This window comes from Lentzea albidocapillata, assembly GCF_000719115.1.
Taxonomy (GTDB): Bacteria; Actinomycetota; Actinomycetes; order Mycobacteriales; family Pseudonocardiaceae; genus Lentzea; species Lentzea albidocapillata.
Map to the genome: position 1 here is coordinate 55,790 of NZ_JOEA01000028.1, position 57,011 is coordinate 112,800.

Here is a 57,011-nt window from a genome sequence, read left to right on the forward strand (position 1 = left end):
GTAGACGTTCGATCGGCACGCCCAACATCTCTTCGAGAAGGCGTCCGGTCGCGGCCGTAACGGGTCCGAGGTCACGGCCGTCATCCCGTTTGCCGGACGCCAAGCGGCGCACGTGTCGAGGGCTGATCGTGCCTTTCAGCCCGTGGTCGCGCGCGAACACCTCGGCAGCCTCGCTGAACTCTTCGGCGGTCTGTCTGCGCTGCCGCAGCAGCTCGCCGAACAGCGTCTGCGTCCGTTCCTGCCCGCGTGCCGAGCCCATCGGTCGACCTCTCGTGCGCCAATGTCAGCGTTGCTTAGTCCAGGTCCAATCATGGCACCTCGGGTCAATACCAGGTCATTTACACCTCTCGCGGCCGAGTGAACGCTGATGTCTGCGGTTCTGAGGTAACGATCTGAGGTGATGAGCAGTGAAGTCGAGCGAAGACTGGTGGGCCAAGGCCGCCCTGGCAGAAACGCTGATGCAGGCTCACGAGGCACTGAGCCGCGCACGTCCGAAGCCGGGCACACGAGACCCGCGCGTGTGGCGTGACTACCACCTGCGCAGCGCGGCCATCTACACCGAAGTCGCTCAGATCGACCGGGGCCACTTCCACGAAGCGACGGCGTGGGCCACGTGCGAGCGCCAGCGCGGCGAAGAGTTCGACCGGCAGATCAAGTCCAAGAAGGCGGACAACGCAGCCGCTTCATCCTCAGTGGACAAGGCGAGCTGACGACATGGCGCAGAAACTCACCGCAGGCAGAGCAAGCCTGGAAGTGCGCGCGTTGAGCAGGACCGTGCTGGGGTGGCGCCACATCCGAGGCTGGTCCCTCGCGGAGTTGGGCGAACTGGTCGGCTTCTCGGCGGCGACGCTCTCCCAGATCACCAGGGCCGTAGTACGACCGTCTCCCAGCGATGTCCTGAAGATCGGCGCTGCGTGCCGGGTGCCCGACGACGAGATCGAACTTTGTGTTCGGGTGGCACAACGCGCGAACGACCCTCAGATGTGGGACCGGATCAACGGTGGCACGTGGGCGCGTCTGGTGTGGACACCGTGGGACGTCATGGCGGAAGCCAACGAACTCCTGATCGTGGCAACCGACGTGCTGCCTGAACTGTTCCGCACCAATGCCTACCACGAGGTGCTGTGCAAGTCCGGCGCAGCAACCAGCGGCCTTGATCTCGATGTCCAACAGGACGTTCTAGCCCGTCTGGACATGGATGCCAAGGAAGCAGCACGACCAGGTAGCCACGGACCACTACGCGTGCGACTTCTTGTGACCGAGGCTGTTCTCACGAGCAGCATTGGTGGAGCCCGAATCATGACCGAGCAGCTTGGGCACCTCGAAGACCTAGCCGGACGAACGGGGTTCGACCTTGGCGTAGTGGACAGCGACGCAGGGCCGTACTTCGGCATGCACCAGTCGTTCGCCGTCATGCGGTTCCGGGCACCACGGTTCGACGACGTCGTCCTCACCCGCACCCTGCACGGCGGCGACATCTGGCTTGAGTCTGCTGCTGAATGTGCCCCCTACGAACGCGCTCTTCTCGTGCTCAACGACGTCGTCAGGTCACGGGAAGACTCTTCTCACTGGCTCAGTCGAGCGTCGCTAGCCCTGCAATAACCGTTGCCCGACAACAACTCTGCACGGCTTCAGCGTCGACAGCGCACGGACACTGCCCAGGCGGGAACCCAGACATGCCAAAGAGAGTCTCTACTGCACGTGGTCGCGAGTTCGGGGAAGGAGTTCGAGCAGCCGTCGAAGGCGCCGGACTCACCTCACGTGAGATCGCTGAAATCGTGGGCTGTCACGAGTCCAAGGTCTCAGACGTCTTGAACGGCAAGGGTGGTGTCACTCAGGTCGAGGTCGCTCTACTGCTGGGCATCTGTCACACCAAGGCTCCAGAAGTGGCGCACCTGATGGACCTGTTTCCCATGCGACATCACGGCGGTGGCTGGTGGCAGGAGCACGGCACTTGCCCGCCCATCAAGCTGCGCACGGCTTTCGAGAACCTGAAGGTGGCCAAGACGCTCGTCAGCTGGCACGCGAACATGGTGCCGTTCTTCCTTCAGACAGCCGACTACATCCGCGAGGTACTCCGAGCGTCTGCCACGACCCCCGCCGAAGAACTCGAAGAACGCGCGAAGGCGCACCTCGCGATGCAACAGGCGCTGCCACGCAACGCGAAGCGCCTGTTCTTCGTCCACGAGTCAGCGTTGCGCCTGCAAGTCGGTGGACCCGAGGTACACGCGTGGCAGATGCAGCATCTCGCCGTCACGGCGAACCAGTCGAACACCACGATCAGGATCGTCCCCACAGCACGCGGTGCACACGCTGGCATGGCTGGGCCGTTCACGCTGTTGACCTTCGAGAAGTACGAACCGCTGGTGTGGGTGGACACGGAGAACTCCAGCCTGTTCGCCGAAGCCACAGACGCGGTCAAGGGCTACAACACAGTCGTTGAGGCGCTCGCAAACACGAGCCTGAGCGAGGACGAATCCAAAGAGCTGATCGCCGAGTTCTCCGAGAACGCATGGACTCTTGCGGACGAAAGCGCAGGGTTGCAGACACCTTCGGCAGGACCGGTCCCACCCGTGCCTTAGACGGCACGCCCTCAAGCTGCCAGCCTTGGCGCCCTCCGTCACACGCCCCCGCCCAGGCTGGCATCCGAAAGCCGTCGCGGTACCCGATTTCACGTCATCGGGTACCGCGACGGCCGCATGTGACGGGTGGACCCGTCACATGTCACACCCGTCACGGCGGATCGTTCGCGCAGGTAGAGCGCCGTTTCGGACCCGTCACAGAGCTTGTGACGGCGTGACGGGTTCGTGGGACGGGCTGTGACGGGTCAGCGCTCACCGTCGATCACCTCGCCCTCAATGACGGCCGCATCCCGCAGACGCTCGGCAGCGGCGAGCAGATCCGCGACGGCGTAGCCGCGTACCTGCCTCACGCCGTCAGCCGTCGCCACGCGGTCACGAGTCGACCGGCAACCCAACTCCACCATGTCGCGCCCGAACGTCGTCATCTCCAGCCCCAACGCCTCTACAAGCTCAGACGTGGGAACGAAGTCGTGACCGTCATCCCCGTCTGCGAGGTAGTCCACAACGGACGCCAGCGGCTCAGGCAGTTCAACATCCGTAGCGCGAACAGCCTCCGCTGCCATCGGCCCGCCACTCCCGATCGCCTTCGCGACGGCCGCGTGATCGAGCATCGGTTGTGCTTCCTGCCCTGCCGCGTGCCCGGTCAACGTCCCCACTGCCTCACGCAGCCCACGGCCGCGCTCGCACAGTTCCCTCCAATCCTCGTTTGGCATGTAGAACGTGCGCACGGTCAGCGCCAGCACATCGGCGCCAGCCTCCGTCTCGCCGTCCGGCCGCAGGATGCCCACGCCCTTGTGTGACGGCAGCAGACGACTGCTGTCATAGCCACGCGTGTTCATCTGCTCTCCCAGGACGATGTTGCTGTCACGCCAGTCGATGACCCGCAACGCGAACCGCGAGCCGAGCACCGCGCGCAGCTTGGAAGGAATGGTCTTGCTGTCAGGACGCTGCGTAGCGAGCACCAGGACCAGCCCGGCAGCCGGCGCCTTCTTGGCGAGCCACGTCAGCAACTCGCCGATGTACTCCCCTGCCGTGAGCTTCTTGCCTTGCACCTCAACAGGTGTGCGGTCTTCCAGCGGCAGCTGGACCTCATCGATGAACACGGCCGTGATCGGCATGTCAAGCGCACGATCACGAGACATGTCCGGCGTTACCTTCGATTCCGGACACGTGAGGTCGTCCAACTCCTGCATCCGCCGGTAGCGCCCCTGGACCTCACCCACGAGTTCCACAAGCCAGTCAATGAGCGCCAGGACGTGTTCCGTGCCGTCGCCGGACATGAACCGGTGCGCCACCTGCGCCGCTGAAATCCAGTCCTTTCCTGCCTTGAAGTCAGCGACGTACAGCCGCACATGCGGGTCCAAGATCAAGGCCGCGGCGACCAGTCGAGCGGCCATCGTCTTGCCCTGCCTAGGGATTGCGCCGATGAGCAGCGACGTCCACACCAACGGAAGGTCGATCCGCCGATCGCGAGCGTCCCGCCCGAACGGCAACGGCCGCCATGCATCCCACCTCTGCACCGCGAGCAGAGGCGTCCGCAGCGGAGGCGCCGCGTACGGGTCCTCATCCGCAACCCACATCGCGACCCGGCCGGCGTGGCCGCCGTTCCCCCGAACTCGTTCCACGATGAGCTGCACCTCATCAACCGCGAGCGCGGAGGCCAGAGCGTCCCGGTTCTTCACGACGTCGGCCGCCTTGCGGGTAGCCGGTAGGTCCACGGTGATGGCCCACCCGTCACCCTGCCTGGTCGCCCGCTCGACCAGGCGCAGCGTCTCGTCCTTCCCGATCAGCTTCGCGTCCCGGAACGCGTCCACGAGGACCTGAGGGTCCATCGTCCATGTCAGCGTGCGCGGCCCAGCGAGCACTGCCTTACGTCCTGGGCTGCCGTCCTTCCGCCTACCGAGGACAGCGAGCGCGACGGCGATGACACCTCCACCGATCCACAACGCCTGGTGCCCGTAGACGAGATCAGCGACGGCACCCACGATCGCCACGCCAGCGACCACAGCCCCGGTGACCTTCCACCGGAAGAGCGTCAGTTCACGGATGTCACCGAACTTGTCCGCGAGCTTCTCCGACTGCTCGGCAGCCTCCCGGTAGTCCCGCACCGTGACCCACGATCGCCACCAACGGACCGCGACCACCAGGCCGCGCACCACGGCACCGAGGAAGCGGAACGGTGAACGCAGCAGAGCCACGACCAGATCCTTGGCGGCCTGCACCGCGTGAACGCGATCCTTCGCCCACAACGGCACGCGCGGTGAACGCTTCCACCAGTTCATGAACCGACGCATCCACGTGACGCGCGGCGCCTGTGGACGATCGTTCACGAACTCGCCTTCGAGCACCGCACGCACCGGCAAGCGCGGGTCCGTGACGGCCGACTCCCGATCATCCGCGCTCATGGCCGTCACCACCTTCGGCGACCTCTGCGACGAGCACCGAAGCGAGTCGCGACGAGAGCCCACGCGAGCACCCGGTGACCTCACGAACCCACGCTGGGCTCACCGCGACTTCAGGTGTCCACACTTCGCGAGCCTTCGCTAGATAGTCCGCAGAGGACACGCGCCTGGATGTGCTCTTGTTGTGCCGCTTGACCTTTGTGCGCTCTGGTCCTGCCACAGCGACCACCAGAGCGTGAGCTGCGGTGACAGGTGCCGGCTGCTGTTCAGCCTCCGCGAACGCTGCGGCGACAGCCTCCGTGAGCTTGTCCCGCAGGTCCGTGACAGCCTCCGCCGCGACGAACACCACGAGCGGCGGAACGGAGTGCAGCACCACACCCGACACCGAACCCGCTGCCCACGAATGCCACGTGTTCATGACGTACGTAGCGGCGAGCGTGAACCACTTCGCACGACGCGTCCACGAACCCGTGCGCACTCGGTACCGCGCGGTCACCTGCTCCGCCCGAAGGATCGCCAGCAACACCAACGACACCGTGGGATCGAGCAACCACGCGGCGAGCCACGGCAACGACCACGCCGTCGTGCCTGCTGCCGCGAAACTCTGCACGTTGGTCATCGTGAAGCCGAGACCAAGCACGATCCCCGCCCAGCACAGCCGGTCGACCTCCGCCCGGACCCGTTCCACGCGAAGCGCGACCACGTCCGGATGCGTCGCGTAAGCCCTCAGTTCCGCGGCCTCCGCCGCGTCGGCGGCTAGCTGCTGCGCTGCCGAGGCTGCGGGCAGCCGCCCGAAGGCGGCTACCCCTTCCCGGACCCGAGTGACCGCGTTCATCGCCGATCACCCTTGCTGTGCGGACTGTCGTAGGACGTGATCGTGAGGGCACGGGTCAGCGTGTACGCGGCGAACAGCGCAGGGAGGCCCAGCACCACGAGCAACAACACGATGTCGCCCCGGTGCGTGATCACCACCCATTGAACCCCGACGATGACGCCGGCCATCACGAGCACCCGCCCAGTGAGCGAGAGCAACCGGGCACCCGTACGCGCTGCGCTCGCGGCAGCCTTCGCCCTACGGGCGCTCGCTCGCCAGATCCACAGCACCACAACAACCGCACCCAACACCGCAAGAATCTGTGTGGGAGTCAGGTTGATCGTCATGACGGCTCACCACCTTCACGGCGAGCCCGCCACACGCGGTAGAGCGCGCGTCGATCGTCCTGCGACAGCCCACCCCACACACCGACTGTCTCCGCACCAGCCGTGCGCAACTCCAGTTCCAAGCACACGTTGCGGATGGGACAGCCCGCACACAGCCACGCGGCCAGCTCCCGATCGGTCAGGTTCTCGTTCTGCCACTCCGGTTCTTCCTCGTTCGCCCACAACCACATGCAGGCGCCGTCACGCGTCACGATCTCCAGCAACACGTCATCCGGGATCTTGGCGTAGCGGTCGAGCTCGGCCGCGATCACCTCGTAGTAGTTCTCGGGGTTCACCACGCACCCCCGGCCTTGGCCTCGAACTCGCGAGCAGACCGGCGTTCGGCCGTCATCCGGGCAACGTCAACGACGCTGCCGGACTCTGACGCCTGCCGAACGATCTCTTCGACCGCACGTGCAGGGATCACGTAGCGGGTGCGCAGACGCACCGCAGGAAACGCGTCCTCCCGGATCGCCCTGTAGATGGTCGCGACGTCCACGCGCAGGATGCGCGCAGCTTCCGCGACTGTGTAGAAGATCGGCGGGTTGCTACCCGCCATGCCTGAAGTACTCATCAGATGTAGCCCTTTCGAAAGAACTGATTTCTTCTCCGAAAGCGCTGACATCGGCGTTGATTCTTGCCGATTCACCGCCGATGTCAGCGCTAAGCCCGCTTTTAGGCGAGATCGCGCGCTAACGTCGGCGCTGAAGGCGGAGCCCGGAGGCGTACGTGACAGAGGACTGGTCGGCAGTCGCGGAGGCAATGAATGCCCGCGCGGCGGAGCTGGCTTTGAAACAGAAGGAACTCGCGACGAGATCCGGGGTGTCCCTCGCGATCGTCCGCGAGATGCAACAGGGACGAATCCAACGGCGCCGAAACCGTCGAACGCTCGAAGCGCTTTCGATCGCTCTCGACTGGCATCCGCAGCACCTGACGGCAGTGCTGCAAGGAAAGAAGCCACCCGAAGCGGAACAGCCGGCCACGGCCGCTGATGACCCGCTTGTCCCGCTGCTCAATACGATTATTCGAGAACTCCGCGGCCTTCGCGCCCAGGTCGGAGCGCTTACAAGTCGTCTCGATGATGGGAGTCACCGAAAGGACTAGGTCGCCTTCGTCAATTTGTTCCGGTGTCGCTGTCATGTGAACAGAAGACAGCCGGGGAGGGGGTCGAAATAATTGCCAGCGGCTATCACGCCGCTTGTTAGGAGGAGTTAGGTCCGCAGGTCACGACCGTTGGGGAACGGGGGGACGTGGCGACAAGGAAGCACGGTGAGCAGCCTCTATCGAGGCTGCGAGCAGTCCGTGACACGCTCGGATACACGCAGGCGCAGGTGGTCAGGTTCTTCCTGACACGCGGTCAGCAGCTCGGCGGCGCTCAGGCAACGGAGCAATCGTTGCTCATCATGATGTCGCGCTGGGAGAACAGCCACGTAGAGGTGACCGATCCCGCCTATCAACGGCTGTTCCGGGAGTTCTACGGGCGAACCAACGAAGAGCTAGGGTTCCCGCCCGAAATCGAGAACCAGAGCGCTGAAGAGCTACGCGAACGGCTGATCATCGCGCGCAGCATCGATCCCGCGACTCTCGACATGTTCCAGCGACAGGTCAACGACCTGCGAAGGTCAGACCACAAGTTCGGCGCCGTCGTGGTCCTGGACCAACTGAACGGCCTCGTCCGCCAGATCGAGGACTACCGCACGTTCAGCGTGAGCACACGTCACCGCGAACGCCTCGCCGCAATCCTCACGGACGCACGAACACTCGCCGGCTGGACAGCCCTCGACAGGGGTTCGCAGCTTCAGTCGTGGCAGTACCACGAGGACGCGAAGGTCTCTGCGCGCGAAGCCGATTCGCCGCACCTCCTAGCGCACGCGGCCGCACAGCAAGCGGTGATCCTGCTCGACATCGGGCAGCCAGCCGAAGCCGTCGAACTGCTGGAGTACGCGCGGTACGTCGCGGAGAACCGCGCACCGTCGCTGCTGCAATCCTGGCTCGCGGCGGCACACGGCGAAGGGCTCGCCGCAGATGGTCAGCGGGACGCGGCGCTGCGTGCGTTCGATGACGCAAGCTCTTTGCTGCCAGCGAATCCTGTCGATCCCGAGATGCCCTTCCTGCTTCTCAACGACGGACAACTCGTGCGCTGGCGCGGCAGCTCGCTTCTGCGGCTGGGAGACCAGGACGCGATCAACCAACTTGAAGCCGCCGTTCGAGGTCTTGCTACGCCCGGCCTGAACGCCGTACGCGGTCAGACCAACCTGTACGTAGACCTTGCCTTCGCGTACGCCGCTGCCGGCGACAGTCGTGGAGCACTTGAGTACGCACGCATAGCTAGACAGCTCGCGTCCCGCATCAAGTCCGATCGTCAGCAGCGACGTCTCGCGAACCTGGAGCTACCTGTCCCCAGAGGACGTTCCAGCAGCACGTGACGCTAGGTAAAACAGCAGAGGCACAATGGCACCCGATCCTAGGACCTCGCCGCGACGAACCAAATCGAGTGCGCGATCAACCGGGATCCACTCGATTCGGGCAGCTTCCTCGCCGTCTGTTGGCTCGCCAACCTTCTCGGCTGCCCGCCAAACGTACGCATCTACGGGCGAGTCGATAATCCCAGGCAGTGGCTGGAAAGTGCCGATGTGCTCCGGCACTCCGACCGGCCTCCAGCCCGTTTCCTCCTCGGCCTCACGTGCTGCCGTCGCTGCCGGCTCTTCGCCTTCCTCAACCAGCCCGCCGATAAGTTCGTAGCCCCACTGATCAACTGCGAACCTGTACCGCCACAGCGTGAGGACCTCTTCATCTTCGTTTACTAGAAGCGCGACCGCCACATGGTCAAGTCGAACCACGTGATGCTCGAATCGACTACCGTCCGGAGGTTCAACATCTACGAGGCTGACTTTGACCCACCGGTTGTCGTACACAACTCTTTCCCCGTGAGTCTTCCATCTAAGTTCTTCTGGATACTCCGTCACAGCAAGGAACCCTATCCCATTCCCGGCAATCAGGAAAGGCAGACCCATCACAGCATCGACAACCAACAAGGATCGGGTTCGCAACTAAATACCGCGGCGCAGCTCACGGGCGGACGCCAATGCCATCTGATATCTGCCACAATTGATTTCCACGCGCCGCAACGTCCGGAAGTGTTGATGTTTCTAACTCGGTCGCCTAATAAGGCTTGTGTATCCAGCAATTCCGAGCGTAACAAGACCCCACAGAAAAGCTTGAATGATCCACATAGCTATAGTGAATGCCTGTCCACGCTTAGTTGAAGTATCCAGATCACAACGGTTTCGCATTCCAGCTGGCCCCAGCGGAAGCCCGCGGTCTAGCCCTAGTCCGATCAGCTCAATTGTTGAGCATGACACGCCAGGATTGGTCTTATCGGCCACATTTCCTGGAACTACACGCTCGGCTACGTGATGACCTGGCCGCGTGTCGACCTGCCCTGCGATGTACCCAATAGATCCAGCCATGAACAGGAACGCGATCAGTACTGTAGCAAGATAACTGGCGCGATACCCGTATCCCGCGATCGCACCCCAGATCCGATGAAAGAACGTAAATGGAAATTTGCCAATCGACTCCGGCGAACGGATCAATCGGTCTCGCTGTTGCGCAACCAAAACATTGCGAGCATTTTTATCGTGACCAGCAGCCCTCTCAATGGCGGCCAGTTGCTGATAGGGCTGAGGGCGATATCTGCCGGTGTGGCATCGAATTAGATGCAACCATTGATGCCAACTTCCGTTTCCAAGTGTTGCATACTTGAAGTCGTCAATGCCAATCCGACCAGGATGGAAGCACACCTTTCCAGTACCTTCGGCTGGACACAATGACTTGAACGGCAAAAACATTGCTCCGCCGACGGTCGCCCCCTGGAGCTCAATCAAGTCCGCAGAGGTGCTGCTCACATAGGTTCTGTGGAATTCAAACTGTCCTCCTATACGAGCACCAGGCAGGCGAATGACACCCAACTTGCCCACACCGTGCGCCCGAATAGCCAACATCATCCGAGATTCAACGCTCAGTCCATCAGCATGTAGCGCGACGCCTGCATTGTTTACAATCTCGCCTTGAAAGTCGAGTTGCACACCAACTCGCGCGCCAGACATGCGAACCATTCCAGAGTTACTGCCGCCCTGCGCGACGAATCTTTGCCATTGAATACTGCCGTTTACGCGCAAGGTATCCGCGTGAACAGCTGGCCCCGACGCGTTCCCGATCTCTACGTCAGAAAATACAAAGCGGCCCGATATCACAGCTCCCACTAGACGAAAGGTTCCAAAGTGTCCAGATCCAACCGCTTTGACAGTTTGTACTATTAGATTTCCGCCAACTTGAAGGTTGTCAGCCAGAATAGCAGCACCGGAACTGTTGGCAACTTCGCTATTTAGAATTTCCCCCTGACCGGAAATTTGAGCGCCTGGCAGCCTAATTGCACCATCGACATGGTCGCCCCGAGACTTAAAGGCATGAAAAATAATATCGCGCCTGACGTTAATGCCGTCAGCTATGATGGCCGGCCCGGAGCCATTGATAACAGCGCCGCCCTTGAACCCTGCCTGCCCCTCGATTTGAGCGTTCAGCAGTCGCACGGCTCCTTCGGGACCAGTTCCCAAAACTTGTGTCTGATTAAAGTGTATAGACCCTCCAACTTTGATACTGTCACCAACTACAGCGGGCCCCGCTTCGTTCGAAATCTTTGCTTTGTCGAGCGCTAGGTCACCACCAATCTTGGCTCCGGTTACCTGAAGAGATCCAGACTCACTTGAGCTAGCAAGGCTGACGCTCCGCAAAAATAGGTCGGAGCCCACTCTTATGCGATCAGCCAGCAACGCAGGGCCGGATGTGTTTGACACGACTAGGGAGTCGCAATCCATCTGCCCCTTGATTTCAGCCAGGAGGAGCCGGATTGATCCATTCTCGTTTTCCGAAACTATCTTGACATCCTCTAGGACAAGATCGCCTTCAACGCACAATCCGTCCGCATGCAAGGCATTCAAATGACTTCCGCGCAGTACTACGTGGCGAAGTGTTGCATATTCGGCGTGGATCTCGCCCATCAAGACGCAAGCGATTAGCGATAGGCCGACTTCAGATTTCACGTGGTCTAGATCAAGCCTGCCAATAATTCGTGCCCCTCGTACGCGTACCCCATGCGGATCGAGTGGCCCATAACGCCCTGTCAGCAATTCACGGAGGAGTTCCGCTCGGACTTCATCGCGTTGATCGACGGCATCACTAACAAGGCTGTCCACAGATAGATCGCTGCACTTGAACTCAAGTCCTCGCTGCGCAGCCTCCACAAGCTCACGCTCGCGCTCCGGCAGGTCGTCGAGACCATGCATTGCCACCTCAGAACCCATACATCAACTGTCGGCCCGAAGGAGTCACCTGCTACACCCCCAGGCAAGTAAGGTGACCTAACTGGGGCCTTGCCATAGATCAACATCTCGTGGTGCGGGCCATGGTGCGAACTGTAGCCAAACCGAGACCCTGCAGCGCGTGGTGCGGCCGCTCAGTCCACCATCGCCGCAGGTAGAGGCCCAGTCCGCTCTTGATCGGCACATTCCTAAACCGTGTGTCGCAGGTTCGAATCCTGCCTGGGGCACCACCTTTCGCCGGGTGAAATCAGGGCCTGACATGCTGAAACGCTGTCGGGCCCTGATCTTTTCGGTCAGTCGCCGTCAGCGGGAATCTGCCCCGTTCGGCCATCGACGAGTCTCGGGGTGCCCGGACGGGCCGGCGATCTTGCCTGGTTTGATCCGAACCTTTTGTCTTCCTCAGCTTTACGTCTCTTTTCGGTTATACGTCTTGAAACCCAACGGGCAGTGAAGTGTCCTGCATCTCATGTCTATGACCTCAGCCACGACGACGTCGTTGGCGTCGGACAGTGACCTGCTCTCCGGTGTGGAGACCGCCATCAACGGGGTCTTCGGCCCCGTTTCCGAGGCGGTCTCCGGTTTCGTGTTCGCGAAGGTGACCGTGTTCGGGGTGACATTCCCCTGGATCGTCGGCTGGCTCGTGATCGCCGCGGCGTTCTTCACGGTCTACTTCGGATTCATCCAGGTCCGGGGCTTCAAGATGGCCATCGACATCGTGCGCGGCAAGTACACGCGCAACGATGAGCCTGGGGAGATCAACCACTTTCAGGCGCTGACCTCAGCGGTCTCGGGCACCGTCGGGCTGGGCAACATCGCCGGTGTCGGTGTGGCGGTCACGATCGGTGGGCCGGGTGCCACGTTCTGGATGATCGTGTGCGGCCTGCTCGGCATGTGCACCAAGTTCGTGGAGTGCACTCTCGGGGTGAAGTACCGCGAGCAGCATGCGGACGGATCGGTCTCCGGCGGACCGATGCACTACCTGCGCAAGGGCTTGGTCGAGCGGGTCAAGGGACCGGCCGGCGTGGTGATCGGCAAGATCCTCGCGGCCGGTGCGGCGTTGATGATCCTGTTCTTCGCCATCGCGGGCGGGAACATGTTCCAGGCCAACCAGACCTACGAGCAGCTGCGCAACGTCACGGGCGGCGAGACCGGGTTCCTCGGCGGCGACGGCGCCGCGCTCGTGTTCGGTGTCGTCCTGGCCGCCGTGGTCGGCGCGGTGATCATCGGTGGGATCAAGTCGATCGGCAGGGTCACCGGGCGGCTCGTGCCGGCGATGGCGATCATCTACGTCGCCGCGTGTCTGATGGTCATCCTGTTCAACATCGGCTCGTTGCCCTCCGCGGTCGGTGAGATCATCAGCGGCGCGTTCGCGCCCGAAGGTGTCGCCGGTGGCGCGCTCGGCGCGCTGATCGTCGGTTTCCAGCGTGCCGCGTTCTCCAACGAGGCCGGGCTGGGTTCGGCTCCGATCGCGCACTCGGCGGTCAAGACCAAGCACCCGATCACCGAGGGCTACGTCGCACTCCTGGAGCCCTTCATCGACACCGTGGTCATCTGCACGATGACCGCGCTGACGATCGTCATCGCCAAGACCCAGTTCTGGACCGACGCCCGCGCGACCGTGGCCGCGGGCGGGGACAGCCCTGGCGGCGTGACCGTGACGTCGGACGCCTTCGGTTCGGCACTGCCTTGGTTCCCGTACGTCCTGACGATCGCGGTCGTGCTGTTCGCGATCTCCACGATCATCACCTGGGCCTACTACGGCGAGAAGGCGTGGACCTACCTGTTCGGCCGAGGCAGGGCGAGCACCACCACCTACCGCGTGGCGTGGTGCTTCTTCATCGTGGTGGGCAGTGTGCTGTCGCTGGGCACGGTCATCGACTTCGCGGACGCCGTGCTGTTCACCCTGGCACTGTTCAACATCATCGGCCTCTACATCATGGTGCCGATCGTCAAGCGTGAACTGCGATCGTTCCACCAGAAGATCCGCGACGGCGAGATCGCCAAGGTCGGCTGAGCGGACGCGGTCGGAGCCTGGTCTGTCTCCTCACCCGCCGGCGCGGACGTGACTGATGTACGGCTCGTAGGCCGACAGGTCACGGGACGGCTCGTACCTGCTCAGGTAGTAGTAGTCAGCCACGATATTGGCCTGCTGTTCGGTGTTGAAGTCGCCGAACGTCTTCCCACGCAGGCCTTCCGCGCCGCCGTAGTCGTAGAGGCCCTTCGCGAAGAAGCCGGCGATCGCGGTCGGCAGGAGGCTCAGGACGCTGCGGCCGTGCTGGTACTGGTAGGCGTGCGTCAGTTCGTGGACCAGCCAGCGCTCGTAGCGGGCCTGGTGTTGTGGCGTGGTGAGGACGCCCTTGGGGAAGGTGACGAGGCGCGGGAGGGTGCGGGCTACGCCGAAGCTGCCCAGCAGGCCGCCTTCGGCGAGGCTCAGGGCGCTGATGTCCAGGGCGTCGCCGAACACCTCGCGGGCTATCGAGGCCTCGTGCGACTCCAGGTTGCGGCGGAACACAGGTCGGAACACCACGGTGGCTCCCCTGCTCTGACTTCGGGCTGTCGATGTCGAGCAAGGATGTCACGGGCCCGTCGGGGTGGGCCGATTCCAGGCCGTTCAGGTCCGGAAGGCCCCCAGCAAGAACGTGACGGAGTCCTGTTTGGACAATGAGATCAGCCGGTGAACCGGTAACGGATCTCCGTCAACTCGGCCCCGCCGATGGCCTCGGTCTTGACCAGGCCATCGGCGCGGAACCCGAGCCGCTCATAGAACCGCCGAGCCCGAGGGTTCTCGTCGAACACCCACAGCACCACGTCCTGCTCCGCCCCGAGTACCGCACGTGCCAGAGCGCGTACAGCTGGAATCCGGCACCAGACCGCGATAAGCAGCCTGCCAGGTCTGGACGTGCACCGACGCAACGGCCGGGGCGTCGGAGACGACTGCGGGACGGACCGTCATGGCTTCCCCCACTGGCATGATCGGACGCATGCGGATCATCGTCGACGCGGACCCCGGCATCGATGATGCCCTCGCTTTGTACTACCTGCGCGCCCAGCCGGAAACCGAAATAGTCGCCATCGGCACGGTCCACGGCAACGTGCCGGTCCAGCAGGCCACGGCCAACGCGTTGAGGCTCACCGAACGCCTGAACCTCGACGTCCCCGTGGCCATGGGCGCGGCCAAACCACTCGCGCAGCCGCTGAAAACCGCAGAGGACGTGCACGGCCAGGACGGCCTCGGCGGCCACGCGGGAGATGAGCCGAAGACCGCCCACACGAAGGAAAGCGCTGCTGAGCAACTGGCGGACAAGGCGCGGGAGAATCCGGGGGAACTGAGCCTCCTCGCGATCGGACCGCTCACGAACGTCGCTCTGGCCCTGCAGATCGAGCCACGCCTGCCGCAGCTGCTGGACAAGGTCGTGGTCATGGGTGGCGCGCTCAACGTGCCCGGCAACATCACCTCCCACGCCGAGGCCAACTTCTGGCATGACCCGGAAGCGGCCGACCTCGTTCTCGCCGCCGGCTTCGAGGACCTCACGATCGTCGGTCTCGACGTGACCATGGAGGGTCACGCGCCGCAGGAGTGGCTCGACGCGCTGCCCGACGACTGCTTCCCGAGGCGGATCCTCGGGTTCTACGCCGACTTCTACGCCAGCTTCCTCGGCAAGAAGGGGTTCGTCCCGCACGACCCGCTCGCGGCGGCGATCCTCTGCGAACCCGCCCTCGCCACCTACCACGAGGACCGGTTCGCGATCGAGCTCACGGGCCGTTACACGCGCGGCAAGATCGTTGCCGATCAGCGGTTCCTGGCGGCGGACAGTCCGTTCGGGCGTGACATCGCCACCGAACGCACGAGAGCCAAGTACGCCGTCACGGCCGACAACGCCGGCTTCCTCGCCCGGCTGAGGCACGCTGTGACACAACCATGACGAACCACCGACGGGACCTGGACAAACAACGGGCACCGTGAGAAGCATGAACGTCCACTTGAAACGATGGCTCGCGGTCTCGGGGGCCGCCGTGGTCATCGCGACGGGCGTCGTGGCCGGGGGCTCCTACTGGCGGCTCGAGAGCAATCTCAAGACCGTCGATCTCGCGAAGGAGATCACTCACCCCAGGCCTCCGTCGACGCCTGGCCGCCCCCTCAACATCCTCCTCATCGGCAAGGACGACGGGCGGTCCGACACCGCGATGGTCGTCCAGTTGAACGCGAAGGGCGACCAGGCCCGCGTGGTCAGCATCCCGCGCGACACGATGGTGCCGAGGCCGCGCTGCGGGAACAACCCGCCGGTCGCGATCGCCATGTTCAACAGCGCCTTCTCCACCGGTGGCGCCGCGTGCACGGTGGCGACGGTCGAGCAGATGAGCGGCATCCGGATCGACCACTTCGTGCAGATCGACTTCAACGGGTTCCGCGACGTCGTCGACCGGCTCGGCGGCATCGACGTCACGATGCCCGAGGCGATCGACGACGACAAGAGCGGGCTGCACGTGCCGGCCGGGCCCACGAAACTCGACGGAACGCAGGCGCTCGCTTTCGTGCGCACCCGCTACAGCATCGGTGACGGCAGCGATCTCAACCGCATCAGGAACCAACAGCTGTTCATGCGGGCTTTGAGCGAGAAACTGGCGAACGAGAACTGGCTCGCCAGTCCGGCGAAAACGCTCGAACTCGCCGACATCCTCACGAAGTCCATCGTCACGGACACCGGAATCGGCTCGATTCCGAAACTGGCCGATCTCGCGGGCAAACTCACCGCGTTGAAACCGGACGCCATCACGTACGTGACGCTCCCGACCGAGTCCTATCTTCCCGATCCGAACCGGGTCCAGCCGAAGCAACCGGAAGCGGACACGCTCTGGCAGGCCGCCTGAGCTAGCAGACGGCTCCCTGCCACTCGCCGGGAAGCGGTCCTGTGGGCCACGGCTGAGGAGACCCCCTGAACTCCTCAGCCGTGGACGTTCTGCCCCAGTCGGCCACTCTCACGCGACGATCTCCCCGCTCGTGAAGGACGTGGGGTCGAGGTTGTCAGACCACCTCGTTATGGTGGGCCTCTGACTGCCTGTGCGGCGCGTGCGCCGCAGCTCAGACGGGCGGTCCTCGTTTTCCGGTCCGGACGAGGAGGAGGCCGGTTGGGACCCCGTGGCGTCTTCGCGGAGCGCTTCGCGCTGCTCTACGCGGAGGCAGGCGACCCTCCCCTGAAGAGGGTCACGGAATCGGTCGCCCGTGCCCGCCGAACGGACGAGCAGGGCAGGCCGCTGCGAGTGCCCGCCCAGCGGGTCAGCGACTGGCGGCGAGGGCGCAACGTCCCCGCCAGGTTCAGCGCGCTGAGCGCGGTCCTCGAGGTCCTCGTCGGCGAGGCCCGCAAGCGCAGGCCCCAGCCGGCGATCGACGGCCTGTACGAACTCGACGTGTGGCGCGCCCTCTGGGAGGCGGCGCTCGCGAGCCCCGTCACGGAAACGGACACACCCCCGCAGGAAGACAACTCCGTCTGCCCGTACATGGGTCTGAGCGCATTCGGGCCGCGGGACGCGAATTGGTTCTTCGGCCGCGAAACGGCGACGAACGCACTTCTCGAACGGCTGAACGACAACGGCATCACAATGCTCGTGGGCGCGTCCGGCGCCGGTAAGTCCAGTCTGATGAAAGCGGGCGTGCTGCCCAGGCTGGACAAAGAGGCCGTCGTCATCTCGCCGGGCACCGATCCGTTGAAGGAGTTCGCGCTCCAGGTACCGGAGCTGATCCACGTGCTGGAGGCGGCAGCCGCGGACGTGCAGGAGGACCTCACGCACGAGGTGCAGCTCGCGGTCGGCGACCGGGTGGTGATCGTCGACCAGTTCGAGGAGGCGTTCACCCTCGGCGGCGACGAGAACCGGTTGCGGATCTTCGTGCAGGCCCTGCACGCAGCGGCGGAGAAGAGCGCGGTGGTGCTCGGCGTGCGGGCCGACTTCTACGCCCGCTGCCTCGACTTCCCGGAACTCGCCGAGGCCCTGCAGAGCAGGCAGATGGTGCTCGGCGCGATGTCCGCGGCCGAACTGCGCGACGCGGTGACGAGTCCCGCCAAGGCCGCCGGCCTGCAGCTGGAGGCCGGTCTGGTCGACCTCATGCTGCGTGACCTGGGCACGCACAACCGCCGCGGCAAGGACGCGTACGACGCCGGCGCGCTCCCCCTGCTCAGCCACGCACTGCTGGTCACGTGGCAACGCAGGCAGGCGGGGCGCCTCACGATCGCCGGCTACCGGGCGGCCGGCGGCATCCAGGGCGCCGTCGCAGCCACCGCCGAACGCGCCTGGTCAGACCTCGACGAACCGGCCAGGGCCGCCGCGCGGCAGCTGCTCCTGCGCCTGGTCAGGGTCGGCGACGACACGCAGGACACGCGCCGCCGCTCCAGCCGCCACAGCCTGCTGGAAGCCGCCGCGATCCTCCCCGCCACGGAACGCGCGCTCGAAGTCCTCACGCACGCCCGCCTGATCACCATGGACGCCGACTCGGTCGAGATCACGCACGAGGCGTTGCTGCAGGCCTGGCCCCGGTTGCGCAGCTGGATCGACGAGGACCGGGCGGGCAACCTCACCCGGCAACGGCTCGAGGAGGACGCGGCGACGTGGTCCGCGCACGACCACGACTCGTCGCTGCTCTATCGCGGCGCACGGCTGGAAGGGGTGCGGCAGCAGCGGGACGTCACCACGATCGCCAAGGAGTTCGTGCGCACGTCCGAACGCCAGCACCGCAAGAGCGTCTGGCTGCGCCGGTCGGCGGTCGTGCTGGTGTCGGTGTTCGCGCTGATCGCGGCGGGCGCTGCCGTGATCGCCGTGAACCAGCGCAACGACGCCCAGTTCCGCCAGGTCGTCGCCGAGGCCGACCGGCTGACCGGAAGCGATCCGTCGCTGTCGGCCCAGTTCCTGATGGTCGCGCACCGCATGCGCCCCGACGACCAGGGTGTGAACGCGAAACTGCTCGCCACCCAGCAGGTCCCGCTGGCCGTGCCGCTCGCCGGGCACACCGGCGCCGTCTACCTGACGACGTTCAGCCCGGACGGCTCGCTGCTCGCCACCGCCAGCTACGACCGCACGGCACGCCTGTGGGACGTCCGGGATCGCAGTCGCCCCAAGGAGATCGCGGTCATCGCCGAGCACACCAACTGGCTCAGCTCGGCCGTGTTCTCCCCCGACGGCAAGGTCCTCGCGACCACGGGCCAGGACGCGACGATCCGGCTCTGGGACGTGACGAACCCGAGCTCCCCCAAGGCCGTCAAGACGATCCAGACCGGCAACGGCCCCTCGTACCTGCTGGAGTTCAGCCCGGACGGCACGCTGCTCGCCGCGGCGAACGAGGACCGCTCGGCACGCCTGTGGGACGTCCGCGACCCGGCGAACGCCAAGCCGTCCGGCGAGCCGTTGCGCGACCACTCCGCCGCGGTCCGCTCGCTCGCGTTCAGCCCGGACGGCAGGACGCTGGCCACCACCGGCGACGACCAGACGATCCGGCTGTGGGACGTCACCACGAGGGCCAGGATCGGCAAGCCGCTGACCGGCCACACGCTCGGCATCCACTCCGTGGCGTTCAGCGGTGACGGCAGGCTGCTCGCGAGCGGCGCCGACGACAAGATGGTCCGGCTGTGGGACCCGGCCACGCAGGAGCCGGTGGGCCAGCCGCTCGTCGGCCACACCGGAGCGGTGTGGTCGGTGAAGTTCAGCCCGGACGGCCTCACGCTCGCCTCCGGCGCGGCCGACGCCACCGCGCGGTTGTGGAGCCTGACCGACCCGGCCGCCCCGACCCCGCTCGGCCGCCCGCTCGCCGCGCGGGGTGCCAACGTCTTCGCGATCGGCTTCAGCCCGGACGGCGACGCGCTCGCGACCGGTTCGCTGGAGAACGCGGTGAACCTGTGGTCGTTGCCGCAGGCGATGCTGCTCGGCCACAGCTCGCACGTTCCGACCCCCGCGTTCAGCCCGGACGGCAAGCTCGTCGCGACCGGCTCCAGCGACAAGACCGTGCGCCTGTGGGACGTCTCGGACTCGCACCACCCCAAACAGCTCGGGCCACCGCTGCTCGGGCACGAACGGACGGTCGGCCCGCCGGAGTTCCGGCGCGACGGCAAGGTGCTCGCCACGGCGGCCGGCGACAAGACGGTGCGGATGTGGGACGTGGCCGATCCCGCGCACCCGAAACCGCTGGGCGAGCCGCTCGCCCTGGACAACAGGTTCTCGGCACGAGCGGTGTTCCGACCGGACGGCGAAGTGTTGCTGACCAACCACACCGACGAGTCGGTGCGGCTGTGGGACGTCCGCGACCCGTCGAAGCCGGTACCGCTCGGCGACCCGCTGGCCGGGCACGGCGGCTACGTCAACGACGCCCAGTTCAGCCCGGACGGCCGCACGCTCGCCACCGCGAGCAGCGACAGGACGGTGCGGCTGTGGGACGTGAGCGATCCCGCCCGGCCACGCCGGCTGGGCGAGCCGATCAAGGACGAACAGATCATGCTGCAGTCGCGTTTCACCGCGGACGGCAGGACGCTGATCACCTCCGGCCAGAGCAGGGCGATCCGCTTCTTCGACGTCCGCGACCTGGAGCGTCCGGTGCTGCTCAGCACGCTGCAGGGCCACTCGGGCACGGTCAGCACGGTGTCGGTCAGCGCGGACGGCAGGTTGCTCGCGAGCAGCAGCGCGGACCGGACGTTCCGGCTGTGGGACATCACCGATCCCGCCGAGCCGTCCTATCTCGGTCAGCAGATCACCGGCGACTGGGCATCCGAGCCGTTCGCCCAGTTCTCCCCGCGGGGCAGGCTGCTCGCCACCGGCAACGCGGACGGCATCGTGCGACTGTGGGACCTCGACGTCGAGCACGAGATCGAGCGGATCTGCACGGCCACCCGTGGCGTGCTGACCCCGGCGCTGTGGCAGGAACGTCTGTCTCAGATGGACTTCCGGGATCCGTGCTGACCCTCACCGAGCAACTGCCTCACCGGCAGCGCCGCATCGGTTACTGTCCGCTCCATGCGTCTTCTTGCTCGGGTCGGCAGCTTGCGCGCGATCGTCGCGGTGACCGTCGGGTTCATCGCCCTCAACATGATTCTGGTGGTACTGGGCAACGTCACGGACTACGGCACGAACGAGGCGTTCGTGCAGCACGTCCTGGCGATGGACACCACGTTCGGCACGGAACTGAGGTGGCGGGCGATCACGAGCCCGGCCGTAGTCACGATCGTCTACGTCGCGATCATCCTGTGGGAGGCGATCTCCGCGGTCCTGCTGACCGCCGGCACCGTCGCCTACCTGCGCGACAAGGAGGACAGCGCGCGCAGGTTCGCGTCCGCCGGCCTGCTGATGGTCGTGGCGTTGTTCCTCGGCGGCTTCATCACCATCGGCGGTGAGTGGTTCGCGATGTGGCAGTCGAAGGACTGGAACGGCATCAGCGCGGCCCTGCGCATGGTGACCATCGCGGGCTTCGCGCTGATCCTCGTGCACCTCAACCCGCGTCGGGCCACTCAGTAGTCGGCTCCACGCAGAACACCGGCCCGACACCCGCGTCGGCGCCGAGCTCACCCCACCAGTCGCGCTGCTCGGCGTCCTCGATCGCGTCGACCACCACGATCCCACCGGCCTCGTGCACGAACACGACGAGGTCGCTGAGCACGTGCGACACCAGCTCGTCCGGTTTCTGGCAACGCCCCTTCACCCGCACGGCCCGTACGCCGAGCGAGCGCACGAGCTCGATCTCCGCGGTGGAACCCTTGAAGTCGCGCGCCCCGATGTGGATGCCCAGGTCGGCCAGCAGATCGAGGTTGTCGGCGGCCTCGCCGTCCTCGGACGCGAGCACGTGCGCGGGGAAGCCCAGCAACAACCGTCCGGCCTGCAACCCGGTGTCCGCCAGCACGCGCCGCACGTCCCGAACCAGGTCCGGGCTGTTCGCCATGCTTTCGGTCAAACAGACCGCGAGCATCTCGTCGTACCGGCACGCGGTCTCGGCCGCCGTCCGCAACATCCACTCGCCGAGGGGCAACATCAGCCCGGTGTGCTCGGCCATCGACACGCACTTCTCGTGCTGGATCAGCCCGAGGTCCCGATGCCGCCAGTTCAGCTCGGCCTCGACGCACACCCGCGCCGTCCCGTCGAGCTTCATGACGGGGTTGAACACGACCTCGATCTCGCCGCTCTCCCAGGCCCCGGGCATCACGGCGGCAAGCGCGAGGTCTTCCTGCTCCCGCTTGTCCTGCGTCGCGTCGTGCAGCCCCCACTGCCGCCGCCCGATGCGCTTGGCCCGCCGCAACGTCATGTCGGAGGCGCGTAACACCTCGGCGGGATGATCCCCCGGATGCAACCGCGGCAGCACGCCGATCGACGCCGACACCGCCACCCCGTGCTCACCGAAGTAGACGGGCTCGGCGAGCTCGTGCTCGATCATCCGAATCGTCGTGTCGACGTCCGGTGTGTCGATCCCGTTCTCCACCAGCACAGCGAACTCGTCACCCTCGAGGCGAGCGACCATCGCCTTCTCGGCGGAGAACACGGAGCTGAGCCGCTCGGCGACGAGCTTCAGCACCTTGTCACCGATCTCGCGCCCGAGCCCGTCCGTGATCACCGCGAAGGCGTCGAGATCGAGGTGGTACAGCGTCACCCCGTGCTCGATGTCGCTGTGCAGCAACGATTCCAGCCGAGTGGTGAGGTACTGCCGGTTCGGCAGCCCGGTCAGCGCGTCGTGCAGCGACTGGTACTGCAACCGCCCGCCGAGCAACGTGAGCTGGCTGTCGTCGTCGATCATCACCACGTAGTGACGGGGGTTGTCCTCGGCGTCCTTCTGCACTGTCGCCGCGAGCAACACCCGGAAGTGCTCACCATCGCGATCGATGAGCCGGGGCCGTTCCTCGACCCGCTGCATCCGCCCGTACCGCAACCCGGCCAGCGCGTCGTTGACGAGCGGCAGGTCGGCGGGAGCGATCAGATCAGTGAGCGTCATGCCGTCCATGTCTTCGCGCCGGAGGATGGTGCACAACGCCTCGTTCGCCCGCCTCAACTCCCCGTCGAGGCCGACAATCGCGATGCCGGTGGACGAGTGCGTGAAAATGTCCTCGAACCGCTCCTCGCTGGCCTGTAAGTCCAGCTGCACAGCACGATTCGCCCGTAACAAGGCGTGGCTGATGCTTTCCTGCTGCTCCAACACAAAAGCCTGAATGGCCGCCGTGTAAGCAGCGGACACGGCACCGATCACCAGCGCGGCCTGCCGGGCGTCCGCCCCCTCCTGCACGACGAACCGCGCAAGGACCTCGACGGACTCCCGCAAACTCTCAGCGCCGACGCAGTGCATCTCGACCAGCCGGGTACCGACCCACGAGGCCACATCGGGCTCGTCGACGAGCGCCTCGGCCACCACGTTGAGCAGCTCGCGCAACTCTTCGGTCAGCTTCGCGGCGGAAAGCGGCACGTACGCGGTCCGGCTGATCCTGACTGCCCAGTCACGCGCCAGCTCGTCGCGTCCCATCGGACGTGACGGTCTCGCGTCGTCCTGGCTCGGCAACCGTTCCACCTGACCTGCTCGGCGAGCAACGGTGCGGAAGCCTACCGCCAGCAACCCTCACCGTCCCTGCGCGCCGAGACGTTCCCTCCAACGGGGTAATAGCGATCTCTGAGCGTTACAACAATTCCTCGCTCGATCGGACCAATTTTTCTCACGAACCGCCTCAGGACCCGACGATGTGCCGCAACTGGCCCAGCAAATCCGACCGGGACGTGGACCCCAACCGCTGCCGCATCCGAGCCATGTGGTGCTCGACAGTCTTGGCGGAGATGAACAACCGATCGCCCACCTGCCGATAGGTCATCCCCTCCAGCACCAACTGAGCCACCTCCCGCTCCCGATCGCTCAACTTCCCGGCGTCCTCGGCAACCGCCACGACATCGGCCTCGGCCGCACGCCGAGCGGAAACCGGCCTCCCCTGCAACAACCGGGCACAGTCCAGCAACCGGACCATCGCCTGCCGATCGGAAGTCCGGATCGCGGCCTGCCCGGCCAGCCGAGACGCGTCCCACCACAACCCGACCGCGTGCAGGCTGCGAGCCGCTTCCTCGACCCGATCCGCGTCGACGTCACCGGCCACCACGTCCAGCCAGCACTCGGCCGCGGCGGACAGGATCGCGCAGTACCGGCTGCGCTCCCGATGAACCGCCAGCGCGGCGGCATGTTCCTCGGCGGCGGCGGAGTTCTCGTCGATGATCGCCGCGTGCAGCAGACTCCAGTGCAGCTGCGTGGCCCACATCGGCGGATTTCCCAACGACCGCAACAACGCGGCGGCCTGGGCCAGGTGGGGCGCCAGCCGCTCCTTGTCCCTCAACCGGGCAGCGGCAGCGGCGAACTCCCCCAACGGCAGCAGGCTGAACAGGTCCACCGGGTGCCGGAGAACGGCCTCGCAGGCCTGCTCCCAGGTCCGGCGCAACGTCGCGAGATCAGAGTTCCGCCGGGCCACGCCGACCTCGAGTGCCACCGCGAAGATCCAGTCACGAGGCTCGAAAGCACCCCGGACGGACATCAGCGTCTCGCGAGCCACAGCCAGGTTCCCGCGCAACATGTGCAGCCAGGCCTGCAACAGCCGATGCCGCACGGACATCAGCACCCCACCGGTCCCGGTCTCCACGGCCCGGTCCAGCACCGACTCGGCCACGTTCGGCTCACCGCAGTGCACGGCGACCAACGCGGCCAGCGCAGCCGGACTGTCCGGCAACAGCACGGCCCCACCGGCAGGTTCGAGCATCGACGATGCACGTACCAAAGTGGACAGTGCCGCGGTCTCGCCGCCGGCCACCGACTGCCGGACTCCCTGCAGCATCAACGAAGCCGCGCCGCCGAGCATCGTTGGCGGCTGTGGAGGCGTCTCCTCGAAAACGTGTCCGGTACCGATCAGCCCGATCCCGGCGAAGGCAGCGGCATAGGGAGTAGCGGCCCACCGGAACAACTCGGTGCTGCGCGCCAGCTGCCCGCGGTGGGCCAGCGCGACGGCCGCCACCTCGGCGGCGGTCCGCCGGTGCGGCGAATCGGCGTCGCTGATGACCTGGTCGGCGAGACGCAGAGCGCCGTCCAGGTCCCCGGCCATGGCCGAAGCGGTGGCCCAGGAGGCAGCGGTCTCGGCGGAAGGCGTGCCTCCGCCGGTCGAGGCCTTGAACAAGCGGGCGGCAAGTGCGGGATCGGAGGCCAAGGCCTCACGGGCAGCCGCGACGAACACGGGCCCGCCGATTCCGGTGTCGAGCAGAGGCCGCACGAGCTCCAGCACCGGCCCACCGCGGTCGAGCTGCAGCTGCGCCAGCTTCTGCCGCACCGCGATCCGGCGCTCGGCGCGGGTCAGCGCACCGACAGCCCGCAGCGCCAACGGCAGCAAAATGCCGTCCTCAGCGAGCATGCCCGTGGCGCGAGCGGCCTCGATGATGTCGCTGACCTCGTCGAAGTCCTTGTCCAGCAACGCGGACAACAGGTCCAGCCGCTGAGCGGCACCGGCCTCGGCGGCCAGCAGGAACTTCTGCAGGTCCGCGTCCAGCCAGTCGAGATCCGCACGGAACGCGCTGAGCGCGTCAGCGGAAACCTCGGACACGGCCCCAAGGCGTTCCACGAACAGCGGCACGCCACCGGTCTGGGCGAACACGAAGTCGGCAACGGGCTTGGAAGCGCCGAGCAGTTCGCGGACACCGTCACGGGACAGCGGCGCCAGTGGCACCATGACGGAGCCCTGGCTCAGTTCGGCCAGCGCCGCACGGCGCGGCCAGGGCCGGTGGGCGAGTACCAGAAGGGGTTCCGAGGCAAGTGAGCGCAGGGAGGCGTCGTCCAGCAGGTGCGCGTCGTCCACCACGCGCACGGCAGAGTTGGTGATCTCCGATAGCAGCGCTGTCTTGCCGTAACCACCAGGCGCCGCAACGACAACGCGCAGGCGGGTGCCCGCGGCGGCTTCGTTGATCCGGTCGAGGACGCCTCGCACTGGGGCGTCCAGCACCAACCTGGCTCGCGTGGTCACGCTCAACGGCCGTCCTCATCATCGTCTCGGGATCGGGATCGGGAGCTGGAACCGGAGCGGCGTCCGGCGGGCTTCAGCACGCGCGCGACGCGCTTCGCCCGCCTCGGCGGCAGTTCCAGCGGCGACACGTCCACCGGCGGGCGGGGCGGTGGCGCGGCGAACTCGTCGTCGAGGCTCGGGACCTCGCCGACGGGGAAGCGCATCGAGGCTTCGCGGGTGTGCACGAGGACCGACGTTTCAAGCGGTTCCGGCTCGACCTCGGGGCCCATCAGGACCCGCCGCGCGGCGACCGCGAGGCCCTTGGCGACCGAGTGCTCGGGGCGAGCCTCGGCCAGCACACGGCAGTCGACCGCGGACGACAGCGCGTCGCCGATCACGGGCATCCGGCAGGCGCCGCCGACGAGCAGCACCGCATCGGGCTGCACGGTCCCCAAGGCACGAACGAAGGTGCCGACCAGGTGGTCGACGGACGGCCGGATCTCGTCCACGAACTCGTCGCGCGCGATCTCCACGCCGCTGACCACGACGGACGGCGCGGAAGGGCCGAGCGCCCGCTTCGCCGCCTCACACTCGGCGGACGACACGTGGCCGTCCTTGCCCAGCCGGCCGCGCACCAGCCCGAAGAGCAGGTCGTCGAAGTCGGCGCCGGTGTGGTGGTCGACGCCGTCGACGTGGTTGACCAGTTCGAACGTCCGGTTCTGCGCACGCCGGACCACCGACGCGGAGAACGCGTGGCTGCCCAGCGAAAAGACCGCCAACGACGCGTCGGGAACCACGCGGGAACGCACGGCGTGGTTCTCGGCGGCCGCCAGCGGCTCCGGCACGAGGTTCGCGTCGGACAACCCGACCGCCCGCAGGGCCGCGTAGAGCTGTCCGCGGCGATAGGGACCCCACCCGGCCGGGTGACTCACCGCCAGGTGACGGGGCTGTTCACCCTCCCGGGCGACCACCTCGCCGACGACCCACATGATCAGCAACGCGGTGAGCTCCTCGGCCGGGCACATCTCCGGGCCCAGCGCGAACGGCACCGCGTCACCGACCCGCCGGGCGAAGCCGGAGGCGGTCCAGCCGGCCACCCCGCGCTCGCCGACCGTGAATGTCCCTGCCTCCGTGAGCTGCAGCGACGACGGCACCACCAGGGCGATCTCGGCATCCCGTGCACCGTCGAGGCGGCACACGGCAGCCGTCGTCCGGGTGGTTCCGACATCGACTCCGAGTACGTACGCCAAGTCTCTCCCTCACCTGTTCGCAGCAGCGACCAGTACCTACACGGGTGAACGAGAGACGCTCAAGCGAGGCCCCTAATCCCCTAGGGGGTCAACGACCGTCACCCCATCGGGGAACGGGGATTCACTGGGAGTGATCCCCGATGCCGGTCAGGGGTCCGCTCTCATAACTTTCTGCCACACACCCCTGCCGAATCCGTGCCTCAATCAGGAGTTCCTTTCACATGATCCAGCCCAGCACGCTCCACGACTTCGTGCTCAACCTGCTCAGCGACCCGTCCCTCAAGGACGCTTTCGCGACCGACGCTCAGGGCACCCTGGAGCAGGCTGGCCTGACCGACATCACCGCCGTCGACGTGCAGGAAGTCATCCCGCTGGTCCTCGACCTGCTGCCCGCCACCCCCGCTGGCCTGCCCGCCATCGACGGTGTCGACCTGGCCCTGCCGACCGACGACCTGCTCGCGGACGGCCCGCTCGGCGCCATCAGCCAGCTGCAGGCGGTCGCGTCTCAGCTGACCTCGTCGGGCCTCAGCCTCAGCGAGCTGCACACCTCCTCGGCCGGCGTGCTCGCGGCGGACGAGAACGGCTTGAACCTCATCACGGCGAACAAGACCCTCGGCGAGTACACCTCGACCAACGTCGGCCTCGACGGTGACTTCTCCGTCGTCGGCGACGTGGCGAGCGTCCTCGACCAGACCGCGTCGCCGCTCACCGGCACCGTGCTGGACGTGGCCGACACCGCCACCGCGACCGTCGACGCGCCGCTGGAAGGCGCCACCTCGACCGTTCCCGGCCTGGACGGCGTCCTCGGCCAGCTCGGCGGCGCGACGGGTCTCGCCCACGACGCCCTCGGCGTGCTGGGCGGCGGCGACGCCAACCTCGGCGTGCTGAACGTCTCCGGCCTGGGTGACCTCGCCGACGGCAACCTCACCGCGCACTCCACCGAGACCGTCGCGACCGTCGAGCACACCGTCACCGGCGCCGTCGGCACCGCGACCGGCGTGGTCGGCAGCGCGGGCGTCGGCGACGTGCTCGGCGGCGACCACGGTGTCGGCAACGTGCTCGGCACCGTCACCGACGTGACCCACAACGTCCCGGTCGTCGGCGACCTGGACCTGGGTCTGCTCGGCTGAGCCACCCTCCAACGCGGACCGGCCCTGTCTCTCGTGGACAGGGCCGGTTCGTCGTCTGGGTCGGATCCCTCTCCTGACAAAACGATCAAAAAGCTTCACGTTCTGCCCGGTGAGCAACGTCACCGCCCGTCCGAACAGCCCCATCTGCCCGAACAAAACCGGTATCGCGTTCGAGGCTTTCACCCAAGGGGGTGAACACGGCACTATGAGTCAGGTGATGGCACCGCCCTGGCTCGACGTGCTCGACGAGACGATCGGGGCCTGCGTCACGCACCGGAGGCCCGATCTGGAAGCCCGGCTGCGGGAGAAGCGGGCACAGCAACTGGACCCCAAGTTGCGCGTTCTCGTCGTCGGCGAGTCCAAACAAGGCAAGAGCCAGCTCGTCAACGCGTTGCTCAACGCACCGGTGTGTGCGGTGGGCGACGACATCACGACGACCGTGCCGACCTTCGTCCAGCACGCGGACACCCCGTCCGCGGCTCTCGTCCGCAACGCCTCGGCGGGCGGATCGATCTTCCACACCCCGACCGAGCGCATCGCCGTGCCGATCGACCAGGTGACGAAACAGGCCGCCGCGCAGCACGTCGTGCGGGCCGAGATCGGCATTCCGCGCGCGCTGCTCGACAGCGGCCTGGTCCTGATCGACACCCCCGGCGTCGGCGACACCCGCTCCGCGCACACCGCCAGCACGTTCGCGACGCTGATGCAGGCCGACGCCGTGCTGCTGGTCTCCGACGCCACGGGTGAGCTGACGTCGGCGGAGATGACGCTGCTCAAGAAGGTCATGGAGGCCTGCCCGAACGTCACGGTGGTCGTCACCAAGATCGACCTGGTGCCGAGCTGGCGGCACGTCGTGGAGCGCAACCGGGCGCTGCTCGCCCGCGCCGGCATCCGCGCGAAGCTCATCCCCGTCTCGTCCGCGCTGCGGCTGCGCGCCGCGAAGACGGGCGACCAGCGCCTCAACACCGAGTCGGGGTTCCCGGAGCTGGTGACGTGCGTGCAGAGCGACATCGTGGCGAGCGCCGAACTGCTGGCCCGCCGCGCCGTCGCCGTCGTGGCGTCGTCGGCGATCACGCAGCTGGTAACGCCGTTGCGTGAGGAGCTCACGGCCCACGACTCGTCCCGCACGGTCGCCACGATCTCGACGCTGCAGGAGGCCCAGCGGCGCGTCGACGAGCTGCGCCGCCGGTCCGCGCGCTGGCAGAACGTGCTCAACGACGAGATGGCCGACCTGATCTCCGACGTCGAGTACGACCTGCGTGACAGGACCCGCAAGATCCTGCGCGAGGTCGACAAGACCTACGACGAGGCCGACCCCGCGATCGGCTGGGACAAGTTCGAGCAGTGGCTGGAGGACAACCTCAACGAGGCCGCCACCACGAACTTCGCCTGGCTGATGGAACGCGCGGAGTGGGTGGCCGCGAAGGTCGCCAGGAACTTCCCGGTCTACCGCGAGGACCTGATCCCGGGTTCGGTGCTGCCGGACGACCTGCTCGAACCGGCGAGCAAACTGGAGAAGCCGAAGATCGAGCCGTTCTCGGTGCCGCAGAAGCTCTTCACCGGTCTGCGCGGCTCCTACGGCGGCGTGCTGATGTTCGGCCTCGTGACGTCGCTGGCCGGCATGCCGCTGATCAACGTGATCTCGCTCGGCGCCGGCGCGCTGTTCGGTGGCAAGTCCATTTTGGACGAGAGCGACCAGCGGCTCAAGCGCCGCCAGGCAGCAGCAAAGGCCGCCGCGCAACGGCACGTGGACGACTTCTTCATGAAGTTCTCCAAGGACGTCCGCGACTCCGGGCGGCACATCCAGCGCTCGCTGCGAAACCACTTCAGCACGCTCGCCGAGGAGCTGCAGGAGACGTTGCTGGAGTCGGCCCGCAGCGCCAAGCGCGCGGTGCAGGACGACCAGACCGAACGCGAGCGCAGGATGCGCGAAGGCCGCAAGGAGCTGGACAAACTCGTCATGCTCTACAAGCGGGTGCAGGCACTCGGGGGCCCCGCGATGGAGCTCACGGCGTGACATTGGACCGCGTCGTCTGGTCGATGCTGCAGGAGGCACTGGGTGTCTACCGGGACAGCCCCCGCGCCACCGCCTGGCTGCGCTCGCACGTCGAGCGCTACACCGAACCCGTCCGGATCGCGGTGGCCGGCCGGTCACGGATCGGCAAGTCCACTGTGGTCAACGCGCTGGTCGGCGACGAGTTCACGTCGCAGAGCTCGTTCGTCTGGTACCGCGGCGGTACCGAGCAGCGGGCGCACGTGTTCAACGGACCCGGACGACCGCACGAGGTCGGGATCGGCAGGCGGGGAAGCCGCAACCACGTCGAGACGGGTCAGTTCGACCGCTCCGACCGGATCGTCGTCGACTGGCCCGCGCGGACGTTGCGCGACGTCGTGCTGATCGACGCCCCGTCCGCGGCGACGCCGGAACAGGTGCTCGGAGACGCGGACGCGTTGCTGTACCTGATGCGGCACGTGCAGGACGAGGACCTGAAGTTCCTGCAGTCCGCCAACGACCACCCGATCGCCAGGACCGCCGCGGTGCACACGGTCGCGGTGCTCGCCCGTGCCGACGAGATCGGGGCCGGACGGATCGACGCGCTGTCGTCGGCCAAGCAGATCGCCCGCCGCTACCGTCGTGACCCGGCCGTACAACCGTTGTGCCAGAACGTGGTCTCGGTCGCCGGGCTGCTGGCGGTGGCCGCGAAGACGTTGCGGGAGGACGAGTTCGCCGCCCTGCGGGTGCTGTCGTCCCTGGGACGCGAGGAGCTGGAGGACCACCTGCTGTCGGCGGACCGGTTCGCCGGCGAGCAGTTCCCGCTGACGATGGAACCCGCTGTGCGGCAGGCGTTGCTGGAGCGGTTCGGGATCTTCGGCGTCCGGCTGATCACCGCGTTGATCAGGCAGGGCTTCGACTCGCAGGTGAAGCTCACCGGCCAGCTGGTGCAGCGCAGCGGGCTCGGCGAGCTGCGCGACTCGATCGCGGTCCACTTCGTCGAACGCCGCGAGGTCCTCAAGGCGCGTTCGGCGCTGCTGGCGCTCGACGTGCTGTTCCGGATGGAGCCGCGGCAGAACGCGCGCAAGCTGATGGCCGATCTGGAACGGGTCGTCGCCTCCGCGCACGACTTCCGCGAGCTGCGGCTGGTGGCCGCGCTGCAGTCCGGCCGCACGAAGCTGCCCGCCGAACTGCAGACCGAGGCGCTGCGGCTCGTCGGCGCCGAGGGCGTGGCTCCGTTGGCACGGCTGGGTTTCGAGTACGAGGCCGATGCCCGTGAGCTGCGCGAGGCGCTGCTCGACGCGCTGGTCCGGTGGCAGGCGCTGGCCGCGGACGTCCACGCGACCCATGCGCATCGGAAGGCCGCCCAGATCGTGGTCCGCACGTGCGAGGGGCTACTCCCGCAGTTCAGCTGAGGCACGATGGTCCGCATGGAACTCGTGCGTTGGGAGAACGAGCACTTCGGCTACATGCTGAGGTGGGCGTCCGACCCGCGGATGACGGCGTACGTCGGCAACGGCATGCCCTGGACCCCTGACTACGTGACCGAACGGCACGAGCAGGCGTTGCGGCACTGGGAGGTGCACGGCTTCGGCCTGCACGCCGTCGTCGAGGACGGCGTGGTCATCGGCCTCGCGCAGATGCTCGACGGCGACCTGGGCGAGATCGAGATCGGCTACTGGATCGACCCCGCGTGGTGGGGACGCGGGATCGCCTCCCGGGTCGCCGTGGAGTTGCGCGACCGGGCGCTCGCCATCTCGGACCGGGTCGTGGCCGGGACCGACGCCGGGAACTGCGCTTCGGGACGGGTGCTGGAGAAGGCCGGGCTCAGGTACTTCACCAGCAGGAACATGGGCGGAAGACTTCAGCACTGCTACGCGTTGGACCGGGGTATGAGTGACAAGGGCGTCCTGCGGTACAGCGCGTTCACGACCGATCCGGCCGGAGGGAACCCGGCGGGTGTGGTGCTCGACGCGTCCGATCTGAGCGACGAGGAGATGCTCGGGATCGCGGCGAAGGTGGGCTACTCGGAGACCGCGTTCGTGGTGCCGCGGACCGAGCGCGAGTTCGACGTCCGGTACTTCAGCCCCCAGGCCGAGGTGCCGTTCTGCGGGCACGCGACGATCGCCACGTCCGTCGCGCTGGCCGAGCGGATCGGGGACGGGCCGCTGACGTTCCACACGCCGGCCGGGGAGATCACCATCGAGACCTCGGGCCGGACCGCGTCGCTGACCAGCGTGCCGACGAGCACGTCCGCCGCGGCTCCGGCGCTGGTCGCGGACGCGTTGGAGGCGTTGGGTTACAAGGAGATCGGTGACGGGCCGGTGCACGTCGGCTTCGGCGGCGCACGCCATCTGCTGATCCCGCTGAAGGACCGCGAGCAACTGCGCGAGCTCGACTACGACTTCGACGCGTTGCGCGATCTGATGCTGGCGCACGACCTGACGACCGTGCACCTGTTCTGGCGGGAGTCCGCGGATCTAGTGCACGCCCGCGACCCGTTCCCGGTCGGCGGTGTCGTCGAGGACGCGGCGACGGGCGCTGCCGCCGCGGCGTTCGGTGGCTACCTGCGCGACCTCGAAGGGCCGCAGCGGTTCGTCATCAGCCAGGGCGAGGACATGGGCAGGCCGTCCCGCCTGGAGGTCGACGCCACCCGCGAGGACCGCCGCGTGACCGTGACGGGTGCGGCGGTGCCCATTCCCTGACGCATAGGCCCGACGCCGCTGCCACGAAGCGCAGGGTACGTGGCAGCAGCGTCGAACCGAGGGGTGCGCACCCTCCCGCGCCGGACCCGAAGGCGCTGCCGCAAGCGCCGGGCCGGAAGATCGATCGAGTGCCATGATGCCCCGATCGAAGGGTGGCGTCGCATTCAGAAGGGGGATACAAGGTCTTTATGCCCGAGCTGGAGCTCAGACACCTCCGCGCGGTACGAACCATCGCCGAGGAAGGCAGTGTCACCAGGGCCGCGACGCGGCTCGGTCTCACCCAACCCGCCCTGTCCGCCCAGCTGCGCACCGTCGAGAGACTCGTCGGCGGCCAGCTGTTCGACCGAACGCGCAACGGTTGCGTCCCAACGGACCTGGGCCGCCGGGTGCTGGGCACCGCGCGGCTGGTGCTCGACGAGATGGCGCAGCTGATGGCCAACACCCGCGAGACGGACCGGCGCGGACCGCTGTTCTTCGGCTGTCCCCCGATCCTGTACTTCGCCAAGCTCGTGGAGGGCCTGCGAGGGCTCAACGCGGACGTGCGCGCCGAGGTCAGGCCTTCGTCCGCGGAGATCGTGGACATGCTGGAGGCCGGACAGATCCACGTGGCGCTGTTCGAGTTCTTCGACGGCATGCACGCGCGTGACCTGGCCGGCATCGAGCTGCGGAAGCTGGTGACGGAGCCGGCGTTCGTGGCGTTGCCGGAGACCGACCCGCTGGCGGCGCAGGAGGAGGTCGGCCTGGCACAGCTCGCGGACCGCGACTGGGTCACCCCGCCCAAGCAGCACATCGGCAGCCGGACGCAGATGTTCCAGGCCTGCGCGGACGCCGGGTTCGTGCCCCGCCTCACCCACCACACCGGCGAGGCGAGCATGGCCCGCGGGCTGGTGGCCGCCGGGTGTGTGTCCTTTGCCGCCGCGCCCTCCCGGACCGGGGAGGGGATCGTGATCCGGCGGTTGCGGGGGATGCCGTTGATGACCGACATCTTCGTGGCGACCCGGCGGGACTCTCCGGTGGCCGGGCGGGCGCACGAGGTGTTCGCCTGTGCGGCTGAGGCTTATCGGTCGGTGCTGGACCGGAATCCGGAGTACCGGAGGTGGTGGGATGCGCACCCGGAGGCGCATCCGGAGTTCACGTGACGCGGGGGTGACGCGGGTCGGCTTGCGGGCGGGTGGTTCCTGTTCCAGCGGGGTGGGCGGCTTTGGGCTGGTCACGTCGCCTTGCGAGGGTGGGCGCGCGGGTCGTGACGGAACTGCGCGGGGTTGCGATTGGGGCTTGGCCTTGAGCCTCTGGCGGGATGCTTGACGGCCGGAAAAGGGCCGGGCTGAAAAGCGCCCGGCCGTGCCCATGAGGGGAGCATCCCAGCGTGGTTCCTCAGGCGGTGACCTTGATCGGCGTGGAGGGGCGGCCGAGCAGCTTCTCCAGGTCCGGGCGGACCTCGGCGAAGACGCCGTTGCGGATCGCCACGAAGAAGTCGACCAGGAAGGCCGGGACGCCGGAGGCGATCAGGTCGTCGTCGCTCACGTCGCGGTACCTGTCGCCGGCCAGTTCGGGGAACGACCAGCTGGTCGAGCCGGTGAGCTCGTAGGTCTGGTTCTCGTGGCCCGTGGTGGTGAGGGCCGCGGCGGCGGCTTCGGCGAAGTCCTCGCGGGACGCGCTTGCCACCCGGCCGTCCTTCGTGGAGATCGCGACGGTGTCCGCGGAGAGGGCTCCCAGGTAGTTCTCGTGGTACATGCCGTTGCGCAGGAACGTGAACGGGACGCCGGCGGCTCGGATGATGCTCTCGGTGGCCTTGTGGGCTGCTGCCGCGCCCACCGATGAGGTGTCCGCGTCGGTGATGCTGGTGTAGAAGATGTGGCCCACGCCGTGCTCCACGGCCTTGGTGATGGCGTTCTCGTGCTGCTTGATGCGCACGTCGGTGTCGAAGTCGTCGGCCGACACGATGAGGAGCTTGTCGACGCCCCGGAAGTCGAGGGTCTCGGGCTTGCCGAAGTCGCCCTGCCTGACCTCGACGCCTTCCAGGGTGAACTTCTCCGGGGAGCGCACGGAGACGATGACCTGCTCGTTCGTGCGGTCGAGGACGTGGCGGACCACTGCGCTGCCGAGCTGGCCGGTTGCTCCGGTGATGAGGATCGTCATGCGTTCAGGTTGCGGTTAGCGCTATCCTTTGGAAAGTACCCACTTTGAAGTTGGGTACTTACGCGGAGGTGAGCATGCAGGTCACGATATGTCCCGAGCGGGCGATCATGGAGCACGTCACAAGCAAGTGGGGCGTGCTGGTCCTGCAGGCCCTGTTCGACGGGGCCTCCTGGCGGTTCAGCGACCTCCGGCGTGAGCTGGAGGTCGTCAGCGAGAAGATGCTCACGCAGACGTTGCGGACGCTGGAGCGGGACGGGTTCGTGCACCGGGAGGTGCATCCGGTCATCCCGCCGCACGTCGAGTACACGTTGACGCCGCTCGGCAAAGGGGCGGCCGACCACCTCGTGGCGCTCTTCTCGTGGATCGCCGCGAACCAGCCCGAGGTCACCCAGGCACAGGAACGCTATGACGGCTCCTGAGGTTCGCCAGAGCCCTGACGAGCAGACATCGGGCTGATCACCCTAATGCGTAGTGAAAGTTCTCACTAGAACCGCCGAAAACAGGGATAGACATCGGATGGGTCACGAATAGGGGGCGCCATCTGGCCCCTCGGACTGGCACAATGGACCAATGGCCCAACCGTTCACCGACGAAAGCCATCCGGCTGAGCCCTATCCGGGTACTCGTCCAGACCACTGTTTCGTCCACGTCGACGAAACGGGCTGGCCAGTGCGACCGGACCTCACGATGGAGTCGGGATGGCGTGTTGAGCCGGAGAACATCGATCTAGACCAATGGCTGGCGAACCACGGCGAACCTCCGTTGGCGGGCCGGATGCCGGTGCTCGGCTACGGGTCGAACGCCAATCCCAGCAAGCTCACCTGGCTCCGTGAAGAGCTCGGTCTCGAAGGCCCCGCGGTCGTGCTGCGTGCACGGTGCGAGGGCCTTACTGCTGTCTGGGCCGCTGGGCTGCGCATGCGCGACGGGCAGCGGCCGGCGACGCTCGCGGGGGCACCCGGCGTCACCGAGGAGCACTCGATCTGGTTCGCCACGCCTGATCAGTTGCGTGTGCTGGACCGGTGCGAGGGGCGCGGGCTGCGCTATCGGCTTGTACGCGTGCACACGGGTCGTGTGGTGCTCTACAACGGCGGCGTCATCGACAGCGTTCTGGCGTACACGGCAGGCTCCAAGAAGCGGATGCCCGTGCTCTTCAACGGCCGTATGGTCCGTTGCGCGGACGTCTCGCAGCGGGGCGCGCGGGTACTGGGCGAGAGGCCTGCGATGAACGACGGACTGGACGTCACCGAGATCCACGGCGAGCCGTCGGCCGACGACTGGCCCGAGCTGCTGTTCGTCTACGGCACCCTGCAGCCGGGCGCAAGCGCTTGGCACCTGATGGAACCGCACGTCGTGGAGTCCGCGGAGACCCACCTGCCCGGCACGTTGTTCGACACCGGCCTGGGCTACCCCGCGCTGCGCCCCGGCGCCGGCCTGGGCGTGCCCGGCTTCGTGCTGCGGCTCAAGTCGCCCGAGGACGCGCTGCCACTGCTCGACGAGTACGAGGGCGAGGACTACCGCCGCGTGCGCGTCGTGCTGCCCGACGGGCGCATCGCCTGGACGTACATCTGGACCGCGGCCGTGCAGGGCATGGCGGAACTTCCGGACGGATGGGACGTCCACCACATCCAGTGAATTTCCGGCACGTTGTGTTGGTTGATTGAGAATCGGGCACATCCTTCGGTGGTAGGAGGTGCACCCATGACTCGACGGTTGATCGCTTGCGGACTGCTGGTGCTCGCTTCCGTGACGGCATGCGGGACGAGAACACCGGACAACGCCTCGCAAACGCTGCCGACGGCGCCGTCGACGCCGTCGTCGACGGCCTCGTCCGCTCCCGCGTCGGACAACCCCCAGGCAGCCTCGCGCGACGGGAAGCGCTGCGACTCGGCGACGTTGAAGGGCGAGGTCGTTCCCACTGATGCCGGCGCGGGCAACAGGTACGGCAAGTTCGTGGTGACGAACAGCGGCACGGCGCCGTGCACGTTGAACGGCTACAGCGGTTTCCAGCTGGAGAACGCCTCCGGCGCCGTACCCACCAAACTCGAGCGCAAGGCCGACCCCGGTCCCACCGCTCTGACACTCGCGCCTGGCGCAAAGGCCACCGCGAACCTGCACTGGAGTGTCGTGCCCGCGGGTAGCGAGCCGGTGCAGGGCACGTGCCAGCCGGAGCCGACGAAGGTCTCGGCCATCCCGCCGAACGAGACGGCTCCACTGTCCACGCCATGGACCTTTGGCCCCGTCTGTTCCGGTGGCCGGATCGAGATCAGTGCCTTCTACGCTTCGTAGATGCACGTACCTGGATGGCTCGCCGTGCTGCCGCACGGCGAGCGCATCGCCTTCTCGCTGCGCACCGCAGGCGTTCCGGTCGCGGTGAGCGAGAACTTCGAAGCGGTGATCGAGGCCGCGGACCGGCCGGTCGTCCTCATTGGACACTTCACCGCCGCGCCCGCCGCTGTCCGCTGTGCCCAGACGCGTTCCGGGCTGGCCGCGCTGGTGCTGATCTCGCCGGTGCTCGGCATGTGGGACGGCGCGTCGAACGAACTGGCCGACCTGATGGACGAGGTCGGCTTCGGGCCGGCGCTGGGCGACCTGCCGACGTTGTGGCTGCACGGCTCGGACGACGAGATCGTGCCGATCTCGGACACCCGCGCGGGCATCGACCGGATCCGCGGCTCGGCGTTCGAGGAGTACGTCGCGGACGGGCTGCTGACCGACGGCGAGGCCGTCACTCGGGTGCTGGAGTTCACGCGGAGGGTCATCTGACACCATTTCGGGTGTCATGGATGAAGACGACCTCGTGCTCCTGATCACCGTGGTGGTCGAGGCAGCGGACGAGCAACAGGCGCGTGCCGCGTGCGACGCGCTCATCAACCGTGCGGGCGCTCAGATCGTGGACGCCCGCGACTGTTCCGACGAAGAGCCGGGCTGCTGGGCCGTCGTGATCACACGGCCGAGCACGGAGAAGGCCACCCACAACGTCGCAGCGGCGCTGGCACGGGCCGTTCGCACGTTCGTGCGCGGGCTGGGCGAGGGCTTCTCGACACCGCGGGTGGCGTGCGAGCCGCCGACGGCGTGGACCGTGCTGGACGAACCCGAGCTGATCAACGAACTCGTTCCGGGCGCCGAGCGCGTTCTGGTCGAGGTGTGGGCCGGAGATGACCCTTTCGGGGCAGGAACTTTGCGTGACAACTCGCCCTCGAAGCCGTCTTGATTCACCCGGCCGGTCGGTATGAACGCTCGACGGACTGTAGGCGTCGTTGTGAGAGTTGCTACACGCGTGGACAAGCGGCCTGCGGCGGACTCAACTGATCATTAAATCAAGGCCCGTTCGAGTGGATTCAGGCATCCACCCGGTTAGCCGATCTTCGGTCTCAACTGTGAAAATCTGGGCACAATCTCTACTAAGGGTGGTCGTCAGACCATCTTGTTCCGGAGGGTTCGGGAGCCGACATGGCCAGCATCGAAGAGGTCCGTGCCGCAATTGCCCAGGCGATCGACAAGGCGGCTCAAAGCCAGTCGGCCCTCCAGCAGGCGGCTGAGCTCGCCGAGGACGCGCAGCAGCTGCTGACATCGGTCACGCAGGGCTCCGTGCAGGCGGACGTCGAGACGACGAACGCCCAGTTCGCCCAGGTCGTGTCCGGCGTGAGCGAACTGCAGAACTACCTCGGCGCCGGCATTTCCGGGGCCGAGGGCATCAACAGCAGGCTTTGATGGCGTCCATCGGCGAGGTTCGTGCCGCGCTCGAGCAGGCGAGCGAGATCCTGCGTGAGTCGTACCGCAACGTGCGATCAGCGCAGGAGGGCCTCGACGAGGCGGTCGCGATCCTCGCCGAGTCCAGCGAGAACCACCACGAGTCGCTGCTTCCAGTGGAGTTCGTGCGCGCGAAGGAAAGATTCCCCGATCAGCTGGAACTGATGGTGGGAACCCTAGAGCGCATCCAACGACTCACCGTGGAGCTGTGATGAGCAGGCGGGACGACCGGCGGACGAAGATCGAGACCGCCTTCGGCGAGTTCCAGCGCGCCGTTTCGGCCGCGCTGGGCTCGGTGGCGCGCGAACACCGGTTGCTCGCCACCGAGCACGCCAAGGACATGTTCGAGTTCACCGTGCGCGGCATGGGCGTCGACAGGGCGTTGCAGGACGTCGCCCTCAAGGACGTGACCTCGTTCCTGACGGTCGACGAGAAGCGCCAGAAGAACCCTCGTCAGGCGCCACTGTCGATGACCGAGTTCGCCGAGCGGCTCGACCAGATCAAGTACGACTGGCAGCAGTCGTTCCACGAGTGGACGACCACGGGCCCCGAGCAGCTGACCGAGCTGGTGAACTCGGTCGCGGCCGGCCCCGCGTCGTTGCCGCACGAGTCGTGGCTCGGCCATCCGGGCACGCACGACGGCAGCGAGGGCGTGCCGGAGCTGTGGCGGATCGGCACCGGCGTGGTGACGTCGGCGCCGACACCCGCCCCGTTCCCCGTCGCGGTGCCGCTGCTGGATCAGGCACACCTGCACATATCGTCCACTCCGGACACTCGCCACGTCGCGGACACGCTGGTGGAAAGCCTGTTGCTGCGCGTGCTGTCGCACTTCCAGCCAGGGCTCGTGCACGTGCACGTGTGGGACGTCGGCCAGCTGACCGGGTCGTTGCCCGGTCTCTACCCGCTGACCCGCGCGAACCTGCTGACGGTGCACGATCCGGCACGGCTGCACGAGCTGCTCGACGAGATGTCCGAGCACATCCGCCAGGTGCACACCAAGGTCCTGGTCGACGGCCACCTGACCGTTCGTGCGGTCAGCGGTGAGGGCCGGCGCACCGAACCGTGGCGCATCGCCGTGCTCTTCGGCAACCGCAAGGCGTTGAAAGAAGACCAGCAGCAACAGCTGCAACGCGTGGCACGCAACGGTTTGGCGTGCGGCGTGCAGCTGTTCATCGTGGACATTCCGATCACGGTCAACTCGCCGGTGGAGACGGTGTCGTTGCGCAGCGACGGCACCGCGTTCTGCACGATGACCGGCAAGGACGTGACCGTCACGCTGGACGACGCGCTCCCGCGCACGTTGGTGCCGCGCGCCTGTGCCGCCATCGCGGAGAAGCGCGAGGAACGGCGTTCGCGCATGAGCACGTTCGGCGACCTGCTGCCGGACCGGCCGTGGACGGAGAACTCGTCGGCCGGAGTCATCGCGCCCGTCGGCTTCGACGACGGCGAGCAGGTCTGCGTGCAGCTCGGCGACACCTCACCGCACGCGTTGATCGGCGGGCCTTCGGGTTCCGGCAAGACGAACTTCCTCTACGCGATGCTCGGTTCGTTGTGCGCGCGCTATTCGCCCAACGAGCTGGAGCTGTACCTGCTGGACTTCAAGGAAGGCGTGTCGTTCGCGCAGTTCGCGCCGGGCCGCAAGGACCCGTCGTGGCTGCCGCACGCCCGCCTGGTCGGCGTGAACGTCAACACCGACCGCGAGTTCGGCGTGGCACTGCTGCGGTTCCTGTCCGACGAGATGCGCCGGCGTGCGGACGCGGCCAAGCAGCACGAGGTCACCAAGCTGGAGCACCTGCGCGCCGAGGACCCCGGTGGCCGCTGGCCGCGGATCGTCGCCGTGATCGACGAGTTCCAGTACCTGTTCGGCGAACGCGACCAGGTCACCGCCGCCGCGACGCAACTGCTGGAGGACGTGGCGCGCCGCGGCCGTTCGCAGGGCATCCACCTCGTGCTGTCGTCGCAGGACGTCTCGGGCATCGAAGGTTTCTGGGGCAAGTCGGCGATCTTCGAGCAGTTCACCGTCCGCATCGCGCTGCCCAAGGCCCGCCGGGTGCTGGCCGAGCCGCAGAACGACGCCGCCGTGGAGCTGCCGCGCTGGCACGCGGTGATCAACCACGAGTCGGGCGTCAAGCCCGGCAACGAGATCTGCCGCATCCCGGACTCGACGTCCAAGGGCACCATGGACTTCCTGCAGACCGAGCTGTGGCGCCGCGAACCGGGCCGGGCACCGGGTCTGTTCGACGGCAGCAAGATCCCGCTGATCGACGCCACGCAGGACTTCCTCGACCTGCGACCGGGCGAGGCATCGCCTACCGTTCTGCTCGGACAGGTCATCGACGTCGCGGGCAGCGCGGCACGTGTGCGTTTCGCCCGGACCCCGGGCCGCAACATCGCGGTGATCGGCTCCGTGGTCCAGGACGCGGCCGCGGTGCTCGGCGGAGCGGCCGCGTCACTGGGCAGGCAGCACCACCCGCACGAGGCGAGGTTCTCGCTGGCCTGCCTGGTGGAAGAGGCGATGCCCTCGGCGTTGTACCTGGCCAAGCGCCTCAGCGCGGACGGGCACGACGCCGAGGTGGTCCAGATCGACGGCGTCCGCAGGCTGCTGGACGAGACGGCGGCCCAGCTGCAGTCGATCAACACGGGCCAGACCGACGCGCCGCTGAAGCCGCACTACCTGGTGCTGTACGGCCTCGACGCCGCGCAGACGTTGCTGGAGCAGAAGGATCCGGCGACCCGGATGTCCGGTGTGGACAGTCTCCGCACCGTACTGAAGCACGGCCCGGAGAACCGCACACACGTGCTGGGCTGGTGGCGCGGCGTGCAGAGGCTGAAGGCGAGCCTCCCGCCCGGCGTCTACGACGACATCGGCGCCTGGGTGGCGTTCGACGTCCAGGGCAAGGAACTGCTGTCGCTCGGACCGGAGCAGGTGATGTCGTGGTCGCCGAGGCCACGCCGCGGCCTGTTCTTCGACCGGTTCGAGCACTCGCGACCGCAAGTGATCATCCCGTTCGACACAGGAGAACTGTCATGAACCCGATGATGACGACGATGTTCGAGTCGGTCCCGTCGCAGCGTCAGAGCGAGGAGGTGATCGAGGTGCCCACGATCTCCGCCGTTGAGCGCTACAAGGAGATCATCGCCATCGCCACCGACGCGGCTACTCGCCAGCGCAAGCTGGACGAGGTGCGGTGCGCCGAGCTCGCCGAGCGGATCGCGTCGGCCCAGCACGAGATCGCCGAGGTGCGCGATCGCGAGCGGGTCGTGCGGATGGGCGCCGCGCTGCACTGGGAGGCGGCGGTCGAGCAGCTCTGGAACGAGCGCTGGCTGCAGATGGTCACGTTCCCGCACCCGGACGAGTCCGTCCCCCCGCGCCCCCAGGGCGAGTACAACCGGGCGATGGACCTCGCGTACCAGGCGCTGGAGGACTCGCTCGCGAAGCGAACCCTGTTGCGCCGCAAGCAGAAGGACTGAGTGCGCCGGTTACGCACCGCCGCCGACGTGCAGGACGCCAGCGACGACCCGATGGTCCGCTGGGCAGCCCAGGCACTGTCGTCGGGCGGTGCGGCCTGGGCGCACGGTGACGCGGTGGCGGTGCATGCCCCGTCGCTCACCCGCCGCCGTCGGCTGGTCCTGTCCGGGCCGGCCGAGGGTGTGGCGTCCCTGCTCGCGGCACACGGCCGGGGCGTGGAGCTGCGGCCGTTGCTCGAACGTCCGCTGGCGCTGGAGGTGGCGTCCCTGATGCCGACCCCGTGGCTGGAGGACAAGCCGTTCGGCTGGATGGACCGCTCGGGTGCGCTGGACCTCCCGGCCGAGGCCGCGTGGCTGCGGTCCCCTGACGGTGTGGAACCCCTTCTGCGCGAGGCCAACCCGGACTCCTGGGCGTGGCCGGGCGAGAAGGGCGTGCGCCGCTGGGCGGGCGTGCACGAGGGCGGCGAACTGGTCGCCACCGCGGCCGAGGCCTGGTCGTCCGCCGACGTCGGCTTCATGATGGGCGTGGCCGTCCGCCCGTCCTGCACGAACCAGGGCCTGGGCCGGCGCATCTGCCAGTTCGTGGCCTCCTCCCTGCTCACCCTCTACGGCACCTGCGCGCTCTTCGTGGAGAACTACAACGCCCCGGCGATCGCCGTCTACCGCAAGCTCGGCTTCGCCTATCGCGACGTCACGACACTTCTTCCTGCGGTCTAGGTCACATTCCGGAACAGTCGTCACCGGCGAACGGTTGAAACGGATAACTGATCCGCATGACTTTCAGACAGGGAGATGCTCAGACCATGTCGAACACCGCGCTAGAGGTCCGGCTCGCGTCCCGCCCGAACGGCTGGCCGACCGAGGAGACCTTCGAGATCGCCGAGGTCGAGATTCCCACCCCGGGCGAAGGCCAGATCCTGGTGCGCAACGTGGTCATGAGCGTCGACCCGTACATGCGCGGCCGCATGAACGACGTCAAGTCCTACGTCCCCCCGTTCCAGGTGGGCGCCCCGCTGGACGGCGGCGCCGTGGGTGAGGTCGTCGCGGTCGGCGCGGGAGTGGAGGGTCTCGCCGAGGGCGACAACGTCCTGCACGGCCTGGGCTGGCGCGAGTACGCGGTCGTCAACGCCAAGCACGCCGTGAAGGTCGACAGCTCGGTCGCCCCGCTCTCCACCTACCTGGGTGTCCTGGGCATGCCCGGCCTCACCGCGTACGCGGGCCTGCTCGCCACCGCCGAGTTCAAGCCGGGCGACGCCGTCTTCGTCTCCGGTGCGGCCGGCGCCGTGGGCCAGATCGTCGGCCAGATCGCCCGTCTGAAGGGCGCCAGCCGGGTCATCGGCTCCGCCGGTTCCGCGGACAAGGTCAAGTACCTCACCGAGGAGCTCGGCTTCGACGCCGCCTTCAACTACAAGGACGGCCCGGTCGCCGAGCAGCTCGCGGCCGCCGCCCCCGACGGCGTCGACGTCTACTTCGACAACGTCGGTGGCGAACACCTCGAAGCGGCCATCGAGGTCCTCAACCTGAACGGCCGGATCACGATGTGCGGCGCCATCTCGCAGTACAACGCGGCCGAGAAGCCGGCAGGCCCGAGCAACATGATCCAGATCCTCGCCAAGCGCCTGACCCTGCGCGGCATGCTGGTCGGCGACCACAAGGCCCTGCAGCAGCAGTTCGTGTCCGAGGTCGCGGCCTGGATCGCCTCCGGCGAGCTCAAGTACTCCGAGACCGTCGTCGAGGGTGGCGCCCGCCAGGCCCCGTCCGCGTTCCTGGGCATGCTGCGCGGCGAGAACACCGGCAAGATGCTCGTCCGGTTCTGACGAACAGCTAGAACAGCTTGCCGGGGTTCAGGATCCCGGTCGGGTCGAGCCGCTCCTTCACGGCACGCAGCACGTCGACGCCGATGGGTCCGATCTCCTTCTCCAGCCAGGGAAGGTGATCGCGGCCCACGGCGTGGTGGTGGGTGATCGTGCCGAGCCGGGAGATCGCGTCAGAGGCCGCGATCTTCGCTTTCGCCCACTGCCCAACAGGATCAGCGAGATCCCTGGGCACCAGCACGGTGAAGTAGAGCGAAGCTCCGGTCTCATAAGCATGCGAGACGTGGCACATCACCACGGGATTCCCGAGCTCCGTGACCAAAGCGTCCCGCACGGCGTCGCGCAGTTCGGAGACCCGGGACCAGTGGGTGGCGGTCTCCAGGGTCTCGACACAGACACCGGCGTCCAGCAGGGCATCCCGCTGCCGAGGCCCGTTGAACCGGCCGTGCAGCCACGAAGCACCCATCGCCCGGCCGAGTCGCACGACCTTGGTTCCACTCAAGGCACTCATGGTCGCGGCACGGGACCGGCACTCCCACCCGAGGATCACCAGGCAGGGCTGCTTCACCCCGCGCATCCGCAGGTACTTCTTCACCAGATCGGCCTTGGACCCGGCCAGCGCCAGGGCGACCTCGGTCTCGTCCACATCGGACAGACGCGTGATGTCGGCCAGCGCCCCTGCCTGCGCCAGGGATCGCACGAGCGAGGTCCCGGCCTCCCACCCGTCGACGACGAAGCCCTCGTAGCGGGGCCCGTACGGCTTGGGCCGCACCCGCACGGACACCTCGGTGATGACCCCGAAGAGCCCTTCGCTGCCGAGCACCAGCTGCTTCAGGTCCGGACCGGCGGCGGACGCGGGCGCGGTCCCCGCGACCCACTCGCCCACCGGCGTGGCGATCCGGACCGACTCGACCATGTCCTCGAAGCGTCCGTAACCGGACGAGGCCTGGCCGGCGGAACGGGTGGCGGCGAACCCTCCGATCGTGGCGCGCTCGAACGACTGTGGCACGTGCCCGAGCGTGAACCCGTGCTCCCCCAACAGCTTCTCCGCCTCAGGTCCGGTGATCCCGGCCTGCAGCACGGCGACCCTGGACACGGGATCGACGGAAACGAGACGCCCGAGCCCGGCGAGATCCAACGCCACCACAGCGGACTTGGACCCGCGCAGAGCCTCGACGCCACCCACCACGGACGTACCGCCGCCGAACGGCACCACGGCGATGTCGTACTCGACGCAGACCTGGAGGACCTCGAGGACCTCCTCGGGCGAGGCGGGCTGCACCACGGCGTCCGGCACGGCGAGTTCCCCGTGCCCGCGATGACGCAGCAGGTCCAGGTACGACAGCCCACCGGCGCGTCCGGCCCGGTCCGCGTCCTCGACGGAGACCGCGCACACGGCCTCCAGCGCGGTGAACGCGTCCTCGGTCAGCTCTGAAGGAGGCACCGCGACGGGCACCTCGGGGAGCGGCTCCCCCAGGCCGACGCGCTGGCTCAGCCAAGCCAGCGCATGCGGCGGCAACGGCACGGTTTCGGAGGTCCATCGAGCCCTGGTCACTGCTACAGTGTTACACATGACGTCTCAACGTCACACCCACGACGCTCTGCTCGACGCCACCCGTGAGTGTGTTCTGGAGGTGGGGGTTCGCCGGACGACCCTCACCGACGTGGCGAAACGGGCCAACGTGAGCCGCATGACGCTCTACCGCCGCTACCCGGACGTCGACCACCTCGTCAGGGCCCTGATGACCAGGGAGTTCGCCGCGTTGCTCGAAGAGGTCGAACGGGCAGGCGGGCACGGCAACGCGCGTGAGCAGCTCGTTCAGCGGGCCGTGGACGCCATCCGGCTGCTCGACGCCAACCCGCTGATGCAGCGCGTCCTGCAGCTCGACGCGGACCTGATGCTGCCGTACCTCACCGACCGGCTCGGCAGCACGCAGCGGCTGGTCGAGCAGTTCCTCGTCGCGCAGGTCGAGGCCGGGCACCTCGACGGCTCGATCCGGTTCGGTGACGCCAAGACGCAGGCACGCGTGGTGCTGCTGAGCACGCAGTCGATGGTGCTCTCGACCAGACCGGCCACGTCCGGGCTCGACTTCACCGCACTTCTCGACGAGCTCGCCAAACAGCTGGACGGAGCCCTGAAACCGTGAACACGTCCCTGAACGCCGCGAGGCGCCTGCAGGACCTCGAAGCAGCGCAACGGGAAGTCGCCGACCTGCTCGTCATCGGCGGCGGCGTCACGGGCGCGGGGGTCGCCCTCGACGCGGCTTCCCGAGGCCTCAGGACCGTCCTGCTGGAGGCGCACGACCTGGCGTTCGGGACGTCCCGGTGGTCCAGCAAGCTCGTCCACGGCGGCCTGCGCTACCTCGCGAAGGGTGACGTGCGGCTCGCCCACGAGAGCGCCGTCGAGCGCGGCATCCTGATGACCAGGACGGCACCGCACCTCACGCGCACGTTGCCGATGCTGTTCCCCTTGCACTCGGGCGCGGGTCACTTCGTCATGTCTGGATTCCGCGCGGGCAACGCGCTGCGCATCGCCGCACGCACGCCGTCGGACGTGCTGCCAGGTCCCCGCCGGGTACAGCGGCACGAGGCCCTGGCGCTGGTCCCCGGTCTCGACCCGGCGAAGCTCACCGGTGGTCTCCTGAGCTACGACGGCCAGCTCGTCGACGACGCGCGGCTCGTGGTCGCGCTGGCCAGAACCGCCGCCGGGCAGGGCGCGAGGATCATCACCCGCGCGAAGGTCGCGACACTGCAGGGCGACGGCGCCGAGGCCGTGGACACGCTGACCGGCACCACCTTCACCGTGAAGGCCAGGGCGGTGGTCAACGCGACCGGCGTCTGGGCCGGCACGCTCGCCCCGGTGCACCTGCGCCCATCGCGCGGCTCGCACCTCGTGATCGACGCGAGGAGCGCGGGCCTCACCGGCACCGCGCTGACCATCCCCGTCCCCGGCGAGCGCAACCGCTACGCGTTGCTGCTGCCCCAGGCGAACGGCCGCGCGTACCTCGGCCTCACCGACGAGCCCGTGGACGACATCCCGGACGTGCCACAGGTCCCGGAGTCCGATGTGGACTTCCTGCTCACGACCGCTTCCCACGTTCTGCAACGAAATCTGACGAGGGACGACGTCATCGGCAGCTACGCGGGCCTGCGCCCGTTGATCGAGGCCGAGGGCCGGACCGCGGACCTCTCCCGCAACCACGCCGTGCTGACCGCGCCGAACGGCGTGATCACGGTCGTCGGCGGCAAGCTCACCACCTACCGCAGGATGGCGGCGGACGCGGTCGACGCGACGAACCTGACGCAGATCCCGTGCCGCACCAAGGACATCCGCCTGGTCGACGACAGGCCGGCGCCGACCACCCCGATCGCGCCCGGCGTCACCGAGGCCGACATCGTCCACGCGATTCGGCACGAGGGTGCGCTGGACGTCGACGACATCCTCGACCGGCGTACGCGGATCGGGCTGGTGCCGAAGGATCGCGAGAAGGCCGCACCCGAGATCGAGAAGCTCCTGACGAACGCATGAAAAACGGGGCGTCCGCGAAGGACGCCCCGTTCTCAGCGCAAGGAAATCAATGCAAGTGCCGTGACCGGCACTAGGTCACTCGCCGATGACCGGCTTCGCGGCCTTCGGGGGCTCGACCAGGGATTCACCCTCGATCCGCACCTTGCGCTTGTGCTCGTTGCTGCCGCCCTGCTGACCGGCGCCACCGGCCATCGGAGCGCCACCCATCATGCCGCCCATGCCCGCGCCGCCCTTGGCACCGCCACCGGCGCCACCGGCCGCGGCGGGAGCCGCGGGAGCGGCACCGCTGCCGGCCGCCATGACGCCGGCCGCGCCACCGAACTGCGTGGCCGAGGTACCACCGGCACCACCGCCACCGGCCGGGCCACCGCCGAAGCCGGCGGGCATACCGCCTCCGCCGCCACCGCCGCCGCCCTTGGGCGCGCCGCCGCCTGCTCCGCCACCGCCGGCCCCAGCGGCCGCGGAGTCGGTGGCCGGCGGGCGGTACCAGTCGTTCGTCGTCGGCGGGGTGCCGATCGACGGAGGCCTGGTCCCGGCCTCGCCACCGGCGGTCGTGGTCGTGCCGGACTCCCAGTGACCGGGAACCCAGCGACCCGTGCCGGTACCCGTACCGCCGCCCGAGCCGGAGCCGCCGCCGGAGCCGGGCGGAACGTAACCCCCGCCACCGCCGGCGCCGCCTCCGGTGTTGCTGGGAGGCGTGTAGACCGGACGCACGGCCGGACCGGCACCGACGCCCGGCCCCTGCCCGTGCGGACCCTGGTAGCCGTCGGTGTTGCCGCCCTGGTAGCCGGGCCGGACGTTGGTCAGGCCGTCACCAGCGGTCGGCCGGCCACCGGCGTAACCACCGTTGGCGCCGCTGGTGAACGTGCCGCCCGCACCGCCGGACGCGCGGGACTGGTCGTCGGCGCGGATGCCGTCGAAGCCGCCCGAGGTGTTGCGGACGGGAGCGCCGCCGCCACCACCCTTGCCCTTGTTCGCCATCGAGGAGATCGCGTCGATGACCTGCTCGGCGACCTTGGCGATCTGCGAGACGGACTTGATCAGGTTCATCAGCTTCTGCACGGAGCCGACGAGCTTCTGCAGGAAGTCGGCCAGCTTCTTCGCGTAGTTGACCGCGGTCGTGACGATGTCCGAGATCGCGCCGGCGATGGCCGCGCCGAAGGTCAGGACCGACGCCGCCAGCCACTGGATGATCTTCATGACCATGTCGGACACGGCCTGGCTGATCAGGTCCATGATCATCTTGCGGACGGTGCCGACGAGTTCGCCCGCGCCCTTGACCGCGCCGGCGATGCCCTCGACCGACTTGGCGAGGGTCTCCAGGCCACCCGCGTGCCGCTTGGCCGCGGCGCGGTAGCCGTCAGCCGCCTTGCCTGCCCACTCACGGGTCTGCGAGACGCAGATCTTCTCGTACTCGGTCGCGATGCCGTGGACCTGCTTGCCCGCGTTCTGGAACGACTCGGACATCTTGGCGATCGACTCGGGGCTGCCCAGCAGGACGTCGAACGGCTCGCGCAGGAAGTCGACGTGCTGGATGGCCCAGCTGAAACCGGCGGAGAGGAAGCCGCTCAGCGGGTTCGACGACATGCCGACGATGCCCATGGCCGAGTTCGCGATGCCGAGGCCCGCGTTGACCCAGTCGCCGCGCTCGATGGCGGAGTAGGTGTTCGAGATGTTGCTGATCAGCTGCTGGGTGTCGGCACCGTTGGACTGCGTCGCTGGGGCGTTCATCCCCGGCCTCCCTTGAAGCCGAACATGTTGTCGAGGTCGACCTGCTCGTACTGCTCGACGGTCTTCTTGAGACCGCCGGCCATGTCCATCAGCGAGTTGGCGGCCTTGCCGAGGCCGTCCTGCGACAGGCCTGCCTGCTGGAGGACGTTCTGGGCGAGGAAGCCGAGGAAGACACCGAACGCCTCAGTCGTGAGGGCACCCGGATCACACGTCTCGGTGGCCTTGCGCATCCGTTCCATGAGCCGGTCCACGTTCGCGGCGTGGGTTCTCAGCTCGTCCAGGTCGATGTTGAAGTGCTGCTGCATGCCTAACCCCCTCCTGCACTCAGGCCATGACGTCGGGCGGGTTGGTGAAGTACTCGTCGTCGGGCCGGACGTCCTTGCGCTCCAACTCCGACTTCGGTTCTTCCTCGTCGGTTCCGTCGCCCGCGTATCCGTTCGGCATCTGCGCCTTCACGAACTCGAGCGCGGGGCTGTCGCCGACGAAGTCCGTCATGATCTGCACGACCCGCCCGGAGGCGTCCCGCTGGGCCTTCGTGGAGGCGGTGAGCACGGCGGAGGCGATCTCGCTGGGGTCCATGCCGCGGGCTTCCGGCTTGATCTGGAGATCGGTCAACACGCCTGTCGCGTTAACTGTCACCGTGATCAGGCCATCTGGCGAGCTGGCGCTGCCACCCACACCACCGAGCTGGTCCCGGGCCTGTTCGGCGTGCTGCTTGGCCTGCTCGATCTTGGCCCCGTACTGCTTGAGCCACTGATCCGGGTCAATGGGCTGCATGGTCACCCCCGTTGAGTGAATTGGTCGTACGTTCGATTCGCCGTAGACGCCCGTATCGTTTCACTCGTTCCCTGCTCGCCGATACTTTCAGTCCGATTACCGCCATCCGGACCAACGAAGGGGTTAACCGTGCCTGAGGGAGTGCTGGAGATCGACAGGATCTCCAAGCGCTACGGGGAGGTCGTCGCCCTGCGGGACATGTCCTTCGACGTGCGCGCCGGCGAGCTCTTCGGATTCGTCGGCAGCAACGGCGCCGGGAAGACCACGGCCATGCGCATCGCGCTGGGCGTGCTCGTGGCCGACTCCGGCGAGGTGCGGTGGAACGGCAGAACCGTCGATTTCGACACGCGGCGCAGGATCGGTTACATGCCGGAGGAGCGCGGCCTCTACCCGCGGATGAAGGTGCTCGACCAGTTGGTCTACCTGGCCGAACTGCACGGCATGGGCACCAACGAGGCCCACACGAGCGCGGAGAACTGGATCGCGCGCCTCGGGCTGCGCGACCGCCGCACGGACGAGGTGCAGCGCCTGAGCCTGGGCAACCAGCAGCGTGTCCAGCTGGCCGCCGCGCTGGTGCACGAGCCGGACGTGCTGGTGCTCGACGAGCCGTTCTCCGGCCTCGACCCGGTCGCGGTGGACGTGATGAGCCAGGTGCTGCGTGAGAAGGCGTCCGCCGGGGTGCCGGTGGTGTTCTCCAGCCACCAGCTCGACCTGGTGGAACGGCTGTGCGACCGGGTCGGCATCGTCAGTGCCGGTTCGATGGTCGCGAGCGGAACAGTGGATGAACTCCGGTCGAGTGGCGAAACTCGCCTAGTGGTGGAGTCGCCAACGACCGAGTGGGCTGCCACCCTGGGTGGCGTGCGGGTGATCGAGAGGAACGGGACGCGGTGCGTCCTCGAACTCGCCGACGGCATGGACGACCAGGCGGTCCTGCACGCGGCGCTCGCGGCCGGTCCCGTGCACGAGTTCTCCCGGCAGCGCCCGTCGCTGACCGAGCTGTTCCGCAACGTCGTGACCATCGAGGGCAGGAGCGCATGACGTCGGCCCGAGCTGTCTCGCTGGTGGCAAAGCGCGAGTTCGTCACGAAGGTGCGCACCAGGTCGTTCCTGATCGGTACAGCGGTGATCATCGCCGTGCTCGCCGGGTACGTGGTGCTGCAGTCGGTCCTGTTCGACGACCAGCAGCACAGCGTCGTGGGGCTGTCCGGGCAGGCCACGCAGCTCGCGGATCCGTTGCGGGACAAGGCTAAGGCGTTCGGCATCGAGGTCGAGACGCGGGACGTCACGACCGCGGGCGACGCCGAGCAGCAGGTCCGCGACGGCTCCCTGGACGCGCTGGTGACCGGCGCGCCGCCGGAGCTGAAGATGATCGTCAAGGACTCCGGCAACGAGGTGCTGGCGACGGCGCTGAACGACTTGCTGCGCCAGCAGGTGCTGACCGCGAAGCTCGCGGAGGCGGGCATCAACCCGCAGGAGGTCGCGCAGAGCCTCGCGAACGCCCGCGTGGCCGTCACCGCGCTGGAACCCGTTGACCCGCAACGAGGTCAGCGCCTCGCGATCGGGTTGATCGTGGCCGCGCTGCTGTACTACTCGCTGCTCGTCTACGGCACGATGGTCGCGCAGGGCGTGGTCGAGGAGAAGTCCAGCCGGGTCGTGGAGATCCTGCTCGCGACCCTGCGGCCGTGGCAGTTGTTGCTGGGCAAGGTGATCGGGCTCGGCGCGGTCGGCCTGTTGCAGTTGCTGGTGATCTCCACGGTCGGCCTGGGGCTCTCCTCCGCCTTCGACGTGATCGACGTGGGCACGCTGGGAGGTACCGCGCTGCTGACCGGCGTGCTCTGGTACCTGCTCGGGTTCTTCCTGTACGCCACCGTGTTCGCGGCCGCCGCGTCGCTGGTGTCGCGCCAGGAGGAACTGCAGTCGGTGCTGACGCCGATCAGCATGACGATCATCGTGGCGTTCGTGGCCGGCATCAACCTGATGATCGGCAGCCCTTCCGGCACGACGGTCACGGTGCTGTCGATGCTGCCGCCGTTCGCCCCGATCCTGATGCCGGGCCGGATGGCGCTGGGCGTCGCTCCGGCCTGGCAGGTGCTGCTCGCGGTCGTGCTGGCACTGCTGGCCATCGCGGCGATCACGTGGCTGGGCGGCAAGGTCTACGCGAACGCCGTGCTGAGGACCGGCGCTCGCGTCAAGCTCCGCGAGGCGCTCAGGCTTTGATCGCCTGATAGCGGTCGAGCGCCACCTGGCGTTCGACCGCGTGGTCCACGATCGGCGTCAGGCGCGGCGAATCCGGTGCGTATTTGCGCACGTAGGCGCCGTCCGGGTCGAACTTCTTGGCCTGCGTCATGGGGTTGAAGACGCGGAAGAACGGCGAGGCGTCCGTGCCGCTGCCCGCGACCCACTGCCAGTTGTGCTGGTTCGAGGCGATGTCGCCGTCGATCAGGTGCTTCATGAAGTGCCGTGCGCCCCACCACCACGGCAGATGCAGGTCCTTGACCAGGAAGCTCGCGACGATCATGCGCACCCGGTTGTGCATGAAGCCTTCCTGCAGCAGCTGCCGCATGCCGGCGTCGACGATCGGGAACCCGGTGCGACCCTCGCACCACGCCTCGAAGAGCTCCTTGTCGTCGTCCAGTTCCATGCGGTCGAACTTGCGGTCGTAGTTCTCGCGCGCGGTCTCCGGCTTGTGCCACAACACGTCGGCGTAGAACTCGCGCCACGCGAGCTCGCTGCGGAACGTTCCGGCACAGTCCTGCAGCAGGGTCCGGGGGTGCAGCACGCCCCACCGCAGGAACGCCGACATCCTGCTGGTCGCGTCCAGGTCGGGCCGGTCGCGGGTCCTGTCGTAGTCCTCCAGCCGTTCGTCGCGGAACCTCTCCCAGAGTTCGAGCGCGTCCGGGAGCTTCTCCTCGACAGCAGGGATCTTCATGCCGTGCGCCGGCCTGATCCAGTCCAGAGTGGACGCGTCGGTGTCCGCGGGCTTGCGCCAGCCGTGCTCCAGCCAGGCGTTGCGGAACGGCGTGAAGACCTTGAACGGCGTTCCGTCCTGCTTGCGCACCCGGCCGGGCGCGACCGCGTAGGGCGAGCCGGAGCGGACGAGTTCGATGTCCCCCAACGCTTCCTCGACGGCCTCGTCCCGGCGACGCCCGTACGGCGCGTAGTCCGCGGAGATGTGGACGCTCTCCGCACCGATTTCCATCGCGATGCGCGGAACCGTCTTCACCGGATCGCCGTGCACGACCATCAGACGGCCGCCCAGTTCGTCGTTCAGGGCATGCAGACAGCGGTGCAGGAAATCGATTCGCGGCTGTCCGGACGGTTTCAGCAACCTGTCGTCGAGAACGAACAACGCGAGTGCGCGAGGCGATCTTTCCGCTGCCGCGAGAATGGCGGGATGGTCGGATGTCCGCACATCGCGGCGGAACCAGACGAGCGATGGGGAACTCACGATTCGACGCTAAAGCGAGCGGGGCGCACCTGCATGACAGGCGCGCCCCGCTCGGGTGAAGCAGTGTCTGACTAGCGGTTCTCCATCGCGATGAAGTCGCGCTCGGTCGGGCCGGTGTAGATCTGCCGCGGGCGGCCGATCTTGGTGGCCGGGTCGTTGATCATCTCGCGCCAGTGCGCGATCCAGCCGGGAAGCCGGCCGAGCGCGAACAGCACGGTGAAGAACTTCGTCGGGAAGCCCATCGCCCGGTAGATCAGACCCGTGTAGAAGTCCACGTTCGGGTAGAGCTTGCGGGAGATGAAGTAGTCGTCGCTCAGGGCGGCTTCTTCCAGCTGCTTCGCGATGTCGAGCAGCTGGTCGTCGGCGCCGAGCTTGCCGAGGATCTCGTCGGCGGTCTTCTTGATGATCGCGGCGCGCGGGTCGTAGTTCTTGTAGACCCGGTGGCCGAAGCCCATCAGTCGGACGCCGTCCTCCTTGTTCTTCACCTTGTTGACGAACGACTTCACGTCGCCACCGTCGTTCTTGATCTTCTCCAGCATCTCCAGCACCGCGCTGTTCGCGCCGCCGTGCAGCGGGCCGAACAGGGCGTTGATGCCCGCGGAGATGGAGGCGAAGAGGTTCGCCTCGGAGGAGCCGACCAGGCGCACGGTCGACGTGGAGCAGTTCTGCTCGTGGTCGGCGTGCAGGATGAAGAGCAGGTCGAGCGCGCGGACCAGGTCCGGGTCGAGGTCGTAGGCCTCGGCCGGGAACCCGAAGGTCATCCGCAGGAAGTTCTCCACCAGGCCAAGGGAGTTGTCCGGGTAGAGGAACGGCTGGCCGACCGACTTCTTGTACGCGTAGGCCGCGATGGTCGGCAGCTTGGCGAGAAGACGGATCGTGGAGATCTCCACCTGGTTCGCGTCGAACGGCGACAGCGAGTCCTGGTAGAAGGTCGACAGCGCGGAGACCGCGGACGACAGCACCGGCATCGGGTGCGCGTCGCGCGGGAAGCCGTCGAAGAAGCGCTTGAGGTCCTCGTGCAGCAGCGTGTGCCTGCTGATCTTGGAGGTGAAGTCCTCGAGCTGGGCGGCGGTCGGCAGCTCGCCGTAGATCAGGAGGTAGCTGACCTCCGCAAAGTTCGAACGCGCGGCCAACTGCTCGATCGGGTACCCGCGGTAACGCAGAATTCCGGCGTCACCGTCGATGTAGGTGATCTCGGAGGAGCAGGAGGCCGTGTTGACGAAACCGGTGTCCAGGGTTACCAGACCGGTGGTCGACAGCAGCTTGCCGAGATCGATGCCGGACGCGCCTTCGGACGCCCGCACCACCTTCATCTCGAGCTCTGCGTCCCCGTGGCGCAGCGCGACGGTCTGTGGGTCGGTCGGCGCAGTCGTCGCGTCGGGCATTCAAGTCCCTCTCAACGCTCGGACGGGGTGGCGGCAGTCCACGCTGGGTCTGCCGTCGTCTCGGACCACCCCGTTGGGATCTGAGTCTTCAAGTCCACTCACGCTAGTCGGCGGAAGGCCCGCCTCGCAGTAGCGGTGTGAACCGATTCTGAGAGATGGGACCGGCATCACATCGGTAATGCCAGTTTCTAGCGCGGCTACCCCACGGTAGTCCGATCCTCCGTTTTATCCACCCAACGCAACGGTGAGTTCGCTCGCAAAGGGGGGTTCGGCACCCGCACGGGAACATGTGATCGCGGCGGCCGCACCGGCATACGTCAATGCCGCGGTCCATTCATCCGTGGAGAGGCCACGGATCTTCTCCGCACTCAAGGCATCGTGGTCGTGCAGCCACGCGAGCAGGGCGCCTTGCACCGTGTCGCCCGCCCCGATCGTGTCGACCACGTCCACCTTCACGGGTGGCACGTCGACCTGTCCGGTGGCGGTGATCACGGACAGACCGTCGCCGCCTTTCGTCAGCACGACGGCGGCCGGTCCCTGTGAAATCCACGTCCTTGCGATCTCGATCACGTCGCCGTCCTCGGCGAGCCACCGGGCGTCCTCGACGGACGCCTTCAGCAGTCCGACGTCCGGCAGCCACGACCGGAACCGCGCGCGGTAGGCGCCCGGATCGTGGATCAGGCCCGCCCGGATGTTGGGGTCGAGCGCCGTGAGCAAACGCTTGCTCTCGCGCCGCAGCACCGTCTCGTAGACCGAGGCGCCGGGCTCCAGCACCAGCGAGAGCGTGCCGAACGACACGGCCTTCGTCTCGGCGGGCAGCGGGCCGGGGTCCTCGACGAGCCGGTCGGCGGTGCCGTCGACGTAGAACGAGTAGCGCGCCGAACCGTCTTCAGCCAGCCCGACGACGGCGAGCGTGGTGTTCTCCCGTCCACGTTGGACCAGAGAGGTCTCCACCTTCGACGCGTGCAGCCGCTTGATCAGCTGCTCACCGAAGTGGTCGGTCGACACCCGCGACAGGAAGCCCGTCGGCACGTCCAGCCGCCCGAGCGCGACGGCCACGTTGTACGGCCCACCGCCCAGCTTGGGCGCGAGCGGCGTGAGCTCGTCGTCCCCCACCGGCACCATGTCGACCAGTGCCTCACCAGCAACCACGATCACGCGCTCTACTCCTTCTGGGAGACACCGTTCCGCTGGAGCCCATCCAACAACAGTTCGCCCAGTGCGGTGAACGCCTCGGCGTCCGAAACGCCTGCCCGTTTCGTGAGGACTCCCGTCTGGATGCTCTCGATGAGCAGCCCGGCCATCTCCGCGAACAACGTGGCATGCACCTCACGGAACACGTGCCGCTCGACGCCATCCTGGATGAACGCCTTGATGCGCTCGGCCGCAGCACGCGCGTTGCGTTCGTAGGTGGCGCGCGTGGGCGGGAAGTCCGACACGTCCGCGATGAACGCCGCTGACGCCTTGTTCAGCTCCTCCGCAGCCCCGGCGAGGTAGCTGCCGATGCGTTTCCGCACGTCATCGAGGCCCGCAATGCGCTTCTCGATGCGCTCGGCGGCCCCCTTGAAGTACCGCCCGACGACTCGAACGGCCAGCTGTTCCTTGCTGCCGGCGAGCGCGTACAGCGTCGATTTCGAGCAGTGCAGCCTGCCCGCGATGTCATCCAGGGTGAGATGCCCGAAGCCCTCGGTGAGGAACAACGCCTCCAACCGGGTGAGCAACTCGGCCTGCCGCTGCGTGAGCGCCCGCGTCATGTGACGACCCTGCCACATTCACTGGCAGCTGTACTGCACAACGCACTAGAGTACAGCTACCAGTACACACCGGAGGTCGACGATGCCCGCCGAGCGGTTGCTCCCCACCCAAGAGGCCGAGGACCTGATCGCGCTGGTCAAGGAGATCGCGCGGGACGAACTGAAGCCCCACGCCGCGGACGCGGAGGAGAACGAGAAGTTCCCCCGCGACGCGTTCCGCCTGCTGGGCAGGTCCGGCCTGCTGGGCCTCCCGTACCCCGAGGAGTTCGGCGGCGGCGAGCAGCCCTACGAGGTCTACCTGCAGGCCCTGGAAGAGGTCGCCTCCGCGTGGATGACGGTCGCCGTGGGCCTCTCCGTGCACGTGATGTCCTGCTACGGCCTCGCCACCTTCGGCACCCGCGAGCAGCAGGACCGCTGGCTCCCCGAAATGCTCGAAGGCGAACTGCTCGGCGGCTACGCCCTCTCCGAGGTCCAGGCAGGCTCCGACCCGGCCGCCATGTCGACCAGGGCTGTCCGCAAGGGCTCCGAGTACGTAGTGAACGGCACCAAGGCGTGGATCACCCACGCCGGCGCCGCCGACTTCTACACCCTGATGGCCCGCACGTCCCCG

At 67.4% G+C, this 57,011-nt stretch carries 53 protein-coding genes (2 of these 53 running past the window's edge); 31 read left to right on the plus strand and 22 right to left on the minus strand.

Going from position 1 to position 57,011, the window contains the following annotated elements; all coding sequences use genetic code 11:
- Positions 1 to 259 carry the 5' end (the start) of an NsdA family TPR-like regulatory protein gene (locus IG04_RS0136820; protein WP_030481372.1) on the minus strand. 899 nt of this gene lie to the left of the window's left edge, so the window shows 259 of its 1,158 coding nt (coding positions 1–259); its start codon is at positions 257 to 259; its stop codon lies beyond the left edge, outside the window.
- Between the two features lie 148 nt (positions 260 to 407).
- Here IG04_RS0136820 and IG04_RS0136825 point away from each other — a divergent pair, with 148 nt between their 5' ends.
- From IG04_RS0136825 to IG04_RS0136835, 3 genes are all read left to right on the plus strand, one after another.
- Positions 408 to 710 (plus strand): AMED_5909 family protein, encoded by a 303-nt coding sequence (locus IG04_RS0136825; protein WP_245816699.1) that lies wholly within the window; start codon positions 408 to 410, stop codon positions 708 to 710.
- Positions 711 to 714: 4 nt separating this feature from the next.
- Positions 715 to 1,602: a helix-turn-helix domain-containing protein gene (locus tag IG04_RS0136830; RefSeq protein WP_084402147.1), complete on the plus strand. Its 888-nt coding sequence runs from the start codon at positions 715 to 717 to the stop codon at positions 1,600 to 1,602.
- Positions 1,603 to 1,676: 74 nt separating this feature from the next.
- Positions 1,677 to 2,582: a helix-turn-helix domain-containing protein gene (locus tag IG04_RS0136835; RefSeq protein WP_338043648.1), complete on the plus strand. Its 906-nt coding sequence runs from the start codon at positions 1,677 to 1,679 to the stop codon at positions 2,580 to 2,582.
- A gap of 245 nt (positions 2,583 to 2,827) precedes the next feature.
- Here IG04_RS0136835 and IG04_RS0136840 read toward each other — a convergent pair whose 3' ends face one another.
- The 5 genes from IG04_RS0136840 to IG04_RS0136860 are packed head-to-tail and all read right to left on the minus strand — an operon-like array spanning position 2,828 to position 6,809.
- Entirely contained in the window at positions 2,828 to 4,987 is a 2,160-nt protein-coding gene (locus IG04_RS0136840; RefSeq protein WP_030481376.1) for an FtsK/SpoIIIE domain-containing protein, read from the minus strand.
- Positions 4,974 to 5,819, minus strand: coding sequence for a hypothetical protein (locus tag IG04_RS0136845; protein WP_036016651.1), 846 nt, complete (start codon positions 5,817 to 5,819; stop codon positions 4,974 to 4,976). Before IG04_RS0136845 ends, IG04_RS0136840 begins: the two co-directional genes overlap by 14 nt.
- Positions 5,816 to 6,145 carry a hypothetical protein gene (locus IG04_RS0136850; protein WP_030481378.1) on the minus strand — a complete coding sequence of 110 codons (330 nt, stop codon included), beginning with the start codon at positions 6,143 to 6,145 and terminating at the stop codon, positions 5,816 to 5,818. Before IG04_RS0136850 ends, IG04_RS0136845 begins: the two co-directional genes overlap by 4 nt.
- Positions 6,142 to 6,480 (minus strand): WhiB family transcriptional regulator, encoded by a 339-nt coding sequence (locus IG04_RS0136855; RefSeq protein ID WP_338043650.1) that lies wholly within the window; start codon positions 6,478 to 6,480, stop codon positions 6,142 to 6,144. The genes IG04_RS0136850 and IG04_RS0136855 overlap by 4 nt, the downstream gene beginning before the upstream one ends.
- Positions 6,477 to 6,809: a helix-turn-helix domain-containing protein gene (locus IG04_RS0136860; protein ID WP_338043651.1), complete on the minus strand. Its 333-nt coding sequence runs from the start codon at positions 6,807 to 6,809 to the stop codon at positions 6,477 to 6,479. The genes IG04_RS0136855 and IG04_RS0136860 overlap by 4 nt, the downstream gene beginning before the upstream one ends.
- Positions 6,810 to 6,913: 104 nt before the next feature.
- On the opposite strand from IG04_RS0136860, the gene IG04_RS45915 reads away from it, so the two are divergent.
- Together IG04_RS45915 and IG04_RS0136870 are read left to right on the plus strand one after the other, a co-directional pair.
- On the plus strand, positions 6,914 to 7,288 hold the full coding sequence (locus IG04_RS45915; protein WP_084402146.1) for a hypothetical protein: 375 nt from the start codon (positions 6,914 to 6,916) through the stop codon (positions 7,286 to 7,288).
- 227 nt (positions 7,289 to 7,515) lie between these two features.
- Positions 7,516 to 8,610 carry an NsdA family TPR-like regulatory protein gene (locus IG04_RS0136870; RefSeq protein WP_245816698.1) on the plus strand — a complete coding sequence of 365 codons (1,095 nt, stop codon included), beginning with the start codon at positions 7,516 to 7,518 and terminating at the stop codon, positions 8,608 to 8,610.
- Here the strand turns inward: IG04_RS0136870 and IG04_RS45920 are convergent.
- Both IG04_RS45920 and IG04_RS46905 read right to left on the minus strand, forming a co-directional pair.
- Positions 8,575 to 9,150 (minus strand): NUDIX domain-containing protein, encoded by a 576-nt coding sequence (locus tag IG04_RS45920; protein ID WP_245816697.1) that lies wholly within the window; start codon positions 9,148 to 9,150, stop codon positions 8,575 to 8,577. The genes IG04_RS0136870 and IG04_RS45920 overlap by 36 nt on opposite strands.
- A 183-nt stretch (positions 9,151 to 9,333) precedes the next feature.
- Positions 9,334 to 11,547: a hypothetical protein gene (locus IG04_RS46905; protein ID WP_144065683.1), complete on the minus strand. Its 2,214-nt coding sequence runs from the start codon at positions 11,545 to 11,547 to the stop codon at positions 9,334 to 9,336.
- A gap of 490 nt (positions 11,548 to 12,037) precedes the next feature.
- Here IG04_RS46905 and IG04_RS0136880 point away from each other — a divergent pair, with 490 nt between their 5' ends.
- Positions 12,038 to 13,579, plus strand: a complete 1,542-nt coding sequence (locus IG04_RS0136880; RefSeq protein WP_420843994.1) for an alanine/glycine:cation symporter family protein — start codon at positions 12,038 to 12,040, stop codon at positions 13,577 to 13,579.
- Between the two features lie 30 nt (positions 13,580 to 13,609).
- On the opposite strand, the gene IG04_RS0136885 is transcribed toward IG04_RS0136880, so the two are convergent.
- Positions 13,610 to 14,092 carry a hypothetical protein gene (locus IG04_RS0136885; RefSeq protein WP_030481384.1) on the minus strand — a complete coding sequence of 161 codons (483 nt, stop codon included), beginning with the start codon at positions 14,090 to 14,092 and terminating at the stop codon, positions 13,610 to 13,612.
- A 140-nt stretch (positions 14,093 to 14,232) separates the two neighbouring features.
- Positions 14,233 to 14,478, minus strand: coding sequence for a GNAT family N-acetyltransferase (locus IG04_RS49035; RefSeq protein ID WP_036016654.1), 246 nt, complete (start codon positions 14,476 to 14,478; stop codon positions 14,233 to 14,235).
- A 38-nt stretch (positions 14,479 to 14,516) separates the two neighbouring features.
- Between IG04_RS49035 and IG04_RS0136895 the strand changes: the two genes are divergently transcribed.
- The 4 genes from IG04_RS0136895 (at position 14,517) to IG04_RS0136910 (ending at position 21,051) form a co-directional block, all read left to right on the plus strand.
- Entirely contained in the window at positions 14,517 to 15,488 is a 972-nt protein-coding gene (locus IG04_RS0136895) for a nucleoside hydrolase (RefSeq protein WP_063758362.1), read from the plus strand.
- A 46-nt stretch (positions 15,489 to 15,534) separates the two neighbouring features.
- On the plus strand, positions 15,535 to 16,434 hold the full coding sequence (locus IG04_RS0136900; RefSeq protein WP_051771469.1) for an LCP family protein: 900 nt from the start codon (positions 15,535 to 15,537) through the stop codon (positions 16,432 to 16,434).
- A gap of 258 nt (positions 16,435 to 16,692) precedes the next feature.
- Positions 16,693 to 20,499 carry an nSTAND1 domain-containing NTPase gene (locus IG04_RS0136905; protein ID WP_030481387.1) on the plus strand — a complete coding sequence of 1,269 codons (3,807 nt, stop codon included), beginning with the start codon at positions 16,693 to 16,695 and terminating at the stop codon, positions 20,497 to 20,499.
- Between the two features lie 54 nt (positions 20,500 to 20,553).
- Complete coding sequence (locus IG04_RS0136910) at positions 20,554 to 21,051, plus strand: DUF2165 domain-containing protein (RefSeq protein ID WP_030481388.1); 498 nt, start codon at positions 20,554 to 20,556, stop codon at positions 21,049 to 21,051.
- On the opposite strand, the gene IG04_RS0136915 is transcribed toward IG04_RS0136910, so the two are convergent.
- The 3 genes from IG04_RS0136915 to IG04_RS0136925 form a co-directional block, all read right to left on the minus strand.
- Positions 21,026 to 23,035: a bifunctional diguanylate cyclase/phosphodiesterase gene (locus IG04_RS0136915; protein ID WP_051771471.1), complete on the minus strand. Its 2,010-nt coding sequence runs from the start codon at positions 23,033 to 23,035 to the stop codon at positions 21,026 to 21,028. The two genes, IG04_RS0136910 and IG04_RS0136915, sit on opposite strands and share 26 nt — an antisense overlap.
- 199 nt (positions 23,036 to 23,234) lie before the next feature.
- Positions 23,235 to 25,550, minus strand: a complete 2,316-nt coding sequence (locus IG04_RS0136920) for a helix-turn-helix transcriptional regulator (RefSeq protein ID WP_030481390.1) — start codon at positions 25,548 to 25,550, stop codon at positions 23,235 to 23,237.
- Positions 25,551 to 25,552: 2 nt separating this feature from the next.
- A complete protein-coding gene (locus IG04_RS0136925) occupies positions 25,553 to 26,779 on the minus strand; it encodes an Hsp70 family protein (RefSeq protein ID WP_030481391.1) in 1,227 nt (408 codons plus the stop codon).
- 221 nt (positions 26,780 to 27,000) lie between these two features.
- Here IG04_RS0136925 and IG04_RS0136930 point away from each other — a divergent pair, with 221 nt between their 5' ends.
- The 5 genes from IG04_RS0136930 (at position 27,001) to IG04_RS0136950 (ending at position 33,746) form a co-directional block, all read left to right on the plus strand.
- A complete protein-coding gene (locus IG04_RS0136930) occupies positions 27,001 to 27,909 on the plus strand; it encodes an IniB N-terminal domain-containing protein (RefSeq protein WP_030481392.1) in 909 nt (302 codons plus the stop codon).
- A gap of 205 nt (positions 27,910 to 28,114) precedes the next feature.
- A complete protein-coding gene (locus tag IG04_RS0136935) occupies positions 28,115 to 29,926 on the plus strand; it encodes a dynamin family protein (protein WP_245816695.1) in 1,812 nt (603 codons plus the stop codon).
- A complete protein-coding gene (locus IG04_RS0136940) occupies positions 29,923 to 31,317 on the plus strand; it encodes a P-loop NTPase family protein (RefSeq protein WP_030481394.1) in 1,395 nt (464 codons plus the stop codon). Before IG04_RS0136935 ends, IG04_RS0136940 begins: the two co-directional genes overlap by 4 nt.
- A gap of 15 nt (positions 31,318 to 31,332) precedes the next feature.
- The gene (locus IG04_RS48825; protein WP_159460516.1) at positions 31,333 to 32,607 is read left to right on the plus strand and encodes a PhzF family phenazine biosynthesis isomerase; all 1,275 of its coding nucleotides are present in this window, start codon (positions 31,333 to 31,335) and stop codon (positions 32,605 to 32,607) included.
- Between the two features lie 188 nt (positions 32,608 to 32,795).
- On the plus strand, positions 32,796 to 33,746 hold the full coding sequence (locus IG04_RS0136950; protein WP_030481396.1) for a LysR family transcriptional regulator: 951 nt from the start codon (positions 32,796 to 32,798) through the stop codon (positions 33,744 to 33,746).
- 235 nt (positions 33,747 to 33,981) lie between these two features.
- On the opposite strand, the gene IG04_RS0136955 is transcribed toward IG04_RS0136950, so the two are convergent.
- Positions 33,982 to 34,746 (minus strand): SDR family oxidoreductase, encoded by a 765-nt coding sequence (locus IG04_RS0136955; protein ID WP_030481397.1) that lies wholly within the window; start codon positions 34,744 to 34,746, stop codon positions 33,982 to 33,984.
- 44 nt (positions 34,747 to 34,790) lie between these two features.
- Here IG04_RS0136955 and IG04_RS0136960 point away from each other — a divergent pair, with 44 nt between their 5' ends.
- From IG04_RS0136960 to IG04_RS0137010, 11 genes are all read left to right on the plus strand, one after another.
- On the plus strand, positions 34,791 to 35,165 hold the full coding sequence (locus IG04_RS0136960; protein ID WP_420843993.1) for a winged helix-turn-helix transcriptional regulator: 375 nt from the start codon (positions 34,791 to 34,793) through the stop codon (positions 35,163 to 35,165).
- Positions 35,166 to 35,316: 151 nt separating this feature from the next.
- Positions 35,317 to 36,378 carry a gamma-glutamylcyclotransferase gene (locus IG04_RS0136965; protein ID WP_030481399.1) on the plus strand — a complete coding sequence of 354 codons (1,062 nt, stop codon included), beginning with the start codon at positions 35,317 to 35,319 and terminating at the stop codon, positions 36,376 to 36,378.
- A gap of 66 nt (positions 36,379 to 36,444) precedes the next feature.
- On the plus strand, positions 36,445 to 37,032 hold the full coding sequence (locus tag IG04_RS0136970; protein ID WP_030481400.1) for a DUF4232 domain-containing protein: 588 nt from the start codon (positions 36,445 to 36,447) through the stop codon (positions 37,030 to 37,032).
- Positions 37,033 to 37,509 (plus strand): alpha/beta fold hydrolase, encoded by a 477-nt coding sequence (locus tag IG04_RS0136975; protein ID WP_030481401.1) that lies wholly within the window; start codon positions 37,033 to 37,035, stop codon positions 37,507 to 37,509.
- Between the two features lie 16 nt (positions 37,510 to 37,525).
- Entirely contained in the window at positions 37,526 to 37,957 is a 432-nt protein-coding gene (locus IG04_RS0136980; protein ID WP_051771478.1) for a hypothetical protein, read from the plus strand.
- Between the two features lie 239 nt (positions 37,958 to 38,196).
- Positions 38,197 to 38,457, plus strand: coding sequence for a hypothetical protein (locus tag IG04_RS0136985; protein WP_030481403.1), 261 nt, complete (start codon positions 38,197 to 38,199; stop codon positions 38,455 to 38,457).
- The gene (locus IG04_RS0136990) at positions 38,457 to 38,708 is read left to right on the plus strand and encodes a hypothetical protein (RefSeq protein ID WP_030481404.1); all 252 of its coding nucleotides are present in this window, start codon (positions 38,457 to 38,459) and stop codon (positions 38,706 to 38,708) included. The genes IG04_RS0136985 and IG04_RS0136990 overlap by 1 nt, the downstream gene beginning before the upstream one ends.
- Positions 38,708 to 41,527 carry an FtsK/SpoIIIE domain-containing protein gene (locus IG04_RS0136995; protein WP_030481405.1) on the plus strand — a complete coding sequence of 940 codons (2,820 nt, stop codon included), beginning with the start codon at positions 38,708 to 38,710 and terminating at the stop codon, positions 41,525 to 41,527. Before IG04_RS0136990 ends, IG04_RS0136995 begins: the two co-directional genes overlap by 1 nt.
- Positions 41,524 to 41,967 (plus strand): hypothetical protein, encoded by a 444-nt coding sequence (locus IG04_RS46915; protein ID WP_051771481.1) that lies wholly within the window; start codon positions 41,524 to 41,526, stop codon positions 41,965 to 41,967. The genes IG04_RS0136995 and IG04_RS46915 overlap by 4 nt, the downstream gene beginning before the upstream one ends.
- Entirely contained in the window at positions 41,968 to 42,681 is a 714-nt protein-coding gene (locus IG04_RS0137005) for a GNAT family N-acetyltransferase (protein WP_030481407.1), read from the plus strand.
- A gap of 86 nt (positions 42,682 to 42,767) precedes the next feature.
- The gene (locus IG04_RS0137010) at positions 42,768 to 43,781 is read left to right on the plus strand and encodes an NADP-dependent oxidoreductase (protein WP_030481408.1); all 1,014 of its coding nucleotides are present in this window, start codon (positions 42,768 to 42,770) and stop codon (positions 43,779 to 43,781) included.
- Positions 43,782 to 43,788: 7 nt separating this feature from the next.
- On the opposite strand, the gene IG04_RS0137015 is transcribed toward IG04_RS0137010, so the two are convergent.
- Positions 43,789 to 45,351 (minus strand): FAD-binding oxidoreductase, encoded by a 1,563-nt coding sequence (locus tag IG04_RS0137015; protein ID WP_030481409.1) that lies wholly within the window; start codon positions 45,349 to 45,351, stop codon positions 43,789 to 43,791.
- Between IG04_RS0137015 and IG04_RS0137020 the strand changes: the two genes are divergently transcribed.
- On the plus strand, positions 45,350 to 45,925 hold the full coding sequence (locus IG04_RS0137020) for a TetR/AcrR family transcriptional regulator (RefSeq protein ID WP_030481410.1): 576 nt from the start codon (positions 45,350 to 45,352) through the stop codon (positions 45,923 to 45,925). The two genes, IG04_RS0137015 and IG04_RS0137020, sit on opposite strands and share 2 nt — an antisense overlap.
- Positions 45,922 to 47,307, plus strand: coding sequence for a glycerol-3-phosphate dehydrogenase/oxidase (locus IG04_RS0137025; RefSeq protein WP_030481411.1), 1,386 nt, complete (start codon positions 45,922 to 45,924; stop codon positions 47,305 to 47,307). The genes IG04_RS0137020 and IG04_RS0137025 overlap by 4 nt, the downstream gene beginning before the upstream one ends.
- A 75-nt stretch (positions 47,308 to 47,382) precedes the next feature.
- Here the strand turns inward: IG04_RS0137025 and IG04_RS47820 are convergent, their stop codons facing one another.
- The 3 genes from IG04_RS47820 to IG04_RS0137040 are packed head-to-tail and all read right to left on the minus strand — an operon-like array spanning position 47,383 to position 49,815.
- Complete coding sequence (locus IG04_RS47820) at positions 47,383 to 49,038, minus strand: WXG100 family type VII secretion target (RefSeq protein WP_030481412.1); 1,656 nt, start codon at positions 49,036 to 49,038, stop codon at positions 47,383 to 47,385.
- Positions 49,035 to 49,343 carry a hypothetical protein gene (locus IG04_RS0137035; protein ID WP_030481413.1) on the minus strand — a complete coding sequence of 103 codons (309 nt, stop codon included), beginning with the start codon at positions 49,341 to 49,343 and terminating at the stop codon, positions 49,035 to 49,037. Before IG04_RS0137035 ends, IG04_RS47820 begins: the two co-directional genes overlap by 4 nt.
- Before the next feature lie 19 nt (positions 49,344 to 49,362).
- Complete coding sequence (locus IG04_RS0137040; RefSeq protein ID WP_030481414.1) at positions 49,363 to 49,815, minus strand: YbaB/EbfC family nucleoid-associated protein; 453 nt, start codon at positions 49,813 to 49,815, stop codon at positions 49,363 to 49,365.
- Positions 49,816 to 49,944: 129 nt separating this feature from the next.
- Between IG04_RS0137040 and IG04_RS0137045 the strand changes: the two genes are divergently transcribed.
- Together IG04_RS0137045 and IG04_RS0137050 are read left to right on the plus strand one after the other, a co-directional pair.
- A complete protein-coding gene (locus IG04_RS0137045; RefSeq protein ID WP_030481415.1) occupies positions 49,945 to 50,853 on the plus strand; it encodes an ABC transporter ATP-binding protein in 909 nt (302 codons plus the stop codon).
- Positions 50,850 to 52,031, plus strand: a complete 1,182-nt coding sequence (locus IG04_RS0137050) for an ABC transporter permease (RefSeq protein WP_030481416.1) — start codon at positions 50,850 to 50,852, stop codon at positions 52,029 to 52,031. Before IG04_RS0137045 ends, IG04_RS0137050 begins: the two co-directional genes overlap by 4 nt.
- Here the strand turns inward: IG04_RS0137050 and IG04_RS0137055 are convergent.
- The 4 genes from IG04_RS0137055 to IG04_RS0137070 all read right to left on the minus strand — a co-directional run bounded on the left by IG04_RS0137055 (position 52,021) and on the right by IG04_RS0137070 (position 56,401).
- Complete coding sequence (locus IG04_RS0137055) at positions 52,021 to 53,262, minus strand: cryptochrome/photolyase family protein (RefSeq protein WP_030481417.1); 1,242 nt, start codon at positions 53,260 to 53,262, stop codon at positions 52,021 to 52,023. The genes IG04_RS0137050 and IG04_RS0137055 overlap by 11 nt on opposite strands.
- A 71-nt stretch (positions 53,263 to 53,333) precedes the next feature.
- On the minus strand, positions 53,334 to 54,647 hold the full coding sequence (locus tag IG04_RS0137060; protein ID WP_051771484.1) for a citrate synthase: 1,314 nt from the start codon (positions 54,645 to 54,647) through the stop codon (positions 53,334 to 53,336).
- 225 nt (positions 54,648 to 54,872) lie between these two features.
- Entirely contained in the window at positions 54,873 to 55,805 is a 933-nt protein-coding gene (locus tag IG04_RS0137065; RefSeq protein WP_030481419.1) for a carbohydrate kinase family protein, read from the minus strand.
- Positions 55,806 to 55,810: 5 nt separating this feature from the next.
- Positions 55,811 to 56,401, minus strand: a complete 591-nt coding sequence (locus IG04_RS0137070; protein WP_030481420.1) for a TetR/AcrR family transcriptional regulator — start codon at positions 56,399 to 56,401, stop codon at positions 55,811 to 55,813.
- Positions 56,402 to 56,483: 82 nt separating this feature from the next.
- Between IG04_RS0137070 and IG04_RS0137075 the strand changes: the two genes are divergently transcribed.
- Positions 56,484 to 57,011, plus strand: the 5' end (the start) of a protein-coding gene (locus IG04_RS0137075) for an acyl-CoA dehydrogenase family protein (RefSeq protein WP_030481421.1). 612 nt of this gene lie beyond the right edge of the window; 528 of the gene's 1,140 nt are visible here — the first part of the coding sequence; it begins with the start codon at positions 56,484 to 56,486; its stop codon lies beyond the right edge, outside the window.

What these genes read in the sequence shown, in the direction of transcription:
- IG04_RS0136830 (WP_084402147.1), top strand. Translation starts at nt 715, where the DNA reads ATGGCGCAGAAACTCACCGCAGGCAGAGCAAGCCTGGAAGTGCGCGCG.
- IG04_RS0136835 (WP_338043648.1), top strand. Translation starts at nt 1,677, where the DNA reads ATGCCAAAGAGAGTCTCTACTGCACGTGGTCGCGAGTTCGGGGAAGGA.
- IG04_RS0136840 (WP_030481376.1), bottom strand. Translation starts at nt 4,987, where the DNA reads ATGAGCGCGGATGATCGGGAGTCGGCCGTCACGGACCCGCGCTTGCCG.
- IG04_RS0136845 (WP_036016651.1), bottom strand. Translation starts at nt 5,819, where the DNA reads ATGAACGCGGTCACTCGGGTCCGGGAAGGGGTAGCCGCCTTCGGGCGG.
- IG04_RS0136850 (WP_030481378.1), bottom strand. Translation starts at nt 6,145, where the DNA reads ATGACGATCAACCTGACTCCCACACAGATTCTTGCGGTGTTGGGTGCG.
- IG04_RS0136860 (WP_338043651.1), bottom strand. Translation starts at nt 6,809, where the DNA reads ATGTCAGCGCTTTCGGAGAAGAAATCAGTTCTTTCGAAAGGGCTACAT.
- IG04_RS46905 (WP_144065683.1), bottom strand. Translation starts at nt 11,547, where the DNA reads ATGGGTTCTGAGGTGGCAATGCATGGTCTCGACGACCTGCCGGAGCGC.
- IG04_RS0136880 (WP_420843994.1), top strand. Translation starts at nt 12,038, where the DNA reads ATGACCTCAGCCACGACGACGTCGTTGGCGTCGGACAGTGACCTGCTC.
- IG04_RS0136895 (WP_063758362.1), top strand. Translation starts at nt 14,517, where the DNA reads ATGGCTTCCCCCACTGGCATGATCGGACGCATGCGGATCATCGTCGAC.
- IG04_RS0136900 (WP_051771469.1), top strand. Translation starts at nt 15,535, where the DNA reads ATGAACGTCCACTTGAAACGATGGCTCGCGGTCTCGGGGGCCGCCGTG.
- IG04_RS0136910 (WP_030481388.1), top strand. Translation starts at nt 20,554, where the DNA reads ATGCGTCTTCTTGCTCGGGTCGGCAGCTTGCGCGCGATCGTCGCGGTG.
- IG04_RS0136915 (WP_051771471.1), bottom strand. Translation starts at nt 23,035, where the DNA reads ATGGGACGCGACGAGCTGGCGCGTGACTGGGCAGTCAGGATCAGCCGG.
- IG04_RS0136930 (WP_030481392.1), top strand. Translation starts at nt 27,001, where the DNA reads ATGATCCAGCCCAGCACGCTCCACGACTTCGTGCTCAACCTGCTCAGC.
- IG04_RS0136935 (WP_245816695.1), top strand. Translation starts at nt 28,115, where the DNA reads ATGAGTCAGGTGATGGCACCGCCCTGGCTCGACGTGCTCGACGAGACG.
- IG04_RS48825 (WP_159460516.1), top strand. Translation starts at nt 31,333, where the DNA reads ATGGAACTCGTGCGTTGGGAGAACGAGCACTTCGGCTACATGCTGAGG.
- IG04_RS0136950 (WP_030481396.1), top strand. Translation starts at nt 32,796, where the DNA reads ATGCCCGAGCTGGAGCTCAGACACCTCCGCGCGGTACGAACCATCGCC.
- IG04_RS0136955 (WP_030481397.1), bottom strand. Translation starts at nt 34,746, where the DNA reads ATGACGATCCTCATCACCGGAGCAACCGGCCAGCTCGGCAGCGCAGTG.
- IG04_RS0136965 (WP_030481399.1), top strand. Translation starts at nt 35,317, where the DNA reads ATGGCCCAACCGTTCACCGACGAAAGCCATCCGGCTGAGCCCTATCCG.
- IG04_RS0136970 (WP_030481400.1), top strand. Translation starts at nt 36,445, where the DNA reads ATGACTCGACGGTTGATCGCTTGCGGACTGCTGGTGCTCGCTTCCGTG.
- IG04_RS0136975 (WP_030481401.1), top strand. Translation starts at nt 37,033, where the DNA reads ATGCACGTACCTGGATGGCTCGCCGTGCTGCCGCACGGCGAGCGCATC.
- IG04_RS0136980 (WP_051771478.1), top strand. Translation starts at nt 37,526, where the DNA reads ATGGATGAAGACGACCTCGTGCTCCTGATCACCGTGGTGGTCGAGGCA.
- IG04_RS0136985 (WP_030481403.1), top strand. Translation starts at nt 38,197, where the DNA reads ATGGCCAGCATCGAAGAGGTCCGTGCCGCAATTGCCCAGGCGATCGAC.
- IG04_RS0136990 (WP_030481404.1), top strand. Translation starts at nt 38,457, where the DNA reads ATGGCGTCCATCGGCGAGGTTCGTGCCGCGCTCGAGCAGGCGAGCGAG.
- IG04_RS0136995 (WP_030481405.1), top strand. Translation starts at nt 38,708, where the DNA reads ATGAGCAGGCGGGACGACCGGCGGACGAAGATCGAGACCGCCTTCGGC.
- IG04_RS46915 (WP_051771481.1), top strand. Translation starts at nt 41,524, where the DNA reads ATGAACCCGATGATGACGACGATGTTCGAGTCGGTCCCGTCGCAGCGT.
- IG04_RS0137010 (WP_030481408.1), top strand. Translation starts at nt 42,768, where the DNA reads ATGTCGAACACCGCGCTAGAGGTCCGGCTCGCGTCCCGCCCGAACGGC.
- IG04_RS0137020 (WP_030481410.1), top strand. Translation starts at nt 45,350, where the DNA reads ATGACGTCTCAACGTCACACCCACGACGCTCTGCTCGACGCCACCCGT.
- IG04_RS0137015 (WP_030481409.1), bottom strand. Translation starts at nt 45,351, where the DNA reads ATGTGTAACACTGTAGCAGTGACCAGGGCTCGATGGACCTCCGAAACC.
- IG04_RS47820 (WP_030481412.1), bottom strand. Translation starts at nt 49,038, where the DNA reads ATGAACGCCCCAGCGACGCAGTCCAACGGTGCCGACACCCAGCAGCTG.
- IG04_RS0137035 (WP_030481413.1), bottom strand. Translation starts at nt 49,343, where the DNA reads ATGCAGCAGCACTTCAACATCGACCTGGACGAGCTGAGAACCCACGCC.
- IG04_RS0137040 (WP_030481414.1), bottom strand. Translation starts at nt 49,815, where the DNA reads ATGCAGCCCATTGACCCGGATCAGTGGCTCAAGCAGTACGGGGCCAAG.
- IG04_RS0137050 (WP_030481416.1), top strand. Translation starts at nt 50,850, where the DNA reads ATGACGTCGGCCCGAGCTGTCTCGCTGGTGGCAAAGCGCGAGTTCGTC.
- IG04_RS0137060 (WP_051771484.1), bottom strand. Translation starts at nt 54,647, where the DNA reads ATGCCCGACGCGACGACTGCGCCGACCGACCCACAGACCGTCGCGCTG.
- IG04_RS0137070 (WP_030481420.1), bottom strand. Translation starts at nt 56,401, where the DNA reads ATGACGCGGGCGCTCACGCAGCGGCAGGCCGAGTTGCTCACCCGGTTG.